The organism is Pseudomonas sp. NMI760_13 (assembly GCF_021283245.1).
GTDB classification, from domain to species: domain Bacteria; phylum Pseudomonadota; class Gammaproteobacteria; order Pseudomonadales; family Pseudomonadaceae; genus Aquipseudomonas; species Aquipseudomonas peradeniyensis.
Map to the genome: position 1 here is coordinate 1 of NZ_JAJSRC010000033.1, position 55,389 is coordinate 55,389.

The 55,389-nt window shown below is 64.9% G+C and carries 55 protein-coding genes (1 of these 55 only partly in view); 34 read left to right on the forward strand and 21 right to left on the reverse strand.

The genetic code is table 11. The features are described 5' to 3' along the window. Positions 1-412: 412 nt before the first annotated feature. The gene (locus LU671_RS24980; protein ID WP_028693028.1) at positions 413-883 is read right to left on the reverse strand and encodes an RNA methyltransferase; all 471 of its coding nucleotides are present in this window, start codon (positions 881-883) and stop codon (positions 413-415) included. Positions 884-956: 73 nt separating this feature from the next. After that, positions 957-1,322, reverse strand: a complete 366-nt coding sequence (locus LU671_RS24985) for a YajD family HNH nuclease (RefSeq protein ID WP_232857265.1) — start codon at positions 1,320-1,322, stop codon at positions 957-959. A 132-nt stretch (positions 1,323-1,454) separates the two neighbouring features. Between LU671_RS24985 and LU671_RS24990 the strand changes: the two genes are divergently transcribed. Beyond that, positions 1,455-1,730, forward strand: coding sequence for a hypothetical protein (locus LU671_RS24990; protein WP_028693029.1), 276 nt, complete (start codon positions 1,455-1,457; stop codon positions 1,728-1,730). Here LU671_RS24990 and LU671_RS24995 read toward each other — a convergent pair. After that, positions 1,727-2,200 (reverse strand): cyclic nucleotide-binding domain-containing protein, encoded by a 474-nt coding sequence (locus LU671_RS24995; protein ID WP_232857266.1) that lies wholly within the window; start codon positions 2,198-2,200, stop codon positions 1,727-1,729. The genes LU671_RS24990 and LU671_RS24995 overlap by 4 nt on opposite strands. A gap of 123 nt (positions 2,201-2,323) precedes the next feature. Then, positions 2,324-4,366 carry a S9 family peptidase gene (locus LU671_RS25000; protein ID WP_232857267.1) on the reverse strand — a complete coding sequence of 681 codons (2,043 nt, stop codon included), beginning with the start codon at positions 4,364-4,366 and terminating at the stop codon, positions 2,324-2,326. Between the two features lie 176 nt (positions 4,367-4,542). Between LU671_RS25000 and LU671_RS25005 the strand changes: the two genes are divergently transcribed. Genes LU671_RS25005 through LU671_RS25015 form a run of 3 tightly spaced genes read left to right on the forward strand, consistent with a single transcriptional unit; the run spans position 4,543 to position 6,372 of the window. Further along, a complete protein-coding gene (locus LU671_RS25005) occupies positions 4,543-5,052 on the forward strand; it encodes a hypothetical protein (protein ID WP_062360569.1) in 510 nt (169 codons plus the stop codon). Between the two features lie 15 nt (positions 5,053-5,067). Beyond that, positions 5,068-5,841, forward strand: a complete 774-nt coding sequence (locus LU671_RS25010; protein WP_203651335.1) for a class II glutamine amidotransferase — start codon at positions 5,068-5,070, stop codon at positions 5,839-5,841. A gap of 9 nt (positions 5,842-5,850) precedes the next feature. Then, positions 5,851-6,372, forward strand: a complete 522-nt coding sequence (locus LU671_RS25015; protein WP_232857268.1) for a DUF2937 family protein — start codon at positions 5,851-5,853, stop codon at positions 6,370-6,372. 26 nt (positions 6,373-6,398) lie between these two features. Here the strand turns inward: LU671_RS25015 and LU671_RS25020 are convergent, their stop codons facing one another. After that, on the reverse strand, positions 6,399-7,310 hold the full coding sequence (locus LU671_RS25020; protein ID WP_050706836.1) for a LysR family transcriptional regulator: 912 nt from the start codon (positions 7,308-7,310) through the stop codon (positions 6,399-6,401). Positions 7,311-7,439: 129 nt separating this feature from the next. On the opposite strand from LU671_RS25020, the gene LU671_RS25025 reads away from it, so the two are divergent. From LU671_RS25025 to LU671_RS25040, 4 genes are read left to right on the forward strand one after another with little or no spacing between them, the layout of a single operon-like run. Next, positions 7,440-8,726 carry an MFS transporter gene (locus tag LU671_RS25025; RefSeq protein ID WP_203651339.1) on the forward strand — a complete coding sequence of 429 codons (1,287 nt, stop codon included), beginning with the start codon at positions 7,440-7,442 and terminating at the stop codon, positions 8,724-8,726. 10 nt (positions 8,727-8,736) lie between these two features. After that, positions 8,737-9,516 carry a 5-oxoprolinase subunit PxpA gene (locus LU671_RS25030; protein ID WP_028693037.1) on the forward strand — a complete coding sequence of 260 codons (780 nt, stop codon included), beginning with the start codon at positions 8,737-8,739 and terminating at the stop codon, positions 9,514-9,516. After that, positions 9,513-10,208, forward strand: a complete 696-nt coding sequence (gene pxpB / locus LU671_RS25035) for a 5-oxoprolinase subunit PxpB (protein WP_232857269.1) — start codon at positions 9,513-9,515, stop codon at positions 10,206-10,208. The genes LU671_RS25030 and pxpB overlap by 4 nt, the downstream gene beginning before the upstream one ends. Beyond that, entirely contained in the window at positions 10,205-11,128 is a 924-nt protein-coding gene (locus tag LU671_RS25040) for a biotin-dependent carboxyltransferase family protein (RefSeq protein WP_232857270.1), read from the forward strand. The genes pxpB and LU671_RS25040 overlap by 4 nt, the downstream gene beginning before the upstream one ends. Positions 11,129-11,242: 114 nt before the next feature. Here LU671_RS25040 and LU671_RS25045 read toward each other — a convergent pair whose 3' ends face one another. Further along, on the reverse strand, positions 11,243-12,421 hold the full coding sequence (locus tag LU671_RS25045) for a vWA domain-containing protein (RefSeq protein WP_232857271.1): 1,179 nt from the start codon (positions 12,419-12,421) through the stop codon (positions 11,243-11,245). Between the two features lie 13 nt (positions 12,422-12,434). Next, positions 12,435-13,280 carry an AAA family ATPase gene (locus LU671_RS25050; protein WP_011535085.1) on the reverse strand — a complete coding sequence of 282 codons (846 nt, stop codon included), beginning with the start codon at positions 13,278-13,280 and terminating at the stop codon, positions 12,435-12,437. 295 nt (positions 13,281-13,575) lie between these two features. Between LU671_RS25050 and cysK the strand changes: the two genes are divergently transcribed. From cysK to LU671_RS25065, 3 genes are all read left to right on the forward strand, one after another. Beyond that, positions 13,576-14,550, forward strand: coding sequence for a cysteine synthase A (cysK, locus tag LU671_RS25055; RefSeq protein ID WP_203651363.1), 975 nt, complete (start codon positions 13,576-13,578; stop codon positions 14,548-14,550). A gap of 258 nt (positions 14,551-14,808) precedes the next feature. Next, on the forward strand, positions 14,809-15,744 hold the full coding sequence (locus LU671_RS25060) for an aspartyl/asparaginyl beta-hydroxylase domain-containing protein (protein WP_203651369.1): 936 nt from the start codon (positions 14,809-14,811) through the stop codon (positions 15,742-15,744). Between the two features lie 444 nt (positions 15,745-16,188). After that, the gene (locus LU671_RS25065) at positions 16,189-17,070 is read left to right on the forward strand and encodes a DMT family transporter (RefSeq protein ID WP_232857272.1); all 882 of its coding nucleotides are present in this window, start codon (positions 16,189-16,191) and stop codon (positions 17,068-17,070) included. A gap of 96 nt (positions 17,071-17,166) precedes the next feature. On the opposite strand, the gene LU671_RS25070 is transcribed toward LU671_RS25065, so the two are convergent. Beyond that, positions 17,167-18,042 (reverse strand): DMT family transporter, encoded by an 876-nt coding sequence (locus LU671_RS25070; RefSeq protein WP_110739181.1) that lies wholly within the window; start codon positions 18,040-18,042, stop codon positions 17,167-17,169. Positions 18,043-18,236: 194 nt separating this feature from the next. Here LU671_RS25070 and aceK point away from each other — a divergent pair, with 194 nt between their 5' ends. Then, on the forward strand, positions 18,237-19,952 hold the full coding sequence (gene aceK / locus LU671_RS25075; RefSeq protein ID WP_232857273.1) for a bifunctional isocitrate dehydrogenase kinase/phosphatase: 1,716 nt from the start codon (positions 18,237-18,239) through the stop codon (positions 19,950-19,952). Between the two features lie 170 nt (positions 19,953-20,122). On the opposite strand, the gene LU671_RS25080 is transcribed toward aceK, so the two are convergent. Beyond that, entirely contained in the window at positions 20,123-20,983 is an 861-nt protein-coding gene (locus LU671_RS25080; protein WP_203651372.1) for a DUF6279 family lipoprotein, read from the reverse strand. Between the two features lie 130 nt (positions 20,984-21,113). Here LU671_RS25080 and LU671_RS25085 point away from each other — a divergent pair, with 130 nt between their 5' ends. Continuing rightward, positions 21,114-21,950: a CvfB family protein gene (locus LU671_RS25085; protein ID WP_110739178.1), complete on the forward strand. Its 837-nt coding sequence runs from the start codon at positions 21,114-21,116 to the stop codon at positions 21,948-21,950. Here LU671_RS25085 and LU671_RS25090 read toward each other — a convergent pair whose 3' ends face one another. Further along, complete coding sequence (locus tag LU671_RS25090; RefSeq protein ID WP_050706820.1) at positions 21,951-22,331, reverse strand: hypothetical protein; 381 nt, start codon at positions 22,329-22,331, stop codon at positions 21,951-21,953. Between the two features lie 212 nt (positions 22,332-22,543). Here LU671_RS25090 and LU671_RS25095 point away from each other — a divergent pair, with 212 nt between their 5' ends. The 3 genes from LU671_RS25095 (at position 22,544) to def (ending at position 24,381) form a co-directional block, all read left to right on the forward strand. Then, entirely contained in the window at positions 22,544-22,723 is a 180-nt protein-coding gene (locus LU671_RS25095; RefSeq protein ID WP_050706819.1) for a CsbD family protein, read from the forward strand. A gap of 165 nt (positions 22,724-22,888) precedes the next feature. Beyond that, complete coding sequence (locus LU671_RS25100) at positions 22,889-23,845, forward strand: YihY/virulence factor BrkB family protein (RefSeq protein ID WP_232857274.1); 957 nt, start codon at positions 22,889-22,891, stop codon at positions 23,843-23,845. Further along, on the forward strand, positions 23,845-24,381 hold the full coding sequence (gene def / locus LU671_RS25105; RefSeq protein ID WP_186733041.1) for a peptide deformylase: 537 nt from the start codon (positions 23,845-23,847) through the stop codon (positions 24,379-24,381). The genes LU671_RS25100 and def overlap by 1 nt, the downstream gene beginning before the upstream one ends. On the opposite strand, the gene LU671_RS25110 is transcribed toward def, so the two are convergent. Further along, positions 24,336-24,785, reverse strand: a complete 450-nt coding sequence (locus LU671_RS25110) for a GNAT family N-acetyltransferase (protein ID WP_232857276.1) — start codon at positions 24,783-24,785, stop codon at positions 24,336-24,338. The genes def and LU671_RS25110 overlap by 46 nt on opposite strands. Before the next feature lie 332 nt (positions 24,786-25,117). Here LU671_RS25110 and LU671_RS25115 point away from each other — a divergent pair, with 332 nt between their 5' ends. Next, on the forward strand, positions 25,118-25,375 hold the full coding sequence (locus tag LU671_RS25115) for a DUF2790 domain-containing protein (protein WP_028693053.1): 258 nt from the start codon (positions 25,118-25,120) through the stop codon (positions 25,373-25,375). Between the two features lie 125 nt (positions 25,376-25,500). Here the strand turns inward: LU671_RS25115 and LU671_RS25120 are convergent, their stop codons facing one another. Beyond that, positions 25,501-26,862: an aminotransferase-like domain-containing protein gene (locus LU671_RS25120; RefSeq protein WP_232857277.1), complete on the reverse strand. Its 1,362-nt coding sequence runs from the start codon at positions 26,860-26,862 to the stop codon at positions 25,501-25,503. Between the two features lie 75 nt (positions 26,863-26,937). On the opposite strand from LU671_RS25120, the gene LU671_RS25125 reads away from it, so the two are divergent. The 7 genes from LU671_RS25125 (at position 26,938) to LU671_RS25155 (ending at position 31,563) form a co-directional block, all read left to right on the forward strand. Continuing rightward, entirely contained in the window at positions 26,938-27,891 is a 954-nt protein-coding gene (locus LU671_RS25125; RefSeq protein WP_232857279.1) for a threonine dehydratase, read from the forward strand. A 91-nt stretch (positions 27,892-27,982) separates the two neighbouring features. Continuing rightward, positions 27,983-28,180, forward strand: a complete 198-nt coding sequence (locus LU671_RS25130; protein ID WP_232857280.1) for a hypothetical protein — start codon at positions 27,983-27,985, stop codon at positions 28,178-28,180. Positions 28,181-28,257: 77 nt separating this feature from the next. Further along, positions 28,258-28,899 (forward strand): LysE family translocator, encoded by a 642-nt coding sequence (locus LU671_RS25135; protein ID WP_232857281.1) that lies wholly within the window; start codon positions 28,258-28,260, stop codon positions 28,897-28,899. A gap of 24 nt (positions 28,900-28,923) precedes the next feature. Beyond that, a complete protein-coding gene (gene aac(6'), locus LU671_RS25140) occupies positions 28,924-29,376 on the forward strand; it encodes an aminoglycoside 6'-N-acetyltransferase (protein WP_232857282.1) in 453 nt (150 codons plus the stop codon). A gap of 94 nt (positions 29,377-29,470) precedes the next feature. Next, positions 29,471-29,896: a YybH family protein gene (locus LU671_RS25145; protein WP_232857283.1), complete on the forward strand. Its 426-nt coding sequence runs from the start codon at positions 29,471-29,473 to the stop codon at positions 29,894-29,896. 42 nt (positions 29,897-29,938) lie between these two features. Further along, a complete protein-coding gene (locus LU671_RS25150) occupies positions 29,939-30,283 on the forward strand; it encodes a YciI family protein (protein WP_203651392.1) in 345 nt (114 codons plus the stop codon). Positions 30,284-30,324: 41 nt separating this feature from the next. After that, positions 30,325-31,563, forward strand: coding sequence for an RNA polymerase sigma factor (locus LU671_RS25155; RefSeq protein WP_232857284.1), 1,239 nt, complete (start codon positions 30,325-30,327; stop codon positions 31,561-31,563). Between the two features lie 150 nt (positions 31,564-31,713). Here LU671_RS25155 and LU671_RS25160 read toward each other — a convergent pair whose 3' ends face one another. Continuing rightward, a complete protein-coding gene (locus LU671_RS25160) occupies positions 31,714-32,184 on the reverse strand; it encodes a MaoC family dehydratase (RefSeq protein WP_062574831.1) in 471 nt (156 codons plus the stop codon). Positions 32,185-32,219: 35 nt separating this feature from the next. Continuing rightward, complete coding sequence (locus LU671_RS25165) at positions 32,220-33,164, reverse strand: alpha/beta hydrolase (protein ID WP_232857285.1); 945 nt, start codon at positions 33,162-33,164, stop codon at positions 32,220-32,222. A gap of 201 nt (positions 33,165-33,365) precedes the next feature. On the opposite strand from LU671_RS25165, the gene fadD2 reads away from it, so the two are divergent. Continuing rightward, on the forward strand, positions 33,366-35,054 hold the full coding sequence (fadD2, locus tag LU671_RS25170) for a long-chain-fatty-acid--CoA ligase FadD2 (protein WP_203651398.1): 1,689 nt from the start codon (positions 33,366-33,368) through the stop codon (positions 35,052-35,054). Positions 35,055-35,352: 298 nt separating this feature from the next. Further along, complete coding sequence (gene fadD1 / locus LU671_RS25175) at positions 35,353-37,050, forward strand: long-chain-fatty-acid--CoA ligase FadD1 (protein WP_028693064.1); 1,698 nt, start codon at positions 35,353-35,355, stop codon at positions 37,048-37,050. 162 nt (positions 37,051-37,212) lie between these two features. On the opposite strand, the gene LU671_RS25180 is transcribed toward fadD1, so the two are convergent. Next, positions 37,213-38,520: an NAD(P)/FAD-dependent oxidoreductase gene (locus LU671_RS25180; RefSeq protein ID WP_232857286.1), complete on the reverse strand. Its 1,308-nt coding sequence runs from the start codon at positions 38,518-38,520 to the stop codon at positions 37,213-37,215. 29 nt (positions 38,521-38,549) lie between these two features. Further along, positions 38,550-39,914, reverse strand: coding sequence for a glutamine synthetase family protein (locus tag LU671_RS25185; protein ID WP_232857287.1), 1,365 nt, complete (start codon positions 39,912-39,914; stop codon positions 38,550-38,552). Between the two features lie 457 nt (positions 39,915-40,371). On the opposite strand from LU671_RS25185, the gene LU671_RS25190 reads away from it, so the two are divergent. The 4 genes from LU671_RS25190 (at position 40,372) to LU671_RS25205 (ending at position 46,482) form a co-directional block, all read left to right on the forward strand. Then, complete coding sequence (locus LU671_RS25190) at positions 40,372-40,869, forward strand: hypothetical protein (RefSeq protein WP_203651403.1); 498 nt, start codon at positions 40,372-40,374, stop codon at positions 40,867-40,869. Between the two features lie 12 nt (positions 40,870-40,881). Beyond that, entirely contained in the window at positions 40,882-41,130 is a 249-nt protein-coding gene (locus tag LU671_RS25195; RefSeq protein WP_203651406.1) for a hypothetical protein, read from the forward strand. Positions 41,131-41,235: 105 nt separating this feature from the next. Further along, positions 41,236-45,141 carry an ATP-dependent RNA helicase HrpA gene (hrpA, locus tag LU671_RS25200; protein WP_232857288.1) on the forward strand — a complete coding sequence of 1,302 codons (3,906 nt, stop codon included), beginning with the start codon at positions 41,236-41,238 and terminating at the stop codon, positions 45,139-45,141. 219 nt (positions 45,142-45,360) lie between these two features. Then, positions 45,361-46,482 (forward strand): beta-ketoacyl-ACP synthase III, encoded by a 1,122-nt coding sequence (locus LU671_RS25205; RefSeq protein WP_232857289.1) that lies wholly within the window; start codon positions 45,361-45,363, stop codon positions 46,480-46,482. Between the two features lie 208 nt (positions 46,483-46,690). On the opposite strand, the gene LU671_RS25210 is transcribed toward LU671_RS25205, so the two are convergent. Next, a complete protein-coding gene (locus LU671_RS25210; protein WP_050706803.1) occupies positions 46,691-47,935 on the reverse strand; it encodes a putative porin in 1,245 nt (414 codons plus the stop codon). A 239-nt stretch (positions 47,936-48,174) separates the two neighbouring features. Between LU671_RS25210 and LU671_RS25215 the strand changes: the two genes are divergently transcribed. Then, positions 48,175-49,302, forward strand: a complete 1,128-nt coding sequence (locus LU671_RS25215; protein WP_232857290.1) for a GNAT family N-acetyltransferase — start codon at positions 48,175-48,177, stop codon at positions 49,300-49,302. A gap of 155 nt (positions 49,303-49,457) precedes the next feature. On the opposite strand, the gene LU671_RS25220 is transcribed toward LU671_RS25215, so the two are convergent. The 4 genes from LU671_RS25220 to LU671_RS25235 are packed head-to-tail and all read right to left on the reverse strand — an operon-like array spanning position 49,458 to position 53,642. Beyond that, positions 49,458-51,290, reverse strand: coding sequence for an ABC transporter ATP-binding protein (locus LU671_RS25220; protein WP_232857291.1), 1,833 nt, complete (start codon positions 51,288-51,290; stop codon positions 49,458-49,460). A gap of 51 nt (positions 51,291-51,341) precedes the next feature. Beyond that, entirely contained in the window at positions 51,342-51,899 is a 558-nt protein-coding gene (locus tag LU671_RS25225; RefSeq protein ID WP_050706800.1) for a peptidylprolyl isomerase, read from the reverse strand. After that, entirely contained in the window at positions 51,893-52,705 is an 813-nt protein-coding gene (locus LU671_RS25230) for an alpha/beta fold hydrolase (protein ID WP_232857292.1), read from the reverse strand. Before LU671_RS25230 ends, LU671_RS25225 begins: the two co-directional genes overlap by 7 nt. 13 nt (positions 52,706-52,718) lie before the next feature. Beyond that, positions 52,719-53,642 carry a LysR family transcriptional regulator gene (locus LU671_RS25235; RefSeq protein ID WP_028693074.1) on the reverse strand — a complete coding sequence of 308 codons (924 nt, stop codon included), beginning with the start codon at positions 53,640-53,642 and terminating at the stop codon, positions 52,719-52,721. 50 nt (positions 53,643-53,692) lie between these two features. Between LU671_RS25235 and LU671_RS25240 the strand changes: the two genes are divergently transcribed. The 3 genes from LU671_RS25240 to LU671_RS25250 all read left to right on the forward strand — a co-directional run. Beyond that, entirely contained in the window at positions 53,693-54,007 is a 315-nt protein-coding gene (locus LU671_RS25240; RefSeq protein ID WP_110739155.1) for a 3-phosphoglycerate kinase, read from the forward strand. A gap of 111 nt (positions 54,008-54,118) precedes the next feature. After that, positions 54,119-54,718: an FMN-dependent NADH-azoreductase gene (locus LU671_RS25245; protein WP_203651432.1), complete on the forward strand. Its 600-nt coding sequence runs from the start codon at positions 54,119-54,121 to the stop codon at positions 54,716-54,718. A 336-nt stretch (positions 54,719-55,054) separates the two neighbouring features. Further along, a protein-coding gene (locus LU671_RS25250) for a carboxylate/amino acid/amine transporter (RefSeq protein WP_232857293.1) crosses the window boundary here: on the forward strand, positions 55,055-55,389 show its 5' portion. 547 nt of this gene lie beyond the right edge of the window; only the first 335 of its 882 coding nucleotides appear in the window; the start codon lies at positions 55,055-55,057; its stop codon lies off the right edge, out of view.

Sequence of the window (55,389 nt, forward strand, 5' to 3'; positions counted from 1 at the left end):
AATCCTGGCAAAGGGGGCTGCCAGGAAGTGTCAACCATGTCTCCGTACACGTGTCCACCATGTGTCCGGTCTCTACAGAAGGATCAAAAAGGAACCAAAAAATCCTCGCTCCATTCATCCGGCCCTGCGCTTCGCTCCGGGTCCCCTCACTCCGGCCTTGCTCCCGGGAGGACCGCGCTGAACGCCCCATCCTGGGGCGCAGCGCTTGACGGGCATCCATGCCCGTCACCTCCCTCCGCAAGGCCTGCGTTCGGCCTCCTGAAGTCGCAATTTGTGTCGCCTGGGATATCGCGCGCTTAGAAGCAAAAGCAAAAGCACAACGGCAACGGCAACGGCCTACGGTAGCGTTTATTTCGCCGCGTAGACGCCAGGATTGCACGGGAGCCGGATTGGGGAGCGCAAGGCGTGAGGGCTACTTGAACTTCGGCCCCGAGCGGGTATTCAAGCCTTTGGCCATGCGGTCGTACAGCACCACATTCACCGTCGCCGCCAGGTTCATGCAGCCTTCTGTCGGGATGTAGATCGTCTCTTCGCACCAGCCCCGCACGTCTTCACTCAACGAGCCATCCTCGGGCCCGAAGATGTAGATCGCCCGGTCCGGGTGGGTGTACTCAGGCAATGGCCGTGCGCCTTCCACCAGCTCCACGGCCACCGGGGTGCAGCCCAGGGGAATGATGCGCTGCAGGTCGTCGATGCCGATCAGCGGGATGTCGTAGTGCACACGCTTGGTGTCGGTGACGAAGTCGCGGGCGCGCTCATAGCGCTTGCCGGTGTAGAACACCGAATTGACGCCATAGCAGCCCGCGGCGCGCATCACCGAGCCTACGTTTTCCGCGGATTTTGGGTTGAACAGGCCGATGCAGCTGTACCGTTTGTTCGCCACGTGTCGGGGCCCTTCGCAAAAAAAGAGCGCGATTATACGGGCTTGACGGCACGCCGGGGGCGCGAATCGACGTTCAGTCCTTCTTCATCAGCGCGGCCAGGTTGGCGAACGGGTTGTGGGTGGCCACGGCGACTTTCGGCGTGCTCAGCGAGCCTTCGCTGAAATACTGCTGGTCGGTGTAGCGGGCGTGCTCGTTGTCGTGGCAGTACAGGCACAGCAACTCCCAGTTGGAGCCGTCCTGGGGGTTGTTGTCGTGGTTGTGGTCGCGGTGGTGCACGGTCAGTTCCGACAGGCGCTTGCCGGAGAACTCGCGGGTGCAACGACCGCAGACGTGGGGATATATCTTCAGCGCCTTGTCGCGGTAGCCCATTTCCTTGTCGCGCTTGGCGTCGGCGAGGATGCGGTCGAGGCGGGCGGTGGCGTCGGAGGTGGAGCTCATGGTGTTACCTTTTTTCTGATCAGGGCAATGACGGTTATGCCTTTGAGTCTAGCGCGCCTGTGGGGCGGGCGGACAGGCAAAATCGCGCCATTGGGCGTAGCCTGTAGGGAGGTTTCTGACAGGAGGCTGCCGATGTTGCATGCGATCCTCGCCGCGCTGTTGCTTGGCGCTGTATCCACGGCCGACGCCGCGGGCCAGCAGCGGCCGCTCACGACGGTCCCCGGGGCACCCGGCACCGCGACGCCGACACCTTACCCGCAGATCACCCCGAGCACGCCGCCCAAGGCCGGCGCCAACCGGCCGGGCGCGCCGCTGTTGCCGCCGATGCCGCTGCCGGGCCCACCCAAGGACCAGCCGTTGCCCGGGCTGAGCCAGGACCCGCCGAAGCCGCCTGACAAGGGGCGCTAGACCTGCTGTGCCAGGCGCTGGCCATCCTGCATGCGCAGGCGTTTTGACAAGGCCACGGCGAGGGCGCGGATGATCCGTGCGGCGATGCGCGGCGCTTCGTTGAGCATCTTTTCCAGCGCGTCCTTGCCCAGGGTCAGCAGTTGGCAGTCGCTGGCCGCCGCGCAGGTGGCCGAGCGGCGTTCGCCATCGAGCACGGCCATCTCGCCGAAGGCCCGGCCCTTGCGCAGGGTGGCGATCTCCACCTGGACGCCGTTGCCGTCGGTCTTGCGCACCGAGACCACGCCGCGATGGAGGATGCACATGAAAGTGCCGGCGTCGCCTTCGCTGAACAGGGTCTGGCCCTGGGCGACGGCGGTGAGGCTGAAGTAGCCGGCGGCGGCGAGGAAGTCACCGGGCTGCAGGGTGTCGAACAGGCCGCAGTCCATGAGCATGTCGCGGATCTCGGCGTTCAGGTGCTGGGTGTCGGGCATGTGTTGTTCTTCTTCGAATGTCTGGAAAGCGCCACAAACTGCTGGGTAGGTAGTGAGGCATCGTGGGAGCGGGGCAAGCCCGCTCCCACGTCAGCTTGACGCTATGACAACGAAAATCGCGTTTTACGCCACGCCCAGCTCATTGAAGACGAACGCATACTCCAGCGCCACGTCGCGCAGCCCCTGGTAGCGCCCGCTCATGCCGCCGTGGCCCGCGCCCATCTCGGTCTTGAGCAGCAGCAGGTTGTCGTCGGTCTTGCGCGTGCGCAGGCGCGCCACCCACTTGGCAGCCTCCCAGTACTGCACGCGGCTGTCGTTGTAGCCGGCGACCACCAGCAGCGCCGGGTAGGCCTGCGCCTTGACGTTCTCGTAAGGGGCGTAGGCCTTGATCCGTTCGTACACCTCAGGCTCCTCGGGGTTGCCCCATTCGTCGTACTCGGTGACGGTCAGCGGCAGCTCGGGGTCGAGCATGGTGTTGAGCACATCGACGAACGGCACTTCGGCGATGGCACAGCGGAACAGCTCGGGGCGCAGGTTGAGCACTGCGCCCATGAGCAGGCCACCGGCACTGCCGCCGCTGATCGCCAAGCGCTCGCGGCTGGTCACGCCTTCGGCGACCAGGTGTTCGGCGCAGGCGATGAAGTCGTCGAAGCTGTTGTGCTTGTGCTCCTGCTTGCCGGCCCGGTACCAGGCCTCGCCCAGCTCGCCGCCGCCGCGCACATGGGCGATGGCGAAGGCCACGCCACGCTCCAGCAGGCTCAGGCGAGCGTGGGAGAACCACGGGTCAAGGCTCTCGCCGTAGGCGCCGTAGCCGTAGAGGTAGAGCGGCACGCACTTGCCCTCGTCGACACGGCGGCGCACCAGGCTGATCGGCACCCGCGTGCCATCCTTGGCCACCGCCCACAGGCGCTGGCTGACGTAGTCGTCGGCGTCGAAGGCGCCGAGCACCGGGGTCTGCTTGAGTACCTGCTGGTCACCCGTGGCCAGCTCCAGCTGGCGCACCTGGGCCGGGCGGTTGAGCGCTTCGTAGCGCAGACGGATGCGCGTGCTGGCGAATTCCAGGCTGTCCTGAACGTAAAGGCTGTAGGCGGCGTCTGGCAGTTCCACGCGGTAGGCCGGCAGGCCTTGCGGGTGCACTTCGATGATCGGCAGGCCGCCTTCGCGCAGGCTCAGGGACAGCGCCGTGGCATTGAGGCTCACCCCTTCGAGCATGACGTCGTCGCGGTGCGGTACCAGCACCTGCCACTGCGTGCGGGTCGGCACGCTGTCGGCCGGCGCGTGGTACAGGGCGAAGTTGATGCCGTCCTGGTTGCTGCGCACGAACCAGCGCCACTGGCCGTCGAGCTGGCCGTGGTCGGGGAAGTATTCATGGCCTTCGACCCGCGGCGCCAGGCAGGTGAAATCAGCCTGTGGCGTGGCGGCATCGAGCACCCAGGCCTCGCTGGTGGTCTTGCTGTTGAGCAGCAGCACCAGCTGGCGCTCGGAGCTGGCGCGGTAGCAGTGCAGGAAGAAGCGTCCGTCGGACTCCTCGAACACCGTGATGGCGCCAGCCTCGCCCAAGGTGTGGCGGCGCAGGCGCCAGGGGCGGTGGGTGTCGTCCAGTTCGGCGAAGAACAGCGTCTGGCTGTCGTTGGCCCAGGTCATGCTGCCGTCGCAGTCGTCGAAGGGCAGGGCGCTCAGCGCGCCGCTGGCCAGGTCCTTGACGTACAGGGTGTAGATCTCGTCGCCGCTGGTGTCCAGGCTGTAGGCCAGCAGGCGGTGGTCGGGGCTGACGCTGAAGGCGCCGAGGGAAAGAAAGCCGCCATTGGCCAGGGCGTTGGGGTCGAGCAGCAGCTCTTCGCGGCTTTCATCGACGGTGTTGCTGTCGTCGGCCGGGCGCGGGCAGCGGTAATGACGCGGGTATTCGTCGCCCGCGGTGGTACGGGTGTAGTAGAGGTACGGGCCCCAGGGCGAGGGCAGCGACAGGTCGGTCTCGAGGATGCGGCCCTTGATTTCTTCGAACAGCTGTTCACGCAGCGGCGCCTGGTCGGCGAGGACGGCTTGCTGGTAGGCGTTTTCCGCTTCCAGGTAGGCCAGGACCTCGGGGGTGTCGCGCTGCTGCAGCCAGGCGTAGGGGTCGGTGCCTTCGGCCTGGCGGGCGATGGGGGGGCGGGGGGCATTCGGCATGGGAGATCTCTTGGTTGGGGCCTCTGGCCTCTTCGCGGGTAAACCCGCTCCCACAGGTAAAGTGTTAGCCTGTGGGAGCGGGTTTACCCGCGAAGAGGCCCTGACAGGCTAGGGGCAGCCTGCGCCGGGAAAAGTGTTTATCATAGGCATCTCTTTGCCTGGCTTGCACCCACACCATGACCGAACACGACTATACCCTCGCCTGGGGCCTGTACGCCGTTGCCGCCCTGGGCTGCCTGCTGGTGGGCTTCAAGCTGACCGGCTGGATGTGGCGCTGGCTGCGCGAGCCGCTGCGGGTGATCATCGCCGTATTGCTGTTCTCGCCGACCATCGTCGACCCGGTCAAGGAAAGCTTCGCCCCGGCCATCGCCATCACCGCGCTGGACGTCGCCTTCAAGGTCGGCAACAACGCCTGGCGCGCCGCCTCCGACCTGGCCATGTACGGCATGCTCGCCTTTGCCCTGTACATCGTCTTCGTGCTGATCCGCTGGCCGCTGGAAAAGCGTGCCCGCGAGCGCCGAGCCCAGCGTGAGGCCGCCGCCCAGCGCCAGGCCAAGGAAGAAGACGAGGTCGTGGCCGAAGCGTCCCTGGCCGCCAACCGTCAAGACCGCTACCGCGACGATCCTCCGCCCGCCCCAGTACGCCGCTCCGGCCCCGGGCAGGGCCGCGTCGAACCCCGTCTTTAAGCCAGGAGCCGCAACATGTGCGAACTGCTGGGCATGAGCGCCAACGTCCCCACCGACATCGTCTTCAGCTTCACCGGCCTGATGCAGCGCGGCGGGCGCACCGGCCCGCACCGCGATGGCTGGGGCATCGGTTTCTACGAAGGGCGCGGCCTGCGTCTGTTCCAGGATCCGGCGGCGAGCAGCGAGTCGGAAGTGGCCAACCTGGTGCAGCGTTACCCGATCAAGAGCGAAGTGGTCATCGGCCATATCCGCCAGGCCAACGTCGGCAAGGTCTGCCTGTCCAACACTCACCCGTTCGTGCGTGAGCTGTGGGGCCGCAACTGGTGCTTCGCGCACAACGGCCAGCTGGGCGATTTCAGCGGCCAGCGCACGTTCTACCGGCCGATCGGCGACACCGACAGCGAAGCGGCTTTCTGCGACCTGCTCAACCGTGTGCGTGAAGCCTTCCCCGAGCCGGTCGAGGTCGAGCAGTTGCTGCCGGTGCTGGTCGAAGCCTGTGCCGGTTACCGTGGCCAGGGCGTGTTCAACTGCCTGCTCAGCGATGGCGACTGGCTGTTCTGCTTCTGCTCGACCAAACTGGTGCATATCACCCGCCGCGCACCGTTCGGCGCGGCGCGGCTGAAGGATGTCGACCTGATCGTCGACTTCCACACGCAAACCACCCCCAACGACGTGGTCACGGTGATCGCCACCGAGCCGCTGACCGAGAACGAGACCTGGAACCGCTACGAGCCGGGTCAATGGGGGCTGTGGCGGCATGGCGAGTGCATTGCCCACGGCCATAGTTAAGGACGCTCCATGTTCAGAAGTTACCTGCGTTTGCTGTTGTTCACCTTCGGCCTGCTGGCCGGTCTCCAGGTGCCGGGGCTGGTCAAGGACTACAGCCAGCGCGTCGAGGCGCACTTGCTCGAATCGCGCCAGGCGCTAGACGGCTTCCGCCAGACCGCGCAGCGTTTCTTCAACGGCGACCTGCAGGCGCTGGTGCGGCATTACCGGGGCAGCGACGATCCTGTGTTCAACAGCGATGCCAACAGCATCGAGAGCCTGTTGATTCGCAACCAGTTGCTCGAGCATGAATGGCAGGCCCTGCAAGGCTCGTGGGTGAGCCGCACCTGGCATGTGCTGGTGCAGCCGGAGCCGGCGCTGCGCGAGGAGACGCTCAAGGGCTACAGCTATCAGATCCTGCTGGTGCCCGAGGCGATTGGCTGGGGGATCGGCAGCGGGTTCGTGCTGGCGTTTGTGGTCGAGAGCCTGTTGTTGGTGATGGGTTGGGTGATTCTTGGCGGGCGGCGCAAGGTGGTGAAGGAAAGCTGGCGCTAGTTTTTCCGGCCCTGCACCAGCGTCGCTCAGACCAACACGATCCGCTGCCCGCCCACATCCCGCGCATAGCGCTCCAGCACCTGCCTGCACACGCCCACCACCTCGTCCACCAGCGCCACACCGGTCTGCCAGGCCACCACCAGCTCCAGGCTCGGCGGTGGCTGCAAGCCTTCCAGCAACACCAGCTCGCCACGGCTTAGTTCGCCATCCACCAATGCCGGCGGCAATGCGCCAATACCGAAGCCGTCGCGCAGCAGGCGGGTGATGGCCGCCACCGAGTTCACGCAGTTCAGGCGCGGCGCCTCGGCTCCGGCGGCCTGCAGCAGGCCGAGCACTTCCTGGTGCGGCCGCGAGTTCTTCGAGAAGGTGACGATGCGCTCGCGGGCCAGCTCCGCCAGCGAGGCGTAGGTACGGTGGTGCGGCGAGCCGGCGGCGACGATCCAGCCCATCGGGTAGCGCGCCAGGTCGTGGCTGCGGATCGACTGCTCGCGCAGCAGGTCGGTCTGCAGGATCACGTCGAGAAAACCCTTCTGCAGCTGTTCGCGCAGGTTCAGCGCGGTATCGGCCACCAGCTCGATCTCCACCTGCGGGTAGCGCTCGCCCAGCTCCGCCACCAGGGCGCTCATCCAGGTGTGGATGACCGTGTCCATCACCCCCAGGCGGATGCGCCCGGTCTTGGCCCGGTCGCTGTCCAGCGACTGTTTCATGGCCTTGGCGGTGTCGAGCATGCGTTCGGCGTACTCCAGCACCTTGGCGCCCTCTGGCGTCAGGCTGACCCCGCGGGAGTCGCGCAGCAGCAGTTTCACGCCCAGGTCGGCTTCCAGCGCGGCGATGCGGCTGGACACCGAGGCCTGGGTGGTGAACAGCTTCTCGGCGGTGAGGCGGAAGCTCCTGAGCCGGGCGACCCAGACGAAGGTTTCGAGGAAACGAAGGTTCATGATCAGTTTTTCTTGTTCCAGACAGGCGGTTTTTCTCGTTGGACGCAGGCGACGCGGCCTCTGAACATGAAGCCCAGGCCGCGACGCCCGACGTCGCCCATAGAACAATACCAACAAGCCGAGGCAACCATGAACCCGACCGGCGTGCAGCAGCAGGCCCCCGCCCGAACCTCGAGCGGCCCCTTCGCCTGGTACCGCGACATCGACTCCCAGCAACGACGCACCTTCTGGAGCTGCAAGATCGGCTACGGCCTGGACGGCATGGATACCCAGATGCTGAGCTTCGTCATCCCCACCCTGATCATGCTGTGGGGCATCAGCACCGCCGAGGCCGGGTTGATCCACACCAGCACGTTGATCGCCTCGGCCCTGGGCGGCTGGATCGCCGGCATCCTCTCCGACCGCATCGGTCGGGTGCGCACCCTGCAACTGACGGTGCTGTGGTTCGCCTTCTTCACCTTCCTCTGCGGCTTCGCCCAGAGCTACGAGCAGTTGCTGATCGCCCGCACCCTGATGGGCTTTGGTTTTGGCGGCGAATGGACCGCTGGCGCGGTGCTGATCGGCGAGGTGATCCGTGCCCAGGACCGCGGCAAGGCGGTGGGCATGGTGCAATCGGGCTGGGCCATCGGCTGGGGCCTCACGGCGATCCTCTATGCCCTGCTGTTCTCCTGGCTGCCGGCCGAGCAGGCCTGGCGCGCGCTGTTCCTGCTGGGCCTGCTGCCGGCGATCTTCGTGATCTTCGTCCGGCGCCTGGTCAAGGACCCGGAGATCTACCGTCAGGCCAAGGCCGTGGAACAGGCCGAGGCGCCTGCGCAGTTCTACGAGATCTTCGCCCCCGGCATGCTCTGGACCACGATCCGCGCTTCCTTGCTGACCACCGGTGCCCTGGGCGGCTACTACGCCATCACCTCGTGGCTGCCGACCTTCCTCAAGAACGAGCGCGGTCTGAGCGTGCTGGGCACCGGCGGCTACCTGGCGATGGTCATCGTCGGCTCCTACATCGGCTACGTGGTCAGCGCCTACCTGTGCGACCTGCTGGGGCGCAGGAAAAACTTCATCCTGTTCGCCGTGGGCTCGTTCGTCATCGTCCTGCTCTACACGCAGATGCCGGTCAGCGACGGGGTGATGCTGTGGCTGGGCTTCCCCCTGGGCTTCTTTGCCTCGGGCATCTTCAGCGGCATGGGCTCATTCCTCACCGAATTGTTCCCGACCCGGATCCGCGGATCGGGGCAAGGCTTCTGCTACAACATCGGCAAGGTGGTCGCGGCCATGTTCCCGCTGCTGATCGGCCTGCTCGGCGAGAAAGTGCCGTTGGGCCTGGGAATTGGCGCCTTTGCCGCGGTGTCCTACGGTGTGGTGATCGTGGCGGCCCTGAGCTTGCCGGAAACCCGCGGCAAAGCACTCCAGGCGCGCTAAGGTAGGCACCATGAACATTGATACGGAGGTCCGCCAGGTGAAACGCCTGCTACTCAATTGCGACATGGGCGAGAGCTTCGGCAACTGGCGCATGGGCCAGGACGCCAAGGTCATGCCATTCATCGACTGCGCCAACATCGCCTGCGGCTACCACGCCGGCGACCCGGGCACCATGCGTCGCACCGTGGCCCTGGCCCTGGAGCACCGGGTGGCCATCGGCGCGCACCCGGCCTACCCGGACCTGATGGGCTTCGGCCGCCGCTCCATGGCCTGCAGCAGCGACGAGATACGCGACCTGCTGCACTACCAGATCGGTGCCCTGGATGGTATCTGCAAGGTGCTCGGCGGGCGGGTGGCCTACGTCAAGCCCCACGGCGCGCTGTACAACGACATGATGGCCAACCCGGACATCCTGCGCACCGTGCTCGAAGCGGTGGCGGCGTTCGACAGCGGCCTGCCGCTGATGCTCATGGCTACCGCCGACGACAGCGCCGCCCAGGCCCTGGGCGACGAGGTCGGCGTGCCGCTGTGGTTCGAGGCCTTCGCCGACCGTGGCTACACCGCCAGCGGGCACCTGATGTCGCGGCGCCTGCCGAACGCAGTGCACCACGATCCGGCGCTGGTGGTCGAGCAGGCCTTGCGCCTGGCCAAGGGCGAGGCCCTGGTGGCAGACGACGGCAGCGACGTGCGCTTGAACGCCAGCACCCTGTGCGTGCATGGCGACAACGACGGCTCGGTGGCCGCCGTGCGCCAGATCCGCCAAGCCCTGGATGCACTGGAGCAAGCATGACGCCACGTATCGAAGCGGTGGCCATCGACAGCCTGATGGTGCGGCTGTTCGATGCCATCGATGAAGGCAACATGCCGTGGATCCTCGCCGCCAGCCAGCGCTTGCGGGAGGCTTTCGGCCAACAGTTGATCGACCTGGTGCCGTCCTACACCACGCTGATGGTGCAGTTCGACCTGGCGCCGGGCGAGGCGCGCCAGCGTATCCAGCACGCGCTGGAGGGCCTGCGGCCGGATGCCGGCCAGGCCGGGCGTCGGCATGAGATCCCGGTGTGGTACCACGCCAGTGTCGGCCCCGAGCTGCCGGTGCTGGCCGCGCGCGGCGGGATGAGTGAGGCCGAGGTGATCCGCCTGCATTGTGGTCGCGACTACCCGGTGTTCGCCCTGGGTTTCGCGCCGGGCTTCGGCTTCATGGGCCTGGTCGACGAACGCCTGGCCACGCCGCGCCTGAGCACCCCGCGCAAGCGCGTGGCAGCGGGCAGCGTCGGCATCGCCGAACGCCAGACTGCCGCCTATCCCGCCGTGTCGCCGGGCGGCTGGAACCTGATCGGTCGCACGCCGGTGCGCCTGTTCGACCGCGAGCGCGAGGGCTACAGCTTGCTGCAACCTGGTGATCGGGTACGTTTCGTGGCCGTTGAACGGGCCGAATTCATCAACCTGGGCGGTGATGACAGCCCGCTGGAGGCCCAGGCATGAGCCAATTGAGAGTCGAGGCCAGCACCGCGTTGTGCCTGTTGCAGGATGCCGGGCGTTTCGGTGTGCGGCACCTGGGCGTGACCCAGGGCGGCGCGCTGGACTGGGTGGCGATGCGTTGGGCCAACTGGCTGCTGGGCAATGCCCTGGACAGCGCCGTGGTGGAGATCGCGCTTGGCGGCTTCAGCGTGGTTGCCGAGCAGGACTGCGTGCTGGCGCTGGCCGGGGCCGACCTGGATGCGCAGGTCAACGGGCAGGCCGTGGCGCCCTGGACCCGCTTCAACCTGGGCAAGGGCCAGCGCCTGACGCTGCGTCAGCCTCGTCAGGGGGTACGTGCTTACCTGGCGGTGCCGGGCGGGTTTGTGGGCGAGCCGGTGCTGGGGAGTTGTTCTACCGTGGTACGGGAAGAACTGGGTGGTTTAGACGGCCAGGGCCGGGCGTTGGTGAAGGGCGAGGTGCTGCACGCTGCCGGGGCAGTCGTGGGGCAAGTCCGCTCCCACGTGCCTGAAGCGCTGCGACCGGTGTATGCCGAGAAGCCGGTATTGGACCTGGTGATGGGCGCGCAGATCGGTGATTTTGGCGGCACCAGTCTGTTCGAGGCGTTCAACCGTGACTGGACGCTGGACAGCCGGGCTGATCGCATGGGTATTCGCCTGCTTGGGCCACAGCTGGTCTACCAGGGCGCGCCGATGATCTCCGAGGGGATCCCGCTCGGCGCCGTGCAGGTGCCGCCGGACGGGCAGCCGATCGTGCTGCTCAATGATCGGCAGACGATCGGTGGGTATCCACGACTGGGGGCGTTGACGCCGTTGGCGCTGGCGCAGTTGGCACAGTGCATGCCGGGGTCTGCGGTGCGGTTTCGGGCGGTGGTGCAGGACGAGGCTTGGCGGGAGCAGCAGCTATACCTGCTCCGTTGGCGGTGAAGCTGCTGGCCCTTTCGCGGGTAAACCCGCTCCCACAGGTCCGATACAGCCCCCGAGAGTGGCGCTGTACCTGTGGGAGCGGGTTTACCCGCGAATAGGCCAGAACAGGCAACATCACTTGGACAGGTAACGCATCCCGTCTTCCAACCCCTGCAAGGTCAGCGGAAACATCCTGTCCTCGATCAGGTCCCGCACCAGATGGGTCGAAGCGGTGTAGTCCCAGGCCTGTTTGGGATACGGGTTGATCCAGATGATCTTCCTGAACTTCTCCATGAAGCGCTGCATCCACACATACCCGGCCTCTTCGTTCCAGTGCTCGACGCTGCCACCCGGCTGGGTGATCTCGTAGGGCGCCATGGCCGCGTCGCCGACGAACACCACCTTGTAGTCGTCACCGTACTTGTGCAGCAGGTCGAAGGTGGAGAAGCGCTCGGAAGTCCGGCGCAGGTTGTTCTTCCACACCGACTCGTAGATGAAGTTGTGGAAGTAGTAGTACTCCAGGTGCTTGAACTCGGTCTTGCAGGCCGAGAACAGTTCCTCGCAGACCTTCACGTGGGCGTCCATCGAACCGCCGATGTCGAACAGCAACAGCAGCTTGACCGTGTTGCGTCGCTCGGGGCGCATCTGGATGTTCAGCAGGCCTGCGTCACGGGCGGTGTGGTCGATGGTGCCGTCGATATCCAGCTCCTCGGCGGCGCCTTCGCGGGCGAACTTGCGCAGGCGGCGCAGGGCCAGCTTGATGTTGCGCGTGCCCAGCTCGACCTGGTCGTCGAGGTTCTTGTACTCGCGCTGGTCCCACACCTTCACCGCCTTGCCCTGGCGCTTGCCGGCCTCGCCGACGCGGATGCCCTCGGGGTTGAAGCCGCCGGAGCCGAACGGGCTGGTGCCGCCGGTGCCGATCCACTTGTTGCCCCCGGCGTGGCGCTCCTTCTGCTCCTCAAGGCGTTTCTTGAACTCCTCGATCAGCTTGTCCAGGCCGCCCAGGGACTGGATCTGCGCCCGTTCCTCGTCAGTCAGCGAGCGCTCGAACTCCTTGCGCAGCCAGTCGTCGGGAATCAGGGCCTCGATATGCCGGTCGAGGTTTTCCAAGCCCTTGAAGTAGGCGGCGAACGCGCGGTCGAACTTGTCGAAATGGCGCTCGTCCTTCACCAGGATGGCCCGGGCCAAGTAGTAGAAGGCGTCCATGTCGGCGAACACCACGCCCTTTTGCAGGGCATGGTGCAGGTCGAGCAGCTCGCGCACCGACACCGGTACCTTGGCCGCGCGCATTTCATTGAACAGGTTGAGCAGCATGGCCCGGCTCCTGTCAGCGGTTGCCGCGCCGGCTCATGAAGGCCAGGCGCTCGAGCAGTTGCACGTCCTGCTCGTTCTTGACCAGGGCACCGGCCAGCGGCGGGATGGCCTTGGTCGGGTCGCGTTCGCGCAGCACGGCCTCACCGATGTTGTCGGCCATCAGCAGCTTGAGCCAGTCGACCAGCTCGGAGGTGGACGGTTTTTTCTTCAGGCCCGGGACCTTGCGCACGTCGAAGAACACGTCCAGTGCCTCGCTGACCAGCGACTGGCTGATATTCGGGTAGTGCACGTCGACGATCTGCTGCAGGGTGGCGCGGTCGGGGAAGGCGATGTAGTGGAAGAAGCAACGGCGCAGGAAGGCGTCGGGCAGTTCCTTCTCGTTGTTGGAAGTGATGATGATGATCGGGCGTTGCTTGGCCTTGATGGTCTCGTCGATCTCGTAGACGTAGAACTCCATCTTGTCGAGTTCCTGCAACAGGTCGTTGGGGAACTCGATGTCGGCCTTGTCGATTTCGTCGATCAGCAGGATCACCCGCTCGTCGGCCTCGAAGGCCTCCCACAGCTTGCCCTTCTTCAGGTAGTTGCGCACGTCGTGGACCTTGTCCACGCCCAGTTGCGAGTCGCGCAGGCGGCTGACCGCGTCGTACTCGTACAGGCCCTGGTGGGCCTTGGTGGTGGACTTGATGTGCCAGGTGATCAGGCGGGCGCCGAAGGAGGCGGCGAGCTGCTCGGCGAGCATGGTCTTGCCGGTGCCCGGCTCGCCCTTGACCAGCAGCGGGCGCTCCAGGGTGATGGCCGCGTTGACCGCCAGCTTCAGGTCGTCTGTGGCGACGTAGTCGCGGGTGCCTTCGAACTTCATGAACCGATCCTCTGGGTGGCTGGGCCCGACTCATCGCGGGGCAAGCCCGCTCCCACAGGATTTGAGCGCAACCTGTGGGAGCGGGCTTGTCCCGCGATGAGGGCAGTGCAGCCAACGCATGTTTATTGATGTGTCAGCGACTATAACCCCGCACCCGCCGCCTGCAAACGCAGACCGGGTATTCAGTCCCTGAATGGTCCGTCACCCCCGGTAACAGAGCGGGCTTTACGCCCCACCCCGGCAGGCTTACCCTTTTAGGTCCACCTGCCAGCCCCTGCATTCAAGGACCCCTGCCATGAGCCGTATCTACGCCGACAACGCACATTCCATCGGCAACACGCCGCTGGTGCAGATCAACCGCATCGCCCCGCGCGGAGTGACCATCCTGGCCAAGATCGAGGGGCGCAACCCGGGTTATTCGGTGAAGTGCCGGATCGGCGCGAGCATGATCTGGGACGCCGAGGACAGCGGTAAGCTCAAGCCAGGCATGACCATCGTCGAGCCCACCTCGGGCAACACCGGCATCGGCCTGGCCTTCGTTGCCGCCGCCCGTGGCTACCGCTTGGTGCTGACCATGCCGGACTCGATGAGCCTGGAGCGGCGCAAGGTGTTAAAGGCTCTGGGCGCCGAGCTGGTGCTGACGGACAAGGCCAAGGGCATGAAGGGGGCCATCGAGAAGGCTAACGAAATCGTTGCTTCCGACCCTGCCAAACACTTTCTGCCGGGCCAGTTCGACAACCCGGCCAACCCGGCCATTCATGAGAAGACCACCGGCCCGGAAATCTGGAACGACACTGATGGCGCGGTTGACGTGCTGGTGGCCGGGGTCGGCACCGGCGGCACCATCACCGGGGTGTCGCGCTACATCAAGCACACCCAGGGCAAGCCGATCCTGTCGGTGGCTGTGGAGCCGGTGAACTCGCCGCTGATCAGCCAGACCCTGGCCGGTGAGGAACTCAAGCCCAGCCCGCACAAGATCCAGGGCATCGGTGCCGGTTTCGTGCCGAAGAACCTCGACCTGTCGATCGTCGACCAGGTCGAGACCGTCACCGAGGACGAGTCCAAGGCCATGGCCATCCGCCTGATGCAGGAGGAGGGCATCCTTTGCGGCATTTCTTGTGGCGCGGCGATGGCGGCGGCGGTGCGCCTGGCCGAGAAACCGGAGATGCAGGGCAAGACCATCGTGGTGATCCTGCCGGACTCGGGCGAGCGCTACCTGTCGAGCATGCTGTTCAGCGACATGTTCACCGAGCAGGAGAACCAGCAGTAAGTCTGGGGCTGCTGCGCAGCCCATCGCGGCACAAGGCCGCTCCTACAAGGACGCGATTGCCTGTAGGAGCGGCCTTGTGCCGCGAATGGGGCCCGGGATATACGGGCCACCGCTGATCCGGCGCAATGTCGGTCTCTCCCGTTTATTGCACAATCCTTGACACTGCGATCCGGCACCGGTTGTTTTTACCCGGCCCGGATGGGTTTATGATGTCCGGCTATCTGGGGATGGCCAGATTTCCCCTCCAAGGAGTGTTGCATGACCTTTTCCTTCGTCGCCAAGGCAGGTGTCCTGCTGGTGTTCTTCGCCAGCGTGCTGTTCGTGCACCTGCGCGGCAAGGCACGCCTGCCGGTGTTGCGCCAGTTCGTCAACCATTCGGCGCTGTTCGCCCCCTACAACAGCCTGATGTACCTGTTCTCCGGCGTGCCTTCCAAGCCCTACCTGGACCGCCAGCGCTTCCCCGAGCTGGACGTGCTCAAGGACAACTGGGAAGTGATCCGCGAAGAGGCCATGCGCCTGTTCGACGAGGGTTACATCCGTGCTGCCGAGAAAGACAACGACGCCGGCTTCGGTTCGTTCTTCAAGAAAGGCTGGAAGCGTTTCTACCTGAAGTGGTACGACAAGCCGCTGCCTTCGGCCGAGGCGCTGTGCCCGAAGACTGTCGAACTGGTCAGCAGCATCCCCAACGTCAAGGGCGCGATGTTTGCCTTGCTGCCCGGTGGCAGCCACCTGAACCCGCACCGTGACCCGTTCGCCGGCTCCCTGCGTTACCACCTGGGCCTGTCCACGCCGAACTCGGACAACTGCCGCATCTACGTCGATGGCCAACCCTACGCCTGGCGTGACGGCGAGGACGTGATGTTCGACGAGACCTTCGTGCACTGGGTCAAGAATGAGACCGAGGTCACCCGCGTGATCCTGTTCTGCGACGTCGAGCGCCCGCTCAACAGCCCGCTGATGACCCGCATCAACCGCAAGGTCAGCGCCTTCCTCGGCCGCGCCACTGCGCCGCAGAACACCGATGACGAGCGCGTCGGCGGGATCAACCAGGCCTACGCCTGGAGCAAGCGCTTCAGCAATGTCATCAGCACCCGGGTCAAGCAGTTCAAGCGCGCCAACCCCAAGGCCTACCGCGTGCTGCGGCCGGTGCTGGCGGTTGTCGTCGCCTATGCGCTGTACCGCTGGCTGTTCTGATCGGGGCAGGCATCTTCCCGGGCAGGTCCGGCCTTTTCGCGGGTACACCCGCTCCCACAGGTACTCCATGGCAGCTAATCCAGCGAGATACTTGTGGGAGCGGGTTTACCCGCGAAGAATCCACCGCTATAGTCCAGTCCATTCACTTTCCAGAAGACCTGTTCATGCCCGCCATCCCTTCCACCACCGCTTACGTTCTCGCGCCTGTCGCGGGCGTGGTCGTGCGTGGCAGCCAGCAGCCGGCCATGATCAGTCACTACCCACCACCTGTCAGTGGCGTCGTAGGCGGCGTAGCTCCGCCTCCTTGCGCAGTCGTGGTGCTGGGCTGATCGGCCGCAGGCCGCTCCCCACCGCACTCGCAACCTACTGAACACGGTCGGCTATCCCCGCAAGACGCGATAGGCCCTCCGTACGGCTCATTTGCCCGTATACAGGTGGCAATACATGTCTGTTTTCAACAAAGCATCCGTGGCCTCGGCGGCCACCACCAGCCTGTTCGTCCTGCTGTGGAGCAGCGGGGCGATCGTTTCCAAGCTCGGCCTGGCCCAGGCCAGTCCCTTCGCCTTCCTGCTGCTGCGCTCGGCCCTGGCGCTTTTCGGTCTGTTGTTGATCGGACCGCTGCTCGGCTTGCGCTGGCCACGTACCCGGGGCGGCATTGTTCGCGCTTTGGGGACCGGCTGCGTGTTGCTGGGCGCCTACCAGATCTTCTACCTGCTGGCACTCAATACCCATGTCACCCCCGGCGTCATGGCCACGGTCATGGGCGTGCAACCGATCCTTACCGTGGTGCTGATGGAGCGCCAACGCTCCTGGAGCCGGCTGTTCGGCCTGGGCCTGGGGCTTGGCGGCCTGGTGATGGTGGTCTACCAGGGCATCAACCTTGGCGGGGTATCCCTGACGGGCATGCTGTTCGCCCTGCTGGCGTTGGCCAGCATGACCTTCGGCTCGATCCTGCAGAAGCGCATCACCGACAACCCGATGGGCACCTTGCCGCTGCAGTACCTGGCCGGTTTTGCCCTGTGCGCGCTGTTCGCGCCGTTCCAGCCGCTGCAGGTCGAGTGGAACGCCAGCTTCGTCGGCGCGCTGCTGTGGATGGGGCTAGTGGTTTCGCTGCTGGCCACGCTGCTGCTGTACCGGCTGATCGCCCGTGGCAACCTGGTCAATGTCACCAGCCTGTTCTACCTGGTGCCGGCGGTGACGGCGGTGATGGACTTCGCCATCTTCGGTAACCGCCTGGCGCCGCTCAGCCTGCTGGGAATGGGGTTGATCGTGGTCGGGTTGCTGTTCGTGTTCCGCAAGCCGGCGTTGCGCACGGCTGAAGCCTGAGATGAACCAGTGGGAGCGGGCTTGCCCCGCGATGCGTTCGGCCAGGTTGTTTCGTTGCCTGGCCTGACGCAATCGCGGGGCAAGCCCGCTCCCACATCACGACCGCGCCGGACGCAGCACCAGCCAGAGCGCCGCGGCGATCAGCAGGCCGCCATACAGGTGTGCCATCGACAGCGGCTCATCCAGCAGCCACGCGCCCCACAGCACGCCGAACACCGGGATCAGGAAGGTCACGGTACTGGCCTTGACCGGCCCTATCTCGTTCAGCAGGCGGAAGTACAGGATGTAGGCGAACGCGGTGCACAGCAGTCCCAGGCCCAGCAGCGACAGCCACACCTGCCAGCCGCCCCAGCTGGCCGGCGGTTGGGTCAGCGCGCTCCAGGCGAACAGCGGGCTCAGCAGCAGGGTGGCGCCGAGCATGCTGCCCAGGGCCGACAGGCGGCTGTCCAGCGTTCCCACCCAGCGCCGCGCGAGGAAACCCGCGAAACCGTAGCAGGTGGTCGCCGCCAGGCACGCCAGGGCGCCTTGCACCAGGGCCATGTCCAGCGCCACCGGGCCGGCGCCGCTGAGGATGCCTACGCCGAACAGGCCGAGGAAGATCCCGCAGAGCTTGGGCAGGGTCATCGCCTCGCGGAAGAACAAGGTGCCGATCAGCACGCCCATCAGTGGCGTGGTGGCGTTGAAGATCGCCGAGTAGCCCGCCGGCAGCACCTGCGCCGCCACGGAATAGAACGTGGCCGGAATGCCGGAGTTGATCATGCCCAGCACCAGGCAGGCACCCAGCTTGCCCTCGAAATTCCAGCGCACCCGGGCGGCGGCGAGGATGGCGATCAGCCCCAGGCAGGCGATCGACACGCGGAAAAAGGCGGTCGGCACGGTGCCGAGCTCGGGAGCGATGATGCGCATGAACAGGAAGCTGGCACCCCAGACGGCGGCAAGGGTCAACAGACGGGCAAGGGCGATGGGGCTCACGGGTGGTCTCCGGCGGTGGGGCAGGGGCGCGAGTGTACGTCAGTGGGCAAGCGGGATTCTTGTGCTTTCTTGCTGTGTAAGCCGTATCGCGGGGCAAGCCCGCTCCCACGCCACCCGCGATAAGGCCCACACGGCCTGCGAGCCGCTTACGGACGACTAAGCTATCTAACTCAACTTGCCATGAGGTCCCGCGCATGACCCAACCCTGGCCCGCCGCCGACATCGCCCGGATGATCCTCGATGGCTTCGACGACTACCGCGAGCATTTTCGCCGCATCACCCTCGGTGCCCGCGAGCGTTTCGAGCAGGCGCGCTGGCAGGACATCCAGCGTGCCGCGGCGGCGCGGATCAACCTCTATGAAGAGAAGGTCGCCGAGGTCAACGGCTGGCTGCGCCAAGGCTTCGAGACCTCCCAACTGCTGGACGTCGAGCAGTGGCCATTGGTGAAGAACGCCTACATCCGCCTGATCGACCCGCGGCTGGACGATGAGCTGTCCGAGACCTGGTACAACTCGCTGTTCTGCAGCCTGTTCAGCCATGACCAGATCAGCGACGGCTGCATGTTCATCCACACCACTCGCCCGTCCATGCGCGGCCACGAGCGCGCGGCGCAGACCCGCACCTATGCGCTGGACGGTGGACTGAAGGGGCTGTTGCGGGCAATCTTCGCCGATTACCGCTTCAACGTGCCCTACGGGGACCTGGAGGGCGACCTGTCGCGGTTGCAGGACCAGCTACGTGAATGCCTGCCCGACTGGGTGTGCAAGGACCCGGCGCTGGCAGTGGAGCTGTTCACCCCGGTGCTCTACCGCAACAAGGGCGCCTACCTGGTCGGGCGCCTGTACACCCCCGACGAGCAGTGGCCGCTGGTGATCCCGCTGCTGCACCGCGAAGGCCATGGCATCGAGGCCGATACGCTGATCACCGATGAGGCGGAGGTGTCGATCATCTTCTCCTTCACCCGTTCGTACTTCATGGTCGATGTGCCGGTGCCGGCGGAGTTCGTCAACTTCCTCAAGCGCATCCTGCCGGGCAAGCACATCGCCGAGCTGTACACCTCGATCGGCTTCTACAAACACGGCAAGTCGGAGTTCTACCGCGCACTGATCAACCACCTGGCCAGCAGCGACGACCGCTTCATCATGGCGCCGGGGGTGCGCGGGATGGTGATGAGCGTGTTCACCCTGCCGGGCTTCAACACGGTGTTCAAGATCATCAAGGACCGTTTCTCGCCGTCCAAGACTGTTGATCGCGCCACGGTGATTGAGAAATATCGCCTGGTGAAGAGCGTGGATCGCGTCGGACGCATGGCCGACACCCAGGAGTTCGCCGATTTTCGCTTCCCCCGCGCCAAGTTCGACCCCGACTGCCTTGCCGAGCTGCTGGAAGTGGCGCCCTCCACCGTGGCGCTGGAGGGTGACACGGTACTCATCCGTCACTGCTGGACCGAGCGACGCATGACCCCGCTCAATCTCTACCTTGAACAGGCCAGCGAAGCCCAGGTGCTGGAAGCGCTGGAGGACTACGGGCTGGCGATCAAGCAGCTGGCGGCGGCCAACATCTTCCCTGGTGACATGCTGCTGAAGAACTTCGGCGTTACTCGCCATGGCCGGGTGGTGTTCTACGATTACGACGAGATCAGCTACCTCACCGAGGTCAACTTCCGCCATATCCCGCCGCCGCGCTACCCCGAGGACGAGATGTCGGGCGAACCGTGGTACTCGATCGGGCCGCACGACGTGTTCCCCGAGGAGTTTCCGCCGTTCCTGTTCGCCGATATCGGCCAGCGCCGCTTGTTCAGCCGACTGCATGGCGAGTTGTATGACGCCGATTACTGGAAAGGGCTGCAGGAGGCGATCCGCGCGGGGAAGGTGATCGATGTTTTTCCGTATCGGCGCAAGGGGCGCTGAATGGCGCCCAAACATGTAACCCTGTAGGAGCGGCCTTGTGCCGCGAAAGGGCCGCAACGCGGCCCCGGCATTTTCGCTGCGAAGCTGAAATCCTGGGGCTGCTTTGCAGCCCTTTCGCGGCACAAGGCCGCTCCTACATGGGGGGTATGGCTTGAGCAGCCCAGCTAACTTCAACCTCTCAGGCACTTGAGCTCACTGAAATCCGCCCGCACCTTGCCCAGGCGCTGCTGCAGGAACTGCTTCTGCGCAAGGCTGCTTTGCTTCATCAAGTCGACCAGCAGGCTGCGCGCCTGCTGTTCACTGTTCTCATAGGCCTGGCGGTACTCCGCCGTCCACAAACTTTCCTTGCGCTGCAGCAGTTGCGCCAGGCGCGGTTCGAAGCCGGGCGTGGCGCGCTGGTCCATTGCCAGCACCAGCTGCTGCTGCCAGTGCGCGCGATTGGCGATCGACTGGCGGTTCTGGTCGCCCAGGGCCTGGGACCAGCTCATCACCCGCAAGCGTTGCTGGGCGCTGAGTTCACCCAGCCAGGGTTCCAGGCGCTTCTGCATGCGTGCGGCGCGTTGTTCGATCTGTTTGGGCAGCGGGGTTTCGTCGTAGGTTTTGCGGCGCTTGTCGATGTCGGCGCGAAACGCCAGGCGCATCTCGGCGACCTGGGTGTCGCTCATCCCGCGCAGCAGTTCGGTGGCCGAGGGGGTGATCGCCGTGGCCACCCGGCCGATGGCCTGGCGGGCTTCGAGGGTGCGTTGCTCCAGGGCCTGGTCGGTGACTGCGTCTTCGGCCACCATCAGCCGCACCCGGTCGAGCCAGTCGAGGTAGCCGGGCAGCTGCGTCTTGCAGTGCCAGGCCAGTTGTTCTCTGAGCCGTTCGTCGAGCAGCTGTTTCTGCTCGCGGTTCATGTCCAGGTAGTCGTCCAGCGACCAGGGCACCAGGCGGTCAAGGTTGCGGTAGGCCAGGTCGATGCGGCTGCAGGCCACAAGGGCCAGGGCGAAGCCAATGACGAGCAGCAGGGTTTGGGGCAGGCGTCGGGGCATGAGCGAATCCTTGCACAGGCTGGCCAGGCGGTGGACGCAAGGTGGGCCCGAGGGTTCCGGCGCATGCGCGCTCGGGCGGACGGGCGGGTCAAGTGTTAGAATAGCCGCCTTGTCTTGAGGATCTTCGGAAATGGCTCTGCTTGGGCGTTACAACAGTTTGCAAATCGTGAAACACGTGGAATTCGGCCTGTACCTGGACGGCGGTGCCGACGGCGAGATCCTCCTGCCACGGCGCTACTTCCCCAAGGATGCCGAACTCGAGCTGGACGACTGGCTCAACGTGTTCATCTACCTCGACAGCGAGGACCAGCTGATCGCCACCACCGAGAAGCCGAAGATGCAGGTGGGCGAGTTCGCCAGCCTCAAGGTCAAGGACATCAACGGCGCGGGCATCTTCCTCGACTGGGGCCTGTCCAAGGACCTGCTGATGCCCTACTCGGAAGAGTCCCGGCCACTGAAGATCGGTGACTACTGCGTGGTCCACGCCTACCTGGACAAACGCACCCGGCGCATCACCGCCACCGCCAAGCTGGACCGTTACCTGGACCGCACCCCGGTGGACTACCAGGTCGGCCAGCCGGTCGAGCTGCTGGTGGCCGGCGAGACGCCGATGGGCTTCAAGGCAATCATCAACAACCGCCACTGGGGCCTGATCCACAAGAACGAAGTGTTCAAGTTCCTGCGTTCGGGCATGCACGAGAAGGGCTTCATCAAGGAAGTGCGCGCCGATGGCAAGATCGCCCTGAGCCTGCAGCCGGTGGGCCAGGCCCTGGCCGACGGCTTGTCCGAGCAGATCATGCAGCGCCTTGAAGCCAATGGCGGCGTGCTGGCGGTGTGCGACAAGAGCGATCCGGCGCTGATCAGCCAGATGTTCAATGTCAGCAAGGGCAACTTCAAGAAAGCTATCGGCGCACTGTTCAAGCAGGGCCGGATCGTCATCCATGACGATCGCATCGAGCGGGCCTGATCAGGCCTGCACGAAGGTGCTGAAGTCCAGCTGCTCGCCACCCGGGCGGCTGTCGCGCAGCAGCGAGTCGCGGTCGGCGCTCAGGGCCAGGCTGATGGTCGAGCGGCGTTTACCGGCGTTGCGCACTTCCATCTGCTCCTGGTGAGCGCGCAGGAAGTTGGTCGGTACCTTCAGGTGCTGCAGTTCATCGGTTTCCGGGGTGTGCAGCAGCAGGTTGACCCAGTCTGGCTGGCCTTTGCGCAGCAGCGCCACGGGCACCTCGAACCACCACAGGTTGCGCTTCTTGTCGAGGATGGCGAACAGGGTGTTGTCGCGGTTGAGCACCGGCCGGGTCAGTGCTTCGTTGCGGCGAGCGATGGCGGTGGGTTTGTCGAGTTTCATGCAGGTTCCTGCGGGTTGACGCTAGATTGGCCTGATATTGTGCGGGTGGGCTCATCGCGGGGCAAGTCGCATCGGCACGCCGCCGCTCCCACGGGGAAAACGCGAGGCCGTTGGGCTGGGACCAGGCAAACTAATTGAAACTCCTGCGAGCGGCCGTGGGTCGATCAGGTGTCGACACGATTTCCCGTGTCTTTCCGGCAAGGAGACATCCCATGAGCGGCACCAAGGATAAAGCGAAAGGCCTGGCCAACGAGGCCGTGGGCAACATCAAGCAGGGCGTCGGCAAGGTGACCGACAACGACAGGCTGCGCGCCGAGGGCAAGGCCCAGGAGTTGAAGGGCGAGGCGCAGCAGGCCGTGGGCAAGGTCAAGGATGCCGTGAAGAAACCTTGATCGCAGTGGCATAGTCGCGGGGCAGTGCGCTCTCACGCGGTGGGAGTGGGCTTGCCCCGCGATTGCTTTGTGCGTTCGGCAACGCGCCAGCGAACAGCACGCTCGCCGCCTGGTCTATTAGACTTGTTGCATTGCCACCCCGATCAAGCGGCGAAAGGAGACGCTATGATTTTCCCCGACCTGCGCGGCCTGCCCCTGCACCGCGTGCTGGTGCGCACCGTCAAGGAGTTCCTCGACGACGAGATGTCCACCTATGCCTCCGCGCTGGCCTACCAGATGCTGTTCTCGCTGTTTCCGTTCCTGCTGTTCCTGATTGCCCTGATCGGTTTCCTGCACCTGCCGGACTTCTTCTCCTGGCTGCGCCTGCAGTCCGAGCTGGTGCTGCCGCCCCAGGCCCTGGAGCAGGTCAACCCGGTGATCGACCAGTTGCAGCAGTCCAAGGGCGGACTGCTGTCGGTGGGTATCGTGATCGCCTTGTGGACCGCCTCGGCCGGCGTGCGCTTGATGATGAGCGCGATGAACGCCGCCTACGACGTGCCTGAAGGGCGACCGGTGTGGAAGCGTATCCCGCTGTCGATCATCTATACCGTCGGGGTCGCCGGCATGCTCCTGGCGGCCGCCGCGCTGATGGTGCTGGGGCCGCAGGTCATGGAGTGGATCGCCTCCCAGGTGGGTCTGGAAGAGGCGGTGGTGGTCGTCTGGACCATCCTGCGCTGGCCGGCGATCATCATCCTGATGATGGTGGCGGTGGCGCTGATCTACTACGTGATGCCCGATGTGAAGCAGAAATTCCGCTTCATCACCCCGGGCTCGGTGCTGGCGGTAGTGGTGTGGATCGTCGCGTCGCTGGGTTTTGCCTACTACGTGAAGACCTTCGCCGACTACAACGCCATGTATGGCAGTATCGGGGCGATTATCGTGCTGCTGCTGTATTTCTACATCTCCGCCGCCGTGCTGCTGCTGGGGGCCGAGATGAACGCGGTGATCGAGCACATGTCCGCTGAGGGCAAGAACCCCGGCGAAAAGGAGTTCGCCCAGGACAATCCGCAACAGAGCATCACCGTGCTCGGGCATGAGCACCCGGTGACACCCGAACCCCAGACCCGCGAGCCGAATACCTGATGATCCGCGACATTCTCAAGATGGGCGACGAACGCCTGCTGCGCATCGCCCCGCCGGTGCCGGAGCATATGCTCGGCAGCCCCGAGCTCAAGCAACTGATCGACGACATGTTCGAGACCATGGCCCATGTCGGTGGGGTAGGCCTGGCCGCGCCGCAGATCGGCATCGACCTGCAACTGGTGATCTTCGGCTTCGAGCGCAGCGAGCGCTACCCGGACGCCGAGCCGGTGCCGCGGACCATCCTGCTCAACCCGGTGATCACGCCGCTGGCCACGGAAGTCGAGGACGGCTGGGAAGGCTGCCTGTCGGTGCCGGGCCTGCGCGGCGTGGTGCCGCGCTACAAGCACATCAGCTATTCGGGCATCGACCCCCAGGGCAACCCGATCAACCGCTTTGCCGATGGCTTTCATGCGCGGGTGGTGCAGCATGAGTGCGATCACCTGATCGGCCGGTTGTACCCCTCACGCATCCAGGACTTCAGCAAGTTCGGCTACACCGACGTGCTGTTCCCCGGGCTCGATGTGGCCGACGACTGATCCCGTACCAGCGCCACCAGGGGCTTGCTGCGCTGGTAACGGGCCAGGCGCGAGGCCAGGGCTTCGGGCAGTGTGGTGGCGGGCGTGAAGGCCAGGCGCTGGTAGAAGGGCGTCAGGTCCGGATGGCAGAACAGCCAGGTCGCGCAGGTGCTGTCGGCCAGCGCGGCCTCCAGCAACTGTGAAGCGATCTTCTGGCCACGCCATTGTGGGGCGACGAACAGGCCGGTCAGCCAGTAGCCGCCGTCTACGGGTGTCAGGTTCATTCCGCCGACGATTCCACCGCTGCGCGCGACCCACTGCTCGCCATCACCGGCGGCGCGCATGCGCGAGCCGTGCTGGCGATAGAACTGCTCCAGCAGGCGGCGCTGGATAGGGGGCAGAAGGGTGCAGGTCAGGGGCGGCATGCGTGGCTCACGCTGTAGGGCTCATCGCGGGGCAAGCCCGCTCCCACAAGGTCGCATACAGCCTGTAGGAGCGGGCTTGTCCCGCGACAGGGCCCGTGCAGGAAAAATGACGGTTCTTTGTCGCAGATTGTTGCAAATCCGGCAAGGGTGAATAACCGACCCAGGGGTTCAACTATTCTGACTGCGGAGTAGACTTTCACTCATCCCCCCGGCAGTACGATAAAGCGGGATCGGTACTTCGTGTCATCTTCGCAGTCGATGACAACTTCTCCGCGCCATTGACGGCATCAGAAGTCACGCGATCAGCTTGATAGCCATCAAGGTCGTTATCCATGAAAGCCTTACTGATTCTTGCATTGGTCGGTATGTCCTCGCTCGCCTTCGCGGACCAGGTCAAGACCGCAGACACCCAACCCGTGGTCGAGCAGTACGACTATTCCACCAACCTCGACATCAAGCGCGTGATCAGCCTGTCGACGATCCCCAACGTCTGTGAAGTGGTGCCCGCCACCATGACCTACGAGGACCATCAGGGACAGGTGCACACCCTTCAGTACCGTGCCCTGGGCGAGGGCTGCCGCCTGAACTGAGCCGCGCACAATCCCTGTAGGAGCGGCCTTGTGCCGCGAAAGGGCCGCAAAGCGGCCCCGCGATCTTTGCGCCAACACTGAAATCTGGGGCTGCTGCGCAGCCCTTTCGCGGCACAAGGCCGCTCCTACAGGGGCAGGTGTAAATCCCGGACGAGCTCCAGCCCCTGCTTCAACTGCGCGCGGCTGTGCGCCGCCGACAGGCTGACCCGCACCGCCCGCACACGCTCAGTGCCCACCGCGAACACGCTGGCCGGCACGATCTCCACCCCTTGCGCACGACATCGGGCAACCAGCACCTCGGCCTCCCCAGGCGTGTCCAGCCAGGCATGGGGCGCAGGCACGCTGTCCACCGGCAGTGCATTACCCAGCAACGCCCGCGCCAGGCGCCAGCGCTCGGCCAGCTCCTCCCGCTGCCAGGCCAGGCGCCGTGCGGCGGTCCCGTCCGAAATCCATTGGCAAGCGATGTGCAGGTTCAATGGCGACACCGACCAGTGGGTGGCCTGGGCATAGGGGTCGATCTGCTCCAGCAACGCTGGCCGGGCCACGATCCAGCCCAGGCGCAGGCCGGCGGCCACGGTCTTGGACAAGCTGCTGATCAGCACGCCGCGGCCTTCGAGCAAAGGGTAGAGTGGCGGCCGGTCGGTCAAGGCGCCGTACACGTCATCCTCGATCACCAGCAAGTCGTGGCGCCTGGCGACTGCCGCCAGCGCCTGGCGCCGGGCCTCGCCCATGCAGGCCCCGGTCGGGTTGTGCAGGGTCGGGGTGGTCACCAGTACCCGCGCGCCACTGGCCCGCACGACGCGGTCCAGTTCGTCCGGGCGCAAACCCTGTTCATCCAGAGCCACCCCCTGCACCGGCAGGCGCAGCTGTCGACAGGCCGCCTTGATGCCCGGGGCGGTCAACGCTTCGACCATCACCGGCTCGCCTGCCTGGCACAGTGACTGCAGCACCAGGATCAAGGCCTGTTGGGCGCCACCGCAGAGCAGCACCTCCTCGGGTCTCAGGTCCAGGCCGCGATTGGCCAGCCAGCGGGCGCCCTGGATCCGCCCCAGTAGCAATTGCTCCGGCCCCAGGTAATGGTCGAGCAGGGTGGTTTCACCCTGTTCGAGCAGTCTGCGCAGGCTGTGTTCGAGGTCAAGATTGTGCGGATCGGCCACTGGCACGTTGGTCGACAGGTCGATCACCGGGTGCTGGCGGTCGGGCTGCTTGAGGCGGAATAGTGTCGCCTCCTTGCTGCTGGCCAGCACGTAGGTGCCGCGCCCCACTTCACCGGACACCAGGTGCCGCGCCGCAGCCTCGCGGTACGCCTGTTGCGTGGTGCTTGGGTTCAGGCCCAGCGTCCAGGCCAGGCGACGCTGGGGCGGCAGGCGTTCGCCGGCTTTCAGCTCGCCCTGTTCGATGGCGCCGGCAATGGCTTCGACCAGCGCCAGGTAGCGCGGCTGGTCGTTGTCTGGCAGGGAGGGAATCCACACGAAATTGCTACCCATGCAATATATGTTTGGACCCATACAATGACCGGCGCTTAGGATCGGATCAAGCCCTACCGATGAAGGAAGATCGCCATGTTCGACTTGCCCGCCCTGCGTGAAGCCGCCGACTTTGTTCACCAGCACGTTCCGCCGACCCCGCAGCATGCCTGGCCGCTGCTGGCCGAGCGGCTAGGTTGCCAGCTCTGGGTCAAGCATGAGAATCATGCCCCCACCGGTGCCTTCAAGGTGCGTGGTGGGCTGGTCTACGTGCGTTCCCTGCAGGCCGCTGGCGAAGTCCCCCGCGGGCTGGTCACCGCCACCCGCGGCAACCATGGCCAGAGCATGGCCCTGGCGGCGCGCCAGGCGGGCTTGCCGCTGGTGATCGTGGTGCCTGAAGGCAACTCGCGCGAGAAGAACGCCGCCATGCGCGCCCTGGGCGCGGAACTGGTGGAGCACGGCGTGGACTTCGACGTTGCCCGTGAAGAGGCGGCGCGCCTGGCCGAGGACCGCGGCTACCAGATGGTCCCATCGTTCCACCCGGAGCTGGTGCGCGGCGTGGCCACCTATGCGCTGGAGCTGTTCGAGGCGGTGGCCGACCTCGATTGCGTGTATGTGCCGATTGGCATGGGCTCGGGCATCTGCGGGCTGATCCAGGCGCGCAACCTGCTGGGGTTGGACACCGAGATTGTCGGTGTGGTCTCCAGTGCTGCGGATGCCTATGCCCAGAGCTTCGAGCAGGGTCGCATCGTCACCACCGCCAGCGCCAACACCTTCGCCGACGGCATGGCCTGCCGCGTGCCGCACCCCGACGCCTTCGCCCTGGTGCGCGAGCATGCCGCACGCATCGTGCGAGTGAGCGACGACGAGATCGCCGAGGCCATGCGGCTCTACCACGAGACCACCCACAACACCGCCGAGGGTGCCGGTGCCGCTGCCCTGGCCGCATTGGTGCAGGAACATGGACGTCAGGCCGGCAAGCGTGTGGCGGTGGTGCTCAGTGGCGCCAATGTGGATCGTGGGCGTTATGCGCAGGTGTTGGCGGGGTGATGAAAAATTCTGAATGAATGTCGAGGCAGAAGAGCTTCCCCGGTCTTGGTAGCATTTTTGTCTACCTGCGAGGCATTTCTGGGGATCGACGATGAATCACATTCACTACAGGGGCTACGAGGCCAGTGTCGAATACGATGCGCATGACCAGATCTTCGTCGGACGTGTACTTGGCATGATCGGTATCATCAGTTTTCACGCCAGCACTCTGCATGGGTTGCACGAAGCGTTTCAACAAGCCGTGGAAGACTATGTTTCCGACTGCACAGGCCAGTCGGAATCTGTCTGAGCGAGTGAACTTTCTTTCTGTACGGCAAGCGCACCCTCGGGTTCAATGTGCACCCCTGATTACGTCCAGAGTGCGCCATGCCTTTCTCCAACGGTTTTCTCCTCAGCCTTTCCCTGTGCCTGGACATCGGCATGGCCAATATCGCCATGATCACCCTGGCCATGCAGCGCGGCTTTCTCCAAGGGTTCTGGCTGGGACTGGGTACCTGCGTCGGCGACCTGGTCTATGCAATTGCTGCTCTGGCCGGGATGACCGTGCTGTTGCAGTTCGAAAGCGTGCGCTGGGCCCTGTGGCTGGGCGGTTCGGCACTGCTGGTGTGGTTTGCCGTGAAGATGCTGCTGGCGGCCTGGCGCGGCGGGCACCTGGAGTCGCGGGGCGAAGTGGTGGTGGAGTCTGGCTGGCGCGAGTTCCTGCGCGGGATCTTCCTGGCCATGTCCTCGCCCAGCGCGATCCTCTGGTTCGCGGCGGTGGGTGGGGTGCTGATCTCCAGGTCTGGTGGCGGCAGCCTGCTCGACGCGGGTCTGTTCCTCGGGGGCTTCTTCGCCGCCGGGTTGGTCTGGTGCGTGTCGCTCTGCGCCATCGCCAGCCATGGTGGGCGCTTGCTCGGTGATCGGCTGCTGACGTGGTCCTACCTGCTGTCGGCGGCCATTTTCTGTTATTTCGCGGTGTATGTGATTCTCTCCGGTTATCGTGAGTTCATCTTGTCTACACCCGTTTGAGTCATGGAGTTCCCAGAAGTGGCAATGATCCAACCCTGCACTGACCCGGGCAGCCCGGCCTGGCTGCACTTGCGCAGCGCCTTGTGGCCCGACAGTGCGGCGACTGACCACCTGGCGGAAATGGCCGATATCGCCGGCCGCCCCGCAACCTTCGTGGCCCTGCTGGCGTATGACGAGCAGGGCAGGGCGCAAGGGCTGGCCGAGGCGTCGGTGCGTCATGACTATGTCAATGGCAGCAATACTTCGCCGGTGGCGTACCTCGAAGGCGTCTTTGTTGAACAGGCCTCGCGCGGCCAGGGCGTCGCCCGCCAGCTGATCGCGGCTGTCGAACGGTGGGCCGATGGCAAAGGTTGCCGCGAACTGGCCTCGGACGCCGCGCTGGACAACCTTGGCAGCCAGCGCATGCACGCGGCCCTGGGCTTTGCCGAGACCGAGCGTGTCGTGTACTTCCTCAAGCCAGTCGCGCCCCTCGACTGAAAATTTCCGGGCAGTTGTCGATTTGCCGTTTTCCCGTTCGACCAGTGTTGAAAGCGTCACCACCAACCCTGATGAGTCTTCGGAGGAAACACCGATGAACACTGCAGCCGAGCATGAACTGAAGCAACTGATCGAACAGTGGATGCAAGCCGTGCGCGAGCGTGACGTCGACCGTATCGTCGCCCCCTACGCCGACGACATTGTCGCCTTCGACGCCATCCAGGCCCTGCAATTCAAGGGCAAGGCCGCCTACCGCGCCCACTGGGAAATGTGCATGGGCATGTGCACCGGGCCGATGGTGTTCGAATTGGCGCAGCTGACCGTGCACGCCGACGGCGACCTGGGCCTGGCCCACTGGCTCAACCGCTGTGGCCCGGGCGACGATGAGAGCCAGTGCGGCTTCATGCGCGCCACTGTCGGCTACCGGCGCAGCGGCGGCCAATGGCAGGTCATCCACGAACACTGGTCGGCACCGTTCGACATGGAAACGCAAAAAGCGCTGTTCAACCTCAAACCTTGAACACCCTCGACCGCCTATCGCCACCTTGCCCCGGAGACGATCATGAAATACCTGTGCCTGGTCTATTGTGATGAAGCGCTGTTGCACAGCCTGCCCGACAGCCCCGAGGACGCCGAATGCATGGCCTACGCCGAGTCCATCCAGGGCTCCGGGCGGATGATCGCCGCCGAGGCGCTCAAGCCCGTGCAGACGGCCACCACGGTACGCGTGCGCGCCGGACACATGAGCCTGACCGACGGTCCGTTCGCCGAGACCAAGGAGCAGTTGGCCGGGTTCTACCTGGTCGATGCCCGCGACCTCAATGAAGCGTTGAACATCGCCAGGGGCATTCCGGCGGCGCGGGTCGGCAGCGTCGAGGTGCGTCCGGTGCGTGAGTTGCAACCCTGACCCAATAAGGAGAGCACGATGACCCAGGTATCGCCGGGCTGATGAACAGCGAAGGGCAAATCCGGGATGAAGTGGCGGCGGTCTACCGCCGCGACTCCCGGCGCATCCTGGCCACCCTGATCCGCCTGCTGGGAGACTTCGACCTGGCCGAGGAGGCCCTGCATGACGCCTTCTTCATTGCCGTCGAGCGCTGGCAGCGCGATGGTATCCCGGACAATCCGCGGGCCTGGCTGGTTTCCGCCGGCCGTTTCAAGGCCATCGATGCCTTGCGCCGCCGTGCCCGCTTCGACCGCTCCCAGGCGGACCTGATCATGCTGCTGGAGGGCGAGGCCCAGGACCCGGGCGAGCAGGAGCTGCTGGTCGATGACCGGCTGCGCCTGATCTTCACCTGCTGCCACCCGGCCCTGGCCTTCGATGCACAGGTACCGCTGACGTTGCGCGAGGTCTGCGACCTGACCACCGAGCAGATCGCCCGCGCCTTCCTGCAGAGCCCGGCGACCATCGCCCAGCGTATCGTGCGCGCCAAGGCCAAGATCCGCGATGCGCAGATCCCCTACCAGGTACCGGAGCTGGGCGAGTTGCCGGAGCGGCTGGAGAGTGTGCTGCGGGTGATCTACCTGGTGTTCAACGAGGGATATTCGGCGTCGTCGGGCGAGGATGTGACCACGCGCGCGCTGACCGACGAAGCTATCCGCCTGGGCCGGTTGCTGGCGCAGTTGTTGCCGGATGCCGAAGTGCTGGGGCTGCTGGCGCTGATGCTGTTGCAGGCCTCGCGGCAGAACGCGCGCAGCGATACCGACGGCGAGCTGGTGCTGCTCGACGAACAGGACCGGAGCCTGTGGGACCGGACACAGATAGAGGAGGGCAGCCAGTTGGTGCGCCAGGCACTGAGCAGCCGGGAGTTCGGCCCCTACAGTGTGCAGGCGGCGATTGCCGCGCTGCATGCCGAAGCGCCCAGCGCCGAGGCCACCGACTGGGACGAGATCGTCGGCCTGTACGACGTGCTGCAGCGCCACTGGCCGTCACCGGTGGTGGAGCTGAACCGGGCGGCGGCACTGGCCCGGCGTGATGGCGCGCAGGTCGGGTTGCGGGCGGTCGAAGCAATTCTCGAGCGGGGCGAACTGGGCGACTACCACCTGGCCCATGCCGCACGGGCCGAACTGCATCGGCAACTGGGCAATACCGAACAGGCCCGCGAGGCCTGGCAGCAGGCATTGACGCTGACCCGGCAGGGGCCTGAACGCCGCCATATCGAGCGGCGCTTGCGCGAGCTGGGGTGAGGTCATACCTGTAGGAGCGGCCTCGTGCCGCGAAAGGGCTGCGTAGCAGCCCCGGCGATCTAAGCATGGACGCTGAAATCCAGGGACTGCTGCGCAGCTCTTTCGCGACACAAGGCCGCTCCTACAGTGACCGTGTGTGCCGCTGTACTTTCAGCCGGCAACGAACTCCGGCGGGCTCACCAGCTCGACGGTCTGTTGCTTGCGCGGCGCGAGGATCTCGGCCTCGCCGGCGACCACCAGCTCGTCGTTCTGGTTGTACACGTTGGTGGCGATACGCACCTTGAACTTGGGCAGCTTCTCGAGGATTTCCAGGCGCACGGTCAGCTCGTCGCCGATCTTCACCGGCTTCTGGAAGCTCATCTGCTGGCCCAGGTAGATGGTGCCCGGGCCAGGCAGGGTGCAGGCCACTGCGGCGCTGATCAGCGCGCCGCTGAACATGCCGTGGGCGATGCGTTCCTTGAACATGCTCTTGGCGGCGAACTCGGCATCCAGGTGCACCGGGTTGTGGTCGCCGGACATGGCGGCGAACAGCTGGATGTCGCGTTCTGCCACGGACTTCTTGTATTCAGCTTTCTGGCCGACTTCGAGGGCTTCGTAAGGCGTGTTGGTGACCTGGGTCATCAGGGGCTTCCTTGTGGAACGGACGAGGCTGCCGATCATTCACTGCGGGCAGGGCGGCCAAGGGCCAGCGCCTGCTCCAGCCAGCCGATGATCTCGGCGGTGACCTCGTCGCGATGGGTTTCGTTGAGCACTTCGTGGCGTGCGCCGGGGTAGATGCGCAACTGTACATGACGGTTGCCGGTCGCGCGCAGGGCGTCGGCCAGGTGGGTGAGACGCTTGCCGGCACTCACCGGATCACATTCGCCGCCCAGCACGAAGATCGGCAGGTTTGGATCGATCTGCGCCAGGTTCTTCTTCTGACTGATCTGCGCCAGCCCCTGCAGCAGGTCGAGCCACAGCTGGTTGCTGCAGCGAAAGCCGCACAGCGGATCGGCGATGTACTTGTCCACCTCCGCGGCATCGCGGCTGAGCCAGTCGAAGGCGGTGCGGTTGGGCTTGAACGCCTTGTTGAACGAGCCGAACGACAGCCAGTCGATCAGCGCGCTCTTGCCCAGCGGGCCCTGGCGCCAGGCCTCGACGCGGGCGATCAGGTGCGCCGCGCGGTACAGTGCCACCGGCTGGAAGTTCGAGCCGCTGAGGATCGCGCCCTGCAGGCTGGCGCTGTGGTGCAGCAGGTAGGCCTGGGCGATGTAGCTGCCCATGCTGTGGCCGAACAGGAACAGCGGGGTTCCCGGAAATTGCTGGCCGATGTGCTGGGCCAGCAGGCCCAGGTCGTTGAGCACGGCATTCCAGCCATTTTTCCGGGCGAACAGGCCCAGGCTGCCCAGTTCGGCGGTGCGGCCATGGCCGCGCAGGTCGGGGGCGAGCAGCCCGTAGCCGACGGCGTTGAGCGCATGACCCAGGCGCTGGTAGCGCCCGGCATGCTCGGCCATGCCATGGGCCAGCAGCACCACGGCCTTGACCGGAGTGGCCGGCAGCCATTGGTGGACATAAAGGCTGCAATGCTCGCTGGCGGGGAGCCAGAAGGCGTCGTGGGGCATGGCGGGTCCTTGCGCGCGGAGGTTGCCCAACAGTGTATGCGCAAAGCCATCGATTGCAGGAAGGGCGGAAAAGAGATTCACAATGTTAATGGCGGCACTTGGCGTATTTGCCACCTTCGACAGAGCTGCTAACGTCGGCTGAACACCTTTTTGCCAGCAGGCGATCAGGTCAGGAATGTCCCGGTAGAGGAACAACAATAAATGCAAGCCGATTTCTGGAACGACAAGCGCGCCGCGGGCGTACCTTCCACCATTGACATGAATGTCTACACGTCCGTCGTCGACGTCTTCGAGCGCTGCTGCAAACGCTTCGCCGACCGCCCGGCGTACAGCAACCTCGGGGTCACCCTTAGCTATGCCGACCTCGAGCGTCATTCGGCCGCCTTCGCCGCCTGGCTGCAACAGCACACCGAACTGGTGCCGGGCGACCGCATCGCGGTGCAGATGCCCAATGTCCTGCAATACCCCATTGCGGTGTTCGGCGCCATGCGCGCCGGCCTGATCGTGGTCAACACCAACCCGCTGTACACCGAGCGCGAGATGCGCCATCAGTTCAAGGACTCCGGCGCCCGAGCCCTGGTGTACCTGAACATGTTCGGCAAGCGCGTGCAGGAGGTGCTGCCCGATACCGGCATCGAGTACCTGATCGAGGCGAAGATGGGCGACCTGCTGCCGACGGCCAAGGGCTGGCTGGTCAACACCGTGGTCGACAAGCTGAAGAAGATGGTGCCGGCCTACCAGTTGCCCCAGGCCGTGTCGTTCAAGCAGGTGCTGCGCCAGGGGCGCGGGCTCACTCACAGGCCGGTGGCACAAACCCTGGAGAACATCGCGGTGCTGCAGTACACCGGCGGCACCACCGGGCTGGCCAAGGGCGCCATGCTCACCCACGGCAACCTGGTGGCCAACATGCTCCAGGTGCTGGCCTGCTTCGGTCAGCACGGCCCCGATGGCCAGCCGCTGATCAAGGAAGGGCAGGAGGTGATGATCGCGCCGCTGCCGCTGTACCACATCTATGCCTTCACCGCGAACTGCATGTGCATGATGGTGACCGGCAACCACAACGTACTGATCACCAACCCCCGGGATATTCCCGGTTTCATCAAGGAACTGGGCAAGTGGCGGTTCTCGGCGCTGGTGGGCCTGAACACGCTGTTCGTCGCGCTGATGGACAACCCGGGCTTCAAGTCGCTGGATTTCTCCGCGCTGAAGATCACCAACTCCGGTGGCACCGCGCTGGTCAAGGCCACCGCCGAACGCTGGGAGGCCCTCACCGGTTGTCGCATCGTCGAAGGCTATGGCCTGACCGAAACCTCGCCGGCGGCCAGCACCAATCCTTATGGCCAGCTGGCGCGCCTGGGGACCGTGGGGCTGCCGGTGCCCGGCACGGCGTTCAAGGTGATCGACGATGAAGGCCACGAGCAGCCGCTGGGCGAGCGTGGCGAGTTGTGCATCAAGGGGCCGCAGGTGATGAAGGGTTACTGGCAGCAGGTTGAGGCCACCACCCAGGTCCTGGATGCCGAAGGCTGGCTGAAGACCGGCGATATCGCCGTCATCGATCCGGACGGTTTCACCCGCATCGTCGACCGCAAGAAGGACATGATCATCGTCTCGGGCTTCAACGTGTATCCCAACGAGATCGAGGATGTGGTGATGGGCCATCCGCAGGTGGCCAGCTGCGCGGTGATCGGCGTGCCGGACGAGCGCACCGGCGAGGCGGTGAAGCTGTTCGTGGTGCCGCGTGCGGGTGGGGTGAGCGTCGATGAGCTCAAGGCGTTCTGCAAGACCAACTTCACCGGCTACAAGGTGCCCAAGCACATCGTGTTGCGCGAATCGCTGCCGATGACTCCGGTGGGCAAGATCCTGCGCCGGGAGTTGCGCGATATCGCCTGACGGTGGCTAATCCAATCCTGTGGGATCAGCACAACGCCGTTCCCGCAGGCCCTCTCTAGGGCAGGGCTTTCAGGCGGATTCGCGACATTTTGTATAATTACTCTAAAAATGACCTGTATTGTTCATTGAGTCATTTTTGTGACCTGTCGGCCCATTTCGACCTCTAGGCGACCCCTTGCAAAGCTGTTACTCTCGGCGCGCTTTCAGAGGATCCGGTTTGCAATGAGCCGGCCTCTCATATCAATAATAAGCGCATCGACGCGTACCGAATTCGCTGTTGCTGAAGGAGCGGGCTTCCATGATCGAACATTTTTGGAAGGATAAGTACCCAGCCGGGGTCACGGCGGACATCAATCCTGACGAATTCCCCAATATCCAGGCGGTACTCAAGCAATCCTGCCAACGCTTTGCCGACAAACCTGCCTTTAGCAACCTGGGCAAGACCATCACCTACGGCGAGCTGTACACCCTGTCCGGCGCCTTCGCCGCCTGGCTGCAGCAGCACACCGACCTGAAGCCGGGTGATCGCATCGCGGTCCAGCTGCCCAACGTCCTGCAGTACCCCGTCGCCGTGTTCGGCGCCATGCGCGCCGGCCTGATCGTGGTCAACACCAACCCGCTGTACACCGCGCGGGAGCTGGAGCACCAGTTCAACGATTCCGGGGCCAAGGCCCTGGTGTGCCTGGCCAACATGGCGCACCTGGCGGAAAAGGTAGTGCCCAAGACCCAGGTCAAACATGTCATTGTCACCGAAGTGGCCGACCTGTTGCCACCTCTCAAGCGCCTGTTGATCAACAGCGTCATCAAGTACGTGAAGAAAATGGTGCCGGCCTACCACCTGCCGGGCGCCGTGCGCTTCAACGATGCCCTGGCGCTGGGCAAGGGCGGCGCGGTGACCGAGGCCAACCCGCAGTCCGGCGATGTCGCCGTGCTGCAGTACACCGGCGGTACCACCGGCGTGGCCAAGGGCGCGATGCTTACCCACCGCAACCTGGTCGCCAACATGCTGCAGTGCCGCGCGCTGATGGGTTCGAACCTGCACGAAGGGTGCGAGATCCTCATCACCCCGCTGCCGCTGTACCACATCTACGCCTTCACCTTCCATTGCATGGCCATGATGCTCATCGGCAACCACAACGTGCTGATCAGCAACCCGCGCGACCTGCCGGCCATGGTCAAGGAACTGGGCAAGTGGAAGTTCAGCGGCTTCGTCGGTCTCAACACGCTGTTCGTCGCCCTGTGCAACAACGAAACGTTCCGCAACCTCGACTTCTCGGCGCTGAAGATCACCCTGTCCGGCGGCATGGCCCTGCAACAGAGCGTCGCCGAGCGCTGGAAGACGGTGACCGGCTGCGCCATCTGCGAAGGCTACGGCATGACCGAGACCAGCCCGGTGGCGGCGGTCAACCCGACTTCGGCCAACCAGCTGGGAACCATTGGCATCCCGGTGCCGTCCACCCTGTGCAAGATCATCGACGACAACGGCCAGGAATTGCCCCTGGGCGAGGTGGGCGAGCTGTGCATCAAGGGGCCGCAGGTGATGAAGGGCTACTGGCAGCGTGAAGATGCCACCGCCGAGATCATCGACAGCAATGGCTGGCTGAAGACTGGCGACATCGCCCTGATCCAGCCGGACGGCTATATGCGCATCGTCGACCGCAAGAAGGACATGATCCTGGTGTCCGGCTTCAATGTGTACCCCAACGAGCTCGAAGATGTGCTCGCCGCGCTGCCGGGCGTGCTGCAGTGCGCGGCCATCGGCATCCCGGACGAGAAGTCCGGCGAGGTGATCAAGGTGTTCATCGTGGTCAAGCCGGGCATGACCCTGACCAAGGAGCAGGTGATGGAGCACATGCGCGCCAACGTCACCGGCTACAAGGTGCCCAAGGCCATCGAGTTCCGCGACGCGCTGCCGACCACCAACGTCGGCAAGATCCTGCGCCGCGAGCTGCGCGACGAAGAGCTGAAGAAGCAGGGTCTGAAGAAGATCGCCTGATCCGCAGCGTGCGCGATCGATGTAGGAGCGGCCTTGTGCCGCGAAAGGGGTGCGAAGCACCCCCATCGATTGATGCATTGTCGCTGAAATCCCGGGGCTGCTTTGCAGCCCTTTCGCGGCACAAGGCCGCTCCTACACAGGGAGGTTGCGCAGACTTAAGGTTCAGCGCAGCTTTTCCAGCATCTGGTAATACCACATCCCCGCCGCCAGCAGCGGATTGCCCAGCAGGTCGCCCATCGGCACCTTGATGTGCCTGCACCCGGCAAAGGTATCGAACTTCTCCAGCGTCCCGGTCAGCGCCTCGGCCATGATCTCGCCCATGATGTGGCTGGTGGCGATGCCGTGCCCGGAATACCCCTGGCAGTACCAGACGTTGTCCGACAGCTTGCCCAGCTGCGGGATGCGGTTGACCACGATGCCCATGGCGCAACTCCACTGGAACTCGATCGGCACGCCCTTGAGCGCCGGGAAGGTGCGCTCGATGCACGGGCGCAGCTCGCCTTCGATGTCCCGTGAATCACGCCCGGAGTAGTTGGCGCCGCCGCCGAACAGCAGGCGCTTGTCGGCGGTCAGGCGGTAGTAGTCGAGGACGAAACGGCAGTCGTACACCGCCAGGTCCTGCGGGTTGATCTGCTCGGCCAGCTCGCCCAGCGGCGCGGTGGTGACGATGCCGCCCATGGCTGGGAAGATCTTGCCCTTGAGCTGGCGCTTTTCCAGCTTGTGATACACATCGCCGGCCAGCATCACCTGGCGTGCCTCGATCCGTCCCTGGGCGGTGACCACTGCCGGGCGCGGGCCGTGGAAGATCTCCAGCACCTCGGAGTTTTCGAACACCAGCGCGCCCAGCCCGTGGGCTGCGCGAGCCTCGCCCAGGCACAGGTTGAGCGGGTGCAGGTGCAGGTTGCGGCGGTTCTTCAGCGCGCCAAGGTACAACGGGCTCTGCAGGTGGCGCTGCATGGCGCTGCGGTCGAGCAGTTGCACCTGGTCGCCCATGCCGCGGCGCTGGGCCTCGGCCTCGAAGGCGCGCAGTTCGTTCATGTGCGACGGTTTCATCGCCGCGTGCAGGTGGCCGCGCTTGAGGTCGCACTGGATACCGTAGCGCTCGACGCGCTGCTCGATGATCTGGTGGCCGCGCCAGCGCAGGTGCCAGATGAAATCGTCCACCTCGGCGCCCAGCCGGTCGCGCATCTGCGTGCGCATGGCCTCGTCGCCCGACAGGCTGCCGGTGACCTGGCCGCCGTTGCGCCCGCTGGCGCCCCAGCCGATGCGGTTGGTCTCGACGATGGCCACTTTCAGGCCGCGCTCGGCCAGTTCCACCGCGGTGGCCACGCCGGTGAAGCCGCCGCCGATGATCGCCACGTCGACCTGCACCGTGCCCTTGAGCGTGGGGTATTCGGTGGTGTCGTTGAGGGTGGCGCTGTAATAGGACGGCGCGCGCTGGGCCGGGCCGTTGTTCACTGCTGCGTTCATGCTTGTTCCTTCTTGTAATCTCGTGGGCATCAGGCCTGGTGCAGGTACCAACGCCAGTCCTGCTCGCCGACCTCGGCCATGAACTGGCGGTACTCGGCGCGCTTGACCTTCAGGTAGACGCCGAGGAAGGTTTCGCCCAGCGTCTCCCGGGCCCAGGTCGAACGCTCCAGGGCCTCGAGGGCGGTCAGCCAGTCGGTGGGCAGGTGTTCGGTGGCCTGGGCGTAGCCGTTGCCTTCGACCGGGGCGCCGGGATCGAGTTGTTCACGGATGCCCTGGTGGGTGGCGGCGAGGATCGCGGCGGCGGCCAGGTAGGGGTTGGCGTCGGCGCCACAGATGCGGTGCTCGATATGCCGGCTGGCTGCCGGGCCGCCGGGCACGCGCAGGCTGACGGTGCGGTTGTCCACGCCCCAGGTCGGCGCCAGCGGTGCATAGCTGTTGGCCTGGAAGCGGCGGAACGAGTTGGCGTTGGGACAGAACAGCAGCAGCGATTCGCGCAGGTGACGCAGCATGCCGGCCACCGCCTTGCGCAGCAGCGGGGTGCCCGCCTTGTCCTCGCTGGCGAACAGGTTGTTGCCGGCGGCGTCCGCCAGGCTCAGGTGCATGTGCATGCCGGTGCCGGCCAGCTGGGCGAACGGCTTGGCCATGAAGCAGGCCTGCATGCCATGGGCGTTGGCGATGCCCTTGACCAGGCGCTTGTAGCGCACGGCCTGGTCCATGGCCTGGAGCGCGTCGCCGTGCTCCAGGGTGATCTCCACCTGGCCGGGCGCGTACTCGGAGATAGCCGTGCGGGCCGGGATGCCCTGGGCCTTGCAGGCGGCGTAGAGGTCGGCGAGGAAGGGTTCGATCTGCTCCAACTCACGCAGGCCATACACCTGGGTCCCGCGTGGGCGTCCGCCGTCGCTGTCCAGCGCCGGCTGCGGCCGGCCCTGGGCGTCGCGCTGCTGGTCGAGCAGGTAGAACTCCAGCTCGCAGGCCATCACCGGGTGGAAACCATCGGCCTTGAGTGCGTCGATCACCCGCAGCAGCACATGGCGCGGATCGGCCACGCTGGCCGGCAGGCCTTCGCCGGGGTGCATGCTGACCTGCACGGCGGCGGTCGGCACCCGGCGCCAGGGCAGGCGCACCAGGCTGCCGTCCAGCGGGTAGGCGCGGCAGTCGATGTCACCGACGTCCCAGACCAGGCCGGAGTCTTCGACATCGTCGCCGTTGAGGGTCAGGCCGAGGATGGTGCTGGGCAGCGGGCGGCCGCTTTCGAACACCGCCAGCAGTTCCTCGCGGTGCAGCAGCTTGCCGCGGGGGACGCCGTTGGCGTCGAGGATGAACAGCTCGATCAGGTCGATATCGGGGTTGTCGGCCAGGAAACGCCTGGCTTGCTCTGCGGGGGCAAAGTGCATGGTGGATTCGCTCTGGGGCACACGTGACCGCCGCGCAGGCGAGCGGTCAGGCTGAGTCAATCGGCCAGTGGGGCGGCCGGGTCGGGTCAGGAGTGCGTGAGCGAAGTGTCCGGTGGGCGCGCGTGACGGCAGTGCCACAGCGCCCAGAACGCCAGGATGATATGGACCAGCGGATTTTCACCGGCACGGGCCCGGGCCTTCGGCAGCGAAGGGTGGGGCAGCGGGCGGGCGATCATCGGGTCGGGAAGCATCCCTGGATACTCACATGGCCTGTAAGGTTGATTAAAGCAGTGAATGGCGACGTTCATTCCGGTGTCAGCTAAACATTGGCAAGGTCTTTCCGCCGCGTTGCAGCAGCTTAGGAAGCTTCCCACAGTTTTATCGGACCTAGGCTAATTGGCAGGTGGCGCGCCAGCGGTGAAAGTCCCTTTCTTTGTAAGAATGGTCAGGGATCGCCATGCAAGCGCAAAGGACTTATCAGGTAATCGCCCATCACGCGATCGTCTTCGATGTCAGCGAGTTCATCATCCAGCCAGGAGAATGTTGCCAAATCCGGCAAACGGGCCTGCCATGGGTGCATGCCGGGCACTATCGGGTCGTTGAAAAAATGGCGGAGCTTTACGACCGGATGCTGGCAGGGCAGCGGCCTTGCCTGATGACGGTTGCGGTATCGCGGCCGTTAACTCGCCAGCAGGGGGACAGCCTCAATCAGCAGAGGTACAGGGTTTCGGGCATTTTCAGTACCGCAGCGGGTAAAGCGACGGCGGATGTCGCGCTAGCAATGGCAGGTGGGCCTGCGGCGGCGGTCGCAGGGATCGCCGCCACCGGAGCTGTGGCGTGGTTGATTCAGAATAAGATTCCTACTTTTCATGCTGGGGATGTACTGGCATCGCTGTCAGCAACCGTGAAAGGCGGTATTGGTCCCCAATCCAGCAGCCTGATGCTGATTATCTGAAGGGGAGCGGATATGTGGGTACTTTATGGTATTTGCTATGCCCTCGTGGTCGGCACGTTGGTCGACTGGGCATGCCGGTCAAGGTGCATCAGGTTTCTTCTCTATATCGTCTTCAACGTCACGGGGATTACCGCCTGTAATCAACTGGGTGAAGAGCAGTTCCTGCAACTTGATGGTATTGGCTGGTCAGCTTTTTTCGTGGCAATTGCTACCCCGTTGTTGTTCAAGCGCTCCCGCTATTTCGAGCGTGACCGCGACTGAACGGCGGGCACAGGCAGCATCGATTTCGCAAATCTGCGACAATCCTGCCTCTTACGCCTGCCGATCATGAAAAAGCAGCACTCGCCTGCATCATTAAAAAGCCCCATGACAGACCACGCCATCGACCAACTGCTGAAGAACCTCGACCACGCCATGATCGCCGACCGCCATCGGTTGCGCCGGCAATTGCACGAGCTGCGCAAGCGCCCCGACGAGGGCAAGCTCGCGCAGTGGGTGGAAAAGGTCCAGGCCTCCTGCGCCCAGGTCACCGCGCGCCAGCAGAGCGTGCCGAGCATTCGCTACGACGACAACCTGCCCATCGCCGCCAAGCGCGACGAGATCAAGAAGGCCCTGGCCGAGCACCAGGTGCTGGTGATCGCCGGCGAGACAGGTTCCGGCAAGACCACCCAGCTGCCGAAGATCTGCCTGGAGCTGGGCCGCGGCAGCCATGGCCTGATCGCCCACACCCAGCCCCGGCGGATCGCCGCGCGCAGCGTGGCGGCGCGGGTCGCGGAGGAGCTGGGCACGCCGTTGGGGGCGCTGGTCGGCTACCAGGTGCGTTTCGAGGACCAGAGCGATTCGAACACCCTGATCAAGCTGATGACCGACGGTATCCTGCTGGCCGAAACCCAGCACGACCGTTTCCTCGAGCGCTACGACACGATCATCGTCGACGAGGCTCATGAGCGCAGCCTGAACATCGACTTCCTGCTCGGCTACCTCAAGACCCTGCTGCACCGCCGCCCGGACCTGAAGTTGATCATCACCTCGGCGACCATCGACCTGGAGCGCTTCTCCAAGCACTTCGACGGCGCGCCGATCATCGAGGTGTCCGGGCGCACCTACCCGGTGGAAACCTGGTACCGGCCGCTGACCAGCGAGCACGACGAGGAGGGCAACCAGGTCGAGGAGGACCTGTCCGTCGACCAGGCGATCCTCGCCAGCCTCGACGAGATCGCCCAGCATGAGCGCAGCCAGGGCAAGGGTCCGGGCGATGTGCTGGTGTTCCTGCCCGGTGAGCGCGAGATCCGCGACGCCGCCGAGATCCTGCGCAAGGCGCAGCTGCGCCACACCGAGATCCTGCCGCTGTATGCGCGGCTGTCGCCGGCCGAGCAGCAGCGAATCTTCCAGTCCCACAGCGGCCGGCGCGTGGTGCTGGCGACCAACGTCGCCGAAACCTCGCTGACCGTGCCGGGCATCCGCTACGTGATCGACAGCGGCACCGCGCGCATCAGCCGCTACAGCTACCGCGCCAAGGTCCAGCGCCTGCCCATCGAGGCGGTGTCCCAGGCCAGCGCCAACCAGCGTAAAGGCCGCTGCGGGCGTGTCGAGCCGGGCATCTGCATCCGCCTGTACAGCGAGGACGACTTCAACGGCCGCCCGGCGTTCACCGATCCGGAGATCCTGCGCACCAACCTGGCCGCGGTGATCCTGCAGATGCTGCACCTGCGCCTGGGCGCGATCGACGCCTTCCCGTTCATCGAGCCGCCGGATGGCAAGGCCATCAGCGACGGCTTCAACCTGTTGCAGGAGCTGTCGGCGGTCAACCGCGAGAACCAGCTGACACCACTGGGCCGCCAGCTGGCGCGCCTGCCGATCGATCCACGGTTGGGTCGCATGCTGCTCGAAGGCGCCCGTCAGGGCAGCCTGCAGGAAGTGCTGATCGTCGCCAGCGCGCTGTCGGTGCAGGACCCGCGCGAGCGCCCGCCGGAGCGCCAGCAGGCTGCCGACCAGGCGCACGCGCAGTGGAAGGATGTCGATTCCGACTTCGCCGCGCTGGTCAACCTGTGGCGCGGTTTCGAGGAGCAGCGCCAGGCGCTGACCGCCAGCCCGCTGCGCAACTGGTGCCGCAAGAACTTCCTCAACTACCTGCGCCTGCGCGAGTGGCGCGACGCCCATCGCCAGCTGGCGCTGATCTGCCGTGATCTGCAATTGGCGGTCAACAAGGACGCCTGCGACTACCAGCCCCTGCACAAGGCGATTCTCAGCGGCCTGCTCAGCCAGATCGGCCAGAAGACCGAGGAGGGCGACTACCAGGGCGCGCGTCAGCGGCGTTTCTGGGTTCACCCCTCGTCGGGCATCGGCCGCAAGCGCCCGCAGTGGGTGATGGCCGCGGAACTGGTGGAGACCACCAAGCTGTACGCGCGCATGGTGGCCAAGATCGAGCCGGACTGGATCGAGCCGCTGGCCACCCACCTGATCAAGAAGAACCACTTCGAACCGCACTGGGAGAAGAAGCGCGGCCAGGTGGTGGCCTACGAGCAGATCACCCTCTACGGGCTGATCCTGGTCGGCCGTCGGCCGGTGCATTTCGGCCCGATCGACCCGGTCACTTCCCGCGAGCTGTTCATCCGCGACGGCCTGGTCGGTGGCGAGATCCAGTCCCGGGCCAAGTGCCTGGCGGCCAACAAGCGCCTGCTCGAGCAGCTCGACGAGCTGGAGGCCAAGGCCCGACGGCGCGATATTCTGGCCGACGAGGAGACGCTGTACGCCTTCTACGAGGCGCGCCTGCCCGAAGAGATTCACCAGACCGCGACCTTCGACAGCTGGTACCGGATGAACAGCCAGAAGGATCCGAACCTGCTGATCATGCGCGAAGAGGACGTGCTCGCCCGCGAGGCCAGCGAGGTCACCGCCGCGCAGTATCCGGACCACCTGCAGGTGGGCGATCTGCGCCTGTCGCTGAGCTATCACTTCGAACCGAACCACCCGCGTGACGGCGTGACCGTGCGGGTGCCGGCGCCGCTGTTGCCGAACCTGCCGGGCGAACGCCTGGAATGGTTGGTGCCCGGCCTGCTGGAGGCCAAGTGCATCGCCCTGGTGCGCAACTTGCCCAAGGCCCTGCGCAAGAACTTCGTGCCGGTGCCCGACTTCGTCAAGGCGGCCCTGTCGCGCCTGGCGTTCGGCCAGGGGGCATTGCCGCAGGCGCTGGGGCAGGAGTTGCTGCGCATGACCGGGGCGCGGGTGTCGGACGAGGCCTGGGCGGAAGCGGCCGGGCTGGTCGAGGGCCATCTGCGCATGAACATCGAAGTGGTCGACGCCCAGGGCAAGTTCCTTGGCGAAGGCCGCGACCTCGCCGAGCTGACCGCCCGCTTCGCCGCCGCCAGCCAGGCGGCGCTGGCCCTGCCGCGCAGCGAGAAGGCCGAGCAGCCGGTACAGGCCAAGGCCTTCGCGCAGGTGGCGCAGACCGCCCAGCAGAAGATCGCCGGGCTGTCGATGACGGTCTACCCGGCGCTGGTCGAGGACAACGGCACGGTACGCGAAGGGCGTTTCTCGACCCAGGCCGAAGCCGAGTTCCAGCACCGTCGCGCCTTGCAGCGCCTGTTGCTGCAACAGCTGGCGGAACCGGCCAAGTTCCTGCGCGGCAAGCTGCCGGGGCTGACCGAACTGGGGCTGTTGTACCGTGAACTGGGCCGAATCGAGGCACTGGTCGAGGATATCCTCCTGGCCAGCCTCGACAGTTGTGTGCTGGAAGGCGAAGACCCACTGCCGCGTGATGGCGCGGGCCTGGCCTCGCTGGCCGAACGCAAGCGCGGCAGCTGGACCGAGCACGCCGAACGCCTGGCCCGCCTGACCCTGGAGGTGCTGAAGCTGTGGCATGGCCTGCAGAAGCGCTTCAAGGGCAAGATCGACCTGAGCCAGGCGGTGGCGCTCAACGACATCAAGCAGCAGTTGGCCAACCTGGTGTACCCGGGCTTCGTGCGGGAAACGCCGGGGGCCTGGTTCAAGGAGTTGCCGCGTTATCTCAAGGCGGTGGAACTGCGCCTGGAGAAGCTGGGTTCGCAGGTGCAGAAGGACCGGGTGTGGAGCGGCGAGCTGGCCAATTGCTGGGCGCAGTACCAGGCCCGCGCCGACAAGCATGCCCAGGAAGGCAAGCGCGATGAGCAACTGACCCTGTACCGCTGGCTGCTGGAGGAATACCGGGTGTCGTTGTTTGCCCAGCAACTGGGGACGAAGGTGGCGGTTTCCGACAAGCGACTGAGCAAACAGTGGAGTCAGGTGGAAGCCTAAGCTCCCAAAGTTGTGGCAAACTTGCAGGAATTTGCGGCCGCTGTGCGGCCGATCGCGGCACAAGGCCGCTCCTACAGGAGAACGCCGATTCTGTAGGAGCGGCCTTGCGCCGCGAACGAGGGCTCAGCCCTCGCCTCAAAATTGGTACCAAGGTGCCATTAAGTTGCCCTTATTCCGGCCAGCGCCTTGTGGCGATGGCCCCAGACCAGAGGAACGACCGTGCACAACGTCGTCATCAGCGGCACCGGCCTGTACACCCCGGCCCAAAGCATTTCCAACGAAGAACTGGTGGAATCCTTCAACGCCTGGGCACAACGATTCAACCGTGACAACGCCGCCGCCATCGAGCGTGGCGAGGTCGAGGCGGCGCCGCTGTCCGATGCCGCCTTCATCGAGAAGGCCTCGGGCATCAAGAGCCGCTTCGTCATGGACAAGGCCGGCATTCTTGATCCGCAGCGCATGAAGCCGCGCTTGCCTGAGCGCGGCAACGACGAACAATCGATCCTCTGCGAGATGGGCGTGGCCGCCGCCCGCCAGGCCCTGGAGCGTGCCGGGCGCACCGCCGCCGATGTCGACGGGGTGATCGTCGCCTGTTCCAATCTGCAGCGCCCATACCCGGCCATCGCCATCGAAGTGCAGCAGGCACTGGGTATCCAGGGCTTCGCCTTCGACATGAACGTGGCCTGCTCGTCGGCCACCTTCGGTATCCAGACCGCCGCCAACAGCGTGCAGCTGGGCCAGTCGCGCGCCGTGCTGGTGGTCAACCCGGAAATCTGCACCGGCCACCTGAACTTCCGTGACCGCGACAGCCACTTCATCTTCGGCGATGCCGCCACCGCCGTGCTGGTCGAGCGTGCCGACCTGGCCACCTCCGAACACCAGTTCGACATCGTCAGCACCAAGCTGCTGACGGCGTTCTCCAACAACATCCGCAACAACTTCGGCTTCCTCAACCGCGCGGCGGAAGAGGGCATCGGTGCTCGCGACAAGCTGTTCGTGCAGGAAGGCCGCAAGGTGTTCAAGGAAGTCTGCCCGATGGTCGCCGAGCTGATCGGCAAGCACCTGGCCGAGAACGATCTGCAACCGTCGGACGTCAAGCGCTTCTGGCTGCACCAGGCCAACCTGAGCATGAACCACCTGATCGTCAAGAAACTGCTGGGGCGTGAAGTGGCCGAGGAAGATGCGCCGGTGATCCTGGATCGCTATGCCAACACCAGTTCGGCGGGGTCGGTGATTGCCTTCCACCTGTATCAGGATGACCTGGCCAAAGGGTCGCTTGGCGTACTAAGTTCGTTCGGTGCTGGCTATTCGATTGGTAGTGTGGTGCTGCGCAAGCGCTGATTATCAGTTCGAGAAAGCTGGGGCCGCTTTGCGGCCCTTTCGCGGCACAAGGCCGCTCCTACAGGGGACCGCATTTCCCTGTAGGAGCGGCCTTGTGCCGCGAAAGGGCTGCAAAGCAGCCCCCAGCTTTCTGACAGGCAAAAAAAGCGGGAAATGCCGGATGGGGTCGGCATTTCCCGCTTCAGGGTGGAGCAAGGGAGCGTAGCGCTTAGAACTTGGCTTCCAGGTCGACCTGCAGGGTATCGACGTCAGCATTGTTGTTCGGCAGCTGCGACAGGTCGGTCTTGGCCATCAGGTAGGCCGCGCCCAGCGAGAAGTTCTTGTCGATCTCGTAGCCGACCTTGAACTTGTGGCCACGCGAACCGGTAAAGCCGGCGCCGAAGTCGGAGTCGGTGAACAGGCTGACCACGGCGTTGCGCTGCACGTCGCGGTAGTTGTAGTCCAGGCTCCAGGCGCCCAGCTTGGTCTTCAGACCCGCCAGCCAGGCCTTGTCCTCGCCGTCGGTGCTGTCGGTGTTCTTGACGAACTGGCCATAGGCCGACAGCGGGATAGCGAAGCCGGTGAAGTCCACCTGGCCAAAGCCTTCAGCCAGGTTGAACTCGGTGGTGGTGTTGCCGAAGCTGCGCAGCACGGCCGACTTCTTGTCGTTGTCGAAGCCGTAGAGGCTGCCGCCGACGGTGACCTTGACGCTGTCAGCCAGGTTGAACTTGGTGCCCAACTGGCCGTGGTACAGCTGCGCGTCGTGCTTGAACTGCACGCCGTCGCCGTCGACGTTGTCCTTGAGGGTGTAGTGACCGGCGCTGCCGAACACTTCGGCGCCGCCCAGGTTGGTCTTGTAGGTGACGGCCACGCCTTCCGGGTTGATGTCGCTGTCCCAGATGATGTCGCCCATGCTCACCCACGGCTGCAGCATCTTGCCGCCGATCAGGTGCAGGTTCGGCACGGCGGTCGGGTGCCAGTCGAGGTAGGCAAGGTCCACCCACAGCGATTTCTTGTCGAAGTAGTTGTCCAGGCTCTGGTTGGTCGAGCGGGCGTCCGAGCTGCTGCCGGTGGCCACGCGAATGCCGGCGTCGACCTGCGGGTTGATCTCGCTGTAGAAACCGACGCGGGCACGCACACGCTCGCGGTCCTGGTTGCCGCTGCGGCTGTTGGGGTTGTCGACGTTGACGTCTTCGTAGCGCAGGCGCACGTCACCCTTGATCTGGGTCTTGGCGGCCCATGCCACTTTTTGTTCGAAGGAGCTCAGGCGCTCGGACTGGGCTTTCTGGTCGGCCTTTTCCTTGGTTTCCTTTGCCAGGTCGCCCTGCAGTTCGGTGTACTGCGCCTGGTTGATCGAGCCGTTGGCGCGGAGTATTTCGAGCAGCTTGGCGTCGACAGCAGCACTGGCCGGAGTACTCAGAGCCAGCATCATGCCGGTGAGGCTCACTCCAGTAAGTGTAGAAACAAGACGCATAAGGTTCTCCCTGTTGGAAAAAGTGGGGAGGCTCAAGCGCCCACCCCCGAGTTGGCATGTCTTCGGAAAGGGCCTGTGTAGACAGGTTCTGGGGTTCCGGAAAACAGGCGCAAGTATTGCGGGGGGGAATGACAGAATAATGTCTGAATAGTGGCACTGTTGTTAAGTAAACAGGACGTCATTTGTGTGTCACGGCGGCTTTGGCAATACTGGCGCCCTGTCCATAGCGAGTTGCAACCGTGATCAGCCTTCACAGCCTTGCCCACCTGCGCGACCTGCCGGCGACCACCTGGGACGCGCTGGTGCCCGATGGCCAGCCGTTCCTGCGCCACGCCTTTCTCAGTGCCATGGAAGACAGTGCCAGCGTGGTACCCGACACCGGCTGGGCCGCCGAACATCTGGTGCTGGAGCGCGATGGCGAGGTGCGGGCACTGCTGCCGGCGTACCGCAAATGGCATTCGTTCGGCGAGTACGTGTTCGACCATGGCTGGGCCGATGCCTGCGAGCGGGCGGGCATCGCCTACTACCCCAAGCTGCTCGGCGCGGTGCCGTTCAGCCCGGTCGCCGGGCCGCGCCTGCTGGCGTCCGACCCTGCTGATGGCCTGCTGCTGTTGCAGGCGATTCCCGAGTACCTGGGCAAGGGTGGGCTGTCGGGGGCGCACATCAATTTCACCGACAGCGTGCTGGACGCGGCCATTGCCGGCCAGCCGGGCTGGCTGGAGCGCCTGGGCTGCCAGTTTCACTGGCGCAACCGGGGTTACCGGGACTTCCAGGATTTTCTCGACACCCTCAGCTCACGCAAGCGCAAGCAGATGCGCAAGGAGCGCGAGCAAGTGGCGGGGCAGGGGATCGACTTCGCCTGGTACCGCGGTGATGAACTGAGTGAGGCGCAGTGGGACTTCGTCTACCGCTGCTATGCCAACACCTATGCCGTGCGCCGCCGGGCGCCGTACCTGACTCGCGAGTTCTTCAGCCTGGTGGCCGAGCGCATGCCCGAGGCGATTCGCGTGGTCATTGCCCGGCAGCAAGGGCGCGAGGTGGCGATGGCCTTCAGCCTGGTGGGGGGCGATAGCCTGTATGGCCGCTACTGGGGTTGCCTGGACGAATTCGACCGCCTGCATTTCGAGACCTGTTTCTACCAAGGCATGGACTTCGCGATCGGCGAAGGCCTGCAGCGCTTCGATGCCGGTGCCCAGGGCGAGCACAAGCTGATTCGCGGGTTCGAGCCTGTGATCACGCGGTCGTGGCATTACCTGCTGCACCCGGGGTTGCACCGGGCGGTCGCGGACTTTTTGCGTCAGGAGCGCGAAGGAGTGATGGCCTACGCCGACGAGGCGCGGGGGATGTTGCCGTATCGCCAGGTTTGAAGTGACTGGCCACACGCTATCCCTGTAGGAGCGGCCTTGTGCCGCGAAAGGGCCGCAAAGCGGCCCCGGCGATCTTTGCGTCAACGCTGAAATCCTGGGGCTGCTACGCAGCCCTTTCGCGGCACAAGGCCGCTCCTACAAGGGACCCCTTCAACTCAGTCGACGCCGACAAACCCCCCGGTCTGGTGATGCCATAACCGCGCATACAACCCGCGCTGTGCCAGCAACTCGGCATGGCTGCCGCTTTCGACGATATGCCCCTTGTCCAGCACGATCAGCCGGTCCATGCGGGCGATGGTCGACAGGCGGTGGGCGATGGCGATTACCGTCTTGCCCTGCATCAGCGTCTCCAGGCTTTCCTGGATCGCCGCCTCGACCTCCGAATCCAGTGCCGAGGTCGCCTCGTCCATGATCAGGATCGGCGCGTTCTTCAGCAGTACCCGGGCAATGGCGATGCGCTGGCGCTGGCCGCCGGAGAGCTTGACGCCACGCTCGCCGACATGGGCGTCGAAGCCGGTGCGGCCCTGGGCATCGGACAGCTGCGGGATGAACTCGTCGGCCCGGGCCCGGCGCACCGCCTCCCAGACCTCCTCGTCGCTGGCCTGCGGCCGGCCGTACAGCAGGTTGTCGCGGATCGAGCGGTGCAGCAGCGAGGTGTCCTGGGTGATCATGCCGATCTGCGCACGCAGGCTGGCCTGGTTGACCTCGGCGATGTCCTGGCCGTCGATGAGGATGCGCCCGCTGTCGATGTCGTACAGGCGCAGCAGCAGGTTGACCAGGGTCGACTTGCCGGCGCCGGACGGGCCGATCAGGCCGATCTTCTCGCCAGGGCGGATGTCCAGGTTCAGGGCATCGATCACCTTGCCGCCTTTGCCGTAGTGGAACTCGACATGGTCGAAGCGCACCGCGCCGCGGCTGACCTTGAGCGCCGGGGCATTGGGCCTGTCGCTGACGGTGACCGGCTGGGCGATGGTCTGCAGGCCGTCCTGGACCATGCCGATGTTCTCGAAGATGCCGTTGACCACCCACATGATCCAGCCGGACATGTTGACGATGCGAATCACCAGGCCCGTGGCCAAGGCGATGGCGCCGACGCTGATCAGCGACTGGCTCCACAGCCACAGGGCAAGGCCAGTGGTGCTGACCACCAGCAAGCCATTCAGCGAGGTGATGACCACGTCCATGCTGGTGATCACCCGTGAGGCCAGCTGGGTCTTCTCGGTCTGCTCGCTGATCGCCTCGCGGGCGTACTGCTGCTCGTAGTCGGTGTGGGCAAACAGCTTGAGCGTGGCGATGTTGGTGTAGCCGTCGACGATGCGCCCCATCAGCTTGGAACGGGCGTCGGAAGAAATCACCGAACGCTCCTTCACCCTGGGCACGAAGTAGTACAGCGCACCGATATAGCAGGCGATCCACACCAGCAGCGGCAGCATCAGCCGCCAGTCAGCCTCGGCGAACAGCACCAGTGCACTGATGGCGTAGATCAGCACGTGCCACAGCGCATCCACCGCCTGCACCGCCGAATCGCGCAGGGAGTTGCCGGTCTGCATGATGCGCTGGGCGATGCGCCCGGCGAAGTCGCTCTGGAAGAAGTTCAGGCTCTGCTTGAGCACGTAGGTGTGGTTCTGCCAGCGGATCAGGCTGGTCATGCCCGGGCTGATGGTCTGGTGCACCAGCAGGTCATGCAGGCCGAAGAACACCGGCCGCAGCACCAGCACCACCACCAGCATCCAGATCAGCTCGCCGCTGTGCTCGCTGAAGAAATTGGCGTTGGGCGTGCCCTGGGCCAGGTCGATGATCCGGCTCAGGTAGCTGAACAGCGCCACTTCGATCAGCGAGGCGATCAGGCCGACGATCAGCAGGGCGAGGAAGCTCGGCCACACCTGGCGCAGGTAGTAGAGATAGAAGGGCCAGACCTTGCCGGGAGGCGCCTCGCTGGGCGCCTCGCGGAAAATGTCGATCAACTGCTCGAAACGACGGTACAGCATGGGTGACGACACTCCTGTTCGACCCGACTCACGTCCCTGTGTGGCGCGGGATCAGTCGATGCGTTTGGCCGACTTGATGTAGACCGGATCCGCCGGTACATCGCGCATGCCTTTCTTGACGGTGGTCGGCGAGTTGACGATCTGGTCGACCACCTCCATGCCCTTGGTGACCTTGCCGAACACCGCGTAGCCACGGTCGCGGCCCGGGTTGAGGAAATCATTGTCGGCGACGTTGATGAAGAACTGGCTGGTGGCCGAGTTCGGGTCGGAGGTACGGGCCATGGACAGGGTACCGCGAGTGTTCTGCAGGCCGTTGCTCGCCTCGTTGCGGATCGGGTCCTGGGTGCTCTTCTGCACCATCTGGTCGGTGAAGCCGCCGCCCTGGACCATGAAGCCCGGGATCACGCGGTGGAAGATGGTGTTGTTGTAGAAGCCGCTGTCCACGTACTGGAGGAAGTTCTTGGTACTGATCGGCGCTTTTTCTGCGTTCAGCTCGATCTCGATCTTGCCAAAGCTGGTGACCAGCTCAACGTGCGGGGTCTTGTCGGAAGCCATGACACTGGTGGCGAAGGCGACCGAGCAGGCGGTGAGCAGAAGTTTTTTCAGCATGGGCTCAAAGATCCTTGAGAGGTGGAAGCGGCTGCGAGGAACTGCAGCACGGTACGGTTGAAGACTTCAGGTTGATCCAGGGGCGTAGCGTGCCGCGAATCGTCGATGACCGCCAGTCTGGCATTGGGCATCAGGGCGACGTAACGCTCCTTCAGTTGTATCGGTGTGTAATCGTGGTCGGCGGCGATCACCAGGGTGGGACAGCGGATCTGGCCGATGCGTTCCTGCACGCCCCAGTCGACGATGGCGTCGAAACTTTTCAAATAGGCACGTTTGTCGTTGCGCGCCCAGCGCTGGGCCATCTTGCGCCGCAATTCGGCCTGCTCCGGCTTGGGGAACAGCCGCGCGGCCAGGCCCTTGCCGACGGTCTCGACACTGAGCAGGCGCGCCAGGCTCCAGCGCTTGAGCCACCAGATCCAGTCGCTGCGGGTGCGGCGCTTGACCTCGGGGGCACTGTTGACGATGCACAGGCTGCGCAGCCAGTCGGGGTGGTCGACGGCGAACTGGAAACCGAGCATGCCGCCCATGGACAGGCCGACGAAGTGCACCGGGCCGGTGTCCAGATGGCGCAGCAAGGCCAATAGATCCTCGCTGAAGGTCTTTATCTGGTAGCCCTGGCGTGGCTTGGACGATTGCCCGTGGCCGCGGATGTCCATGAGGATCACCCGGTACTGGCGGCTGAGCTCGGGTACCTGCAGTTCCCAGTCCTGGCTGCTCGAGCCCAGCCCGTGCAGCAGCACCAGGGGCTCGCCCTGGCCGTGTTCCTCGTAATGCAGCAGGCATCCGTCATGTTCGAAACAGGCCATGGGCGCGGTCCTCTCAGGCTTGCGGGGGGGCTGCGAAGGGCACGTCCAGCGGCGCGGTGTCGAAGTTGCGCAGCAGTTCGATGAGGATCTGCGTGGCCGGGCCCAGGGTCTTTTCCTTGCTCGAGTAAAGGTAGAACAGTGGATGGCGGCTGCCACCCTGATCCAGCGGTAGGGGCTTGAGCACGCCTTCGCGCAGCTCGCGCTCGATCATGTGCCGGGGCAGCCAGGCAAAGCCCAGGCCGCTGCCGACGAAGGTCGCCGCAGTGCCCAGGCTGCCGACCGTCCAGCGCTGCTCGGCGCCGAGCCAGCCGACATCGCGCGGCTGGGCCCGGCCGGAGTCGCGGATCACCACCTGCAGCTGGCTTTCCAGGTCCTGGAAGGTGATCTCGCGACCCATGCGGTGCAGGGCGTGCTCGGGGTGGGCGACGGCGATGAACTCTACCGGGCTCAGTTCGGTGCCCAGGTAGCCGCCGATGTTGAAGCTGCTGATGGCAAGGTCGGCGATGCCTTCGTGCAGCACTTCCTCGACCCCGGACAGCACCTCTTCGCGCAGGCGTACCCGGCAGCCGCGGCTCTGCGGCATGAAGGCGGCCAGGGCGCGCACCAGGCGGGCGCTGGGGTAGGCGGCGTCGACCACCAGGCGCACTTCGGCCTCCCAGCCCTGTTCCATGTGGTGAGCCAGGTCTTCCAGCTGGCTGGCCTGCTTGACCAGTTGCCGCGAACGGCGCAGCAGCACGCTGCCGGCCTCGGTCAGCACCGCCTTGCGTCCATCGATGCGCAGCAATGGCACGCCCAGTTGCTCCTGCATCCGCGCCACGGTGTAGCTCACCGACGACTGCGAACGGTGCAGGGCCTCGGCGGCCTGGGCGAACCCACCGTGGTCGACCACTGCCTGCAGGGTCCGCCACTGATCCAGGGTAACGCGCGGTGCTTTCATCCAGGGCTCCTGTTGTCCTAAGCTGCGCTCTTCCCAAGGAGAGCGCCCGTATGAAGAAATGTTGTGCGGCTTTGCTGTTGTGCCTGCCCCTCGGGGCCATGGCATACCCGATCGATGTGGAAAAGGACCTGACCGGGGTCAAGGTCGACTACACCGCCTACGACACGGCCTACGACATTGGCTCGATCAGCCTCAACAACTATGGGCAGGTGCCGGCGGCGTGCAAGGTCACTTTCCGCAACGGCCCCGAGGCGCCACGGGTGCGCCGGGTCAATGTGCCCGCCGGCAGGAGCGTGGATGTCACCGCCAAGTTCAACCGGCAGATCATCAAGCTGCGCATCGTGCTCGACTGCAAAGCGCAATAAAACAGATTAATCGATAGGTTGATCCCACTTTTTACGCTTTTTTATCGATAGGTCAACCACTAATCTCACCTCCATCGAATCGCCACCCTTTACCGCCGATGGAGGCACCCCATGTCCCGCGTACTGATCATCGAAAGCAGCGCCCGCCAGCAGGATTCCGTTTCCCGTCAACTGACCCTGGACTTCATCCAGCAATGGCAAGCGGCGCATCCGGCTGACGAGATCAAGCTGCGCGACCTGGCCGTGAACCCCGTGCCGCACCTGGACGCCAACCTGCTCGGCGGCTGGATGAAGCCCGAGGAGCAGCGTAGCGCCGCCGAGCGTGACGCGCTGGAGCGTTCCAACGCGCTGACCGACGAACTGCTGGCTGCCGACGTGCTGGTGATGGCCGCGCCGATGTACAACTTCACCATCCCCAGCACCCTGAAAGCCTGGCTGGATCACGTGCTGCGCGCCGGCATCACCTTCAAGTACACCCCGACCGGCCCGCAGGGCCTGCTCAACGGCAAGCGCGCCATCGTCCTGACCGCCCGCGGCGGCATCCATGCCGGTGCCAGCAGTGACCACCAGGAACCCTACCTGCGCCAGGTGATGGCCTTCATCGGCATCCACGATGTGGACTTCATCCACGCCGAGGGCCTGAACATGAGCGGCGAGTTCCACGAGAAGGGCCTGAACCAGGCCAAGGCCAAGCTGGCCGCGGTGGCCTGAGCCGCGACGAATTCCCAACCCTGACACCTTGTTGCTCCTTTGGGTGTGCCTGCCCGGCCAAGTGATGGCCGGGCTTTTTTATGCCTGTGAGGACGGCACGCCTCCTGTAGGAGCGGCCTTGTGCCGCGAAAGGGCCGCAAAGCGGCCCCGGCGATTTCTGCTCGATACTGAAATCCTGGGGCCGCTACGCAGCCCTTTCGCGGCACAAGGCCGCTCCTACACGGGGAAGCGCGCGAAGAGAAAGGGGAGACGTCCACGAGCACCCCCAAAATCCCATGGTTGAACTGCCCAGGCCCAACCCGCTAAGGTCCCCGCCTTGATCCACGAGGGCCAACCATGGGCTACCTGATAATCGTCGCGCTGATCCAGGCGTACTCCTTCAACCTGATCGGCGAATACCTGGCCGGCCATGTCGACAGCTACTTCGCCGTACTGGCCCGTGTTGTCCTGGCCGGCCTGGTGTTCCTGCCGCTGACCCGCTGGCGCCAGGTCGAGCCGCGCTTCATGCGCTCGATGCTGCTGATTGGTGCGCTGCAGTACGGCATCACCTATGTCTGCCTGTACCTCAGCTTCCGCGTGCTGACGGTGCCGGAGGTGCTGCTGTTCACCATCCTCACCCCGCTGCATGTCACCTTGATCGAGGATGCCCTGAACCGGCGCTTCAACCCCTG

What these genes read in the sequence shown, in the direction of transcription:
- LU671_RS24985 (WP_232857265.1), bottom strand. Translation starts at nt 1,322, where the DNA reads ATGAGCTCCACCTCCGACGCCACCGCCCGCCTCGACCGCATCCTCGCC.
- LU671_RS24990 (WP_028693029.1), top strand. Translation starts at nt 1,455, where the DNA reads ATGTTGCATGCGATCCTCGCCGCGCTGTTGCTTGGCGCTGTATCCACG.
- LU671_RS24995 (WP_232857266.1), bottom strand. Translation starts at nt 2,200, where the DNA reads ATGCCCGACACCCAGCACCTGAACGCCGAGATCCGCGACATGCTCATG.
- LU671_RS25000 (WP_232857267.1), bottom strand. Translation starts at nt 4,366, where the DNA reads ATGCCGAATGCCCCCCGCCCCCCCATCGCCCGCCAGGCCGAAGGCACC.
- LU671_RS25005 (WP_062360569.1), top strand. Translation starts at nt 4,543, where the DNA reads ATGACCGAACACGACTATACCCTCGCCTGGGGCCTGTACGCCGTTGCC.
- LU671_RS25010 (WP_203651335.1), top strand. Translation starts at nt 5,068, where the DNA reads ATGTGCGAACTGCTGGGCATGAGCGCCAACGTCCCCACCGACATCGTC.
- LU671_RS25015 (WP_232857268.1), top strand. Translation starts at nt 5,851, where the DNA reads ATGTTCAGAAGTTACCTGCGTTTGCTGTTGTTCACCTTCGGCCTGCTG.
- LU671_RS25020 (WP_050706836.1), bottom strand. Translation starts at nt 7,310, where the DNA reads ATGAACCTTCGTTTCCTCGAAACCTTCGTCTGGGTCGCCCGGCTCAGG.
- LU671_RS25025 (WP_203651339.1), top strand. Translation starts at nt 7,440, where the DNA reads ATGAACCCGACCGGCGTGCAGCAGCAGGCCCCCGCCCGAACCTCGAGC.
- LU671_RS25030 (WP_028693037.1), top strand. Translation starts at nt 8,737, where the DNA reads ATGAACATTGATACGGAGGTCCGCCAGGTGAAACGCCTGCTACTCAAT.
- pxpB (WP_232857269.1), top strand. Translation starts at nt 9,513, where the DNA reads ATGACGCCACGTATCGAAGCGGTGGCCATCGACAGCCTGATGGTGCGG.
- LU671_RS25040 (WP_232857270.1), top strand. Translation starts at nt 10,205, where the DNA reads ATGAGCCAATTGAGAGTCGAGGCCAGCACCGCGTTGTGCCTGTTGCAG.
- LU671_RS25045 (WP_232857271.1), bottom strand. Translation starts at nt 12,421, where the DNA reads ATGCTGCTCAACCTGTTCAATGAAATGCGCGCGGCCAAGGTACCGGTG.
- LU671_RS25050 (WP_011535085.1), bottom strand. Translation starts at nt 13,280, where the DNA reads ATGAAGTTCGAAGGCACCCGCGACTACGTCGCCACAGACGACCTGAAG.
- cysK (WP_203651363.1), top strand. Translation starts at nt 13,576, where the DNA reads ATGAGCCGTATCTACGCCGACAACGCACATTCCATCGGCAACACGCCG.
- LU671_RS25060 (WP_203651369.1), top strand. Translation starts at nt 14,809, where the DNA reads ATGACCTTTTCCTTCGTCGCCAAGGCAGGTGTCCTGCTGGTGTTCTTC.
- LU671_RS25065 (WP_232857272.1), top strand. Translation starts at nt 16,189, where the DNA reads ATGTCTGTTTTCAACAAAGCATCCGTGGCCTCGGCGGCCACCACCAGC.
- aceK (WP_232857273.1), top strand. Translation starts at nt 18,237, where the DNA reads ATGACCCAACCCTGGCCCGCCGCCGACATCGCCCGGATGATCCTCGAT.
- LU671_RS25080 (WP_203651372.1), bottom strand. Translation starts at nt 20,983, where the DNA reads ATGCCCCGACGCCTGCCCCAAACCCTGCTGCTCGTCATTGGCTTCGCC.
- LU671_RS25085 (WP_110739178.1), top strand. Translation starts at nt 21,114, where the DNA reads ATGGCTCTGCTTGGGCGTTACAACAGTTTGCAAATCGTGAAACACGTG.
- LU671_RS25090 (WP_050706820.1), bottom strand. Translation starts at nt 22,331, where the DNA reads ATGAAACTCGACAAACCCACCGCCATCGCTCGCCGCAACGAAGCACTG.
- LU671_RS25095 (WP_050706819.1), top strand. Translation starts at nt 22,544, where the DNA reads ATGAGCGGCACCAAGGATAAAGCGAAAGGCCTGGCCAACGAGGCCGTG.
- LU671_RS25100 (WP_232857274.1), top strand. Translation starts at nt 22,889, where the DNA reads ATGATTTTCCCCGACCTGCGCGGCCTGCCCCTGCACCGCGTGCTGGTG.
- def (WP_186733041.1), top strand. Translation starts at nt 23,845, where the DNA reads ATGATCCGCGACATTCTCAAGATGGGCGACGAACGCCTGCTGCGCATC.
- LU671_RS25110 (WP_232857276.1), bottom strand. Translation starts at nt 24,785, where the DNA reads ATGCCGCCCCTGACCTGCACCCTTCTGCCCCCTATCCAGCGCCGCCTG.
- LU671_RS25115 (WP_028693053.1), top strand. Translation starts at nt 25,118, where the DNA reads ATGAAAGCCTTACTGATTCTTGCATTGGTCGGTATGTCCTCGCTCGCC.
- LU671_RS25120 (WP_232857277.1), bottom strand. Translation starts at nt 26,862, where the DNA reads ATGGGTAGCAATTTCGTGTGGATTCCCTCCCTGCCAGACAACGACCAG.
- LU671_RS25125 (WP_232857279.1), top strand. Translation starts at nt 26,938, where the DNA reads ATGTTCGACTTGCCCGCCCTGCGTGAAGCCGCCGACTTTGTTCACCAG.
- LU671_RS25130 (WP_232857280.1), top strand. Translation starts at nt 27,983, where the DNA reads ATGAATCACATTCACTACAGGGGCTACGAGGCCAGTGTCGAATACGAT.
- LU671_RS25135 (WP_232857281.1), top strand. Translation starts at nt 28,258, where the DNA reads ATGCCTTTCTCCAACGGTTTTCTCCTCAGCCTTTCCCTGTGCCTGGAC.
- LU671_RS25145 (WP_232857283.1), top strand. Translation starts at nt 29,471, where the DNA reads ATGAACACTGCAGCCGAGCATGAACTGAAGCAACTGATCGAACAGTGG.
- LU671_RS25150 (WP_203651392.1), top strand. Translation starts at nt 29,939, where the DNA reads ATGAAATACCTGTGCCTGGTCTATTGTGATGAAGCGCTGTTGCACAGC.
- LU671_RS25155 (WP_232857284.1), top strand. Translation starts at nt 30,325, where the DNA reads ATGAACAGCGAAGGGCAAATCCGGGATGAAGTGGCGGCGGTCTACCGC.
- LU671_RS25160 (WP_062574831.1), bottom strand. Translation starts at nt 32,184, where the DNA reads ATGACCCAGGTCACCAACACGCCTTACGAAGCCCTCGAAGTCGGCCAG.
- LU671_RS25165 (WP_232857285.1), bottom strand. Translation starts at nt 33,164, where the DNA reads ATGCCCCACGACGCCTTCTGGCTCCCCGCCAGCGAGCATTGCAGCCTT.
- fadD2 (WP_203651398.1), top strand. Translation starts at nt 33,366, where the DNA reads ATGCAAGCCGATTTCTGGAACGACAAGCGCGCCGCGGGCGTACCTTCC.
- fadD1 (WP_028693064.1), top strand. Translation starts at nt 35,353, where the DNA reads ATGATCGAACATTTTTGGAAGGATAAGTACCCAGCCGGGGTCACGGCG.
- LU671_RS25180 (WP_232857286.1), bottom strand. Translation starts at nt 38,520, where the DNA reads ATGAACGCAGCAGTGAACAACGGCCCGGCCCAGCGCGCGCCGTCCTAT.
- LU671_RS25185 (WP_232857287.1), bottom strand. Translation starts at nt 39,914, where the DNA reads ATGCACTTTGCCCCCGCAGAGCAAGCCAGGCGTTTCCTGGCCGACAAC.
- LU671_RS25190 (WP_203651403.1), top strand. Translation starts at nt 40,372, where the DNA reads ATGCAAGCGCAAAGGACTTATCAGGTAATCGCCCATCACGCGATCGTC.
- LU671_RS25195 (WP_203651406.1), top strand. Translation starts at nt 40,882, where the DNA reads ATGTGGGTACTTTATGGTATTTGCTATGCCCTCGTGGTCGGCACGTTG.
- hrpA (WP_232857288.1), top strand. Translation starts at nt 41,236, where the DNA reads ATGACAGACCACGCCATCGACCAACTGCTGAAGAACCTCGACCACGCC.
- LU671_RS25210 (WP_050706803.1), bottom strand. Translation starts at nt 47,935, where the DNA reads ATGCGTCTTGTTTCTACACTTACTGGAGTGAGCCTCACCGGCATGATG.
- LU671_RS25220 (WP_232857291.1), bottom strand. Translation starts at nt 51,290, where the DNA reads ATGCTGTACCGTCGTTTCGAGCAGTTGATCGACATTTTCCGCGAGGCG.
- LU671_RS25225 (WP_050706800.1), bottom strand. Translation starts at nt 51,899, where the DNA reads ATGCTGAAAAAACTTCTGCTCACCGCCTGCTCGGTCGCCTTCGCCACC.
- LU671_RS25230 (WP_232857292.1), bottom strand. Translation starts at nt 52,705, where the DNA reads ATGGCCTGTTTCGAACATGACGGATGCCTGCTGCATTACGAGGAACAC.
- LU671_RS25235 (WP_028693074.1), bottom strand. Translation starts at nt 53,642, where the DNA reads ATGAAAGCACCGCGCGTTACCCTGGATCAGTGGCGGACCCTGCAGGCA.
- LU671_RS25240 (WP_110739155.1), top strand. Translation starts at nt 53,693, where the DNA reads ATGAAGAAATGTTGTGCGGCTTTGCTGTTGTGCCTGCCCCTCGGGGCC.
- LU671_RS25245 (WP_203651432.1), top strand. Translation starts at nt 54,119, where the DNA reads ATGTCCCGCGTACTGATCATCGAAAGCAGCGCCCGCCAGCAGGATTCC.